The 55,047-nt window shown below is 46.3% G+C and carries 55 protein-coding genes and 1 tRNA gene (1 of these 56 cut by a window edge); 46 read left to right on the top strand and 10 right to left on the bottom strand.

Annotated elements, in window-relative coordinates; genetic code table 11:
- The 16 genes from ACYQ2L_RS13355 to ACYQ2L_RS13280 all read left to right on the top strand — a co-directional run.
- Positions 1–1,458 (top strand): RHS repeat-associated core domain-containing protein (locus ACYQ2L_RS13355; RefSeq protein WP_460056626.1); only part of this gene is annotated, 1,458 nt, incomplete at its 5' end.
- A 4-nt stretch (positions 1,459–1,462) separates the two neighbouring features.
- Positions 1,463–2,509, top strand: coding sequence for a WG repeat-containing protein (locus tag ACYQ2L_RS13350; protein WP_460056623.1), 1,047 nt, complete (start codon positions 1,463–1,465; stop codon positions 2,507–2,509).
- An 84-nt stretch (positions 2,510–2,593) separates the two neighbouring features.
- The gene (locus ACYQ2L_RS13345; RefSeq protein ID WP_460056620.1) at positions 2,594–3,121 is read left to right on the top strand and encodes a hypothetical protein; all 528 of its coding nucleotides are present in this window, start codon (positions 2,594–2,596) and stop codon (positions 3,119–3,121) included.
- Positions 3,121–3,792 (top strand): hypothetical protein, encoded by a 672-nt coding sequence (locus ACYQ2L_RS13340; protein ID WP_460056617.1) that lies wholly within the window; start codon positions 3,121–3,123, stop codon positions 3,790–3,792. Before ACYQ2L_RS13345 ends, ACYQ2L_RS13340 begins: the two co-directional genes overlap by 1 nt.
- 788 nt (positions 3,793–4,580) lie before the next feature.
- Complete coding sequence (locus ACYQ2L_RS13335) at positions 4,581–4,919, top strand: hypothetical protein (protein ID WP_460056614.1); 339 nt, start codon at positions 4,581–4,583, stop codon at positions 4,917–4,919.
- A gap of 57 nt (positions 4,920–4,976) precedes the next feature.
- The gene (ffh, locus tag ACYQ2L_RS13330) at positions 4,977–6,311 is read left to right on the top strand and encodes a signal recognition particle protein (protein ID WP_460056611.1); all 1,335 of its coding nucleotides are present in this window, start codon (positions 4,977–4,979) and stop codon (positions 6,309–6,311) included.
- A 17-nt stretch (positions 6,312–6,328) separates the two neighbouring features.
- On the top strand, positions 6,329–6,583 hold the full coding sequence (gene rpsP / locus ACYQ2L_RS13325) for a 30S ribosomal protein S16 (RefSeq protein ID WP_460056609.1): 255 nt from the start codon (positions 6,329–6,331) through the stop codon (positions 6,581–6,583).
- Between the two features lie 61 nt (positions 6,584–6,644).
- On the top strand, positions 6,645–6,878 hold the full coding sequence (locus ACYQ2L_RS13320) for a KH domain-containing protein (RefSeq protein ID WP_460056607.1): 234 nt from the start codon (positions 6,645–6,647) through the stop codon (positions 6,876–6,878).
- On the top strand, positions 6,878–7,384 hold the full coding sequence (gene rimM / locus ACYQ2L_RS13315) for a ribosome maturation factor RimM (protein WP_460056604.1): 507 nt from the start codon (positions 6,878–6,880) through the stop codon (positions 7,382–7,384). The genes ACYQ2L_RS13320 and rimM overlap by 1 nt, the downstream gene beginning before the upstream one ends.
- Complete coding sequence (gene trmD, locus ACYQ2L_RS13310; protein WP_460056600.1) at positions 7,381–8,070, top strand: tRNA (guanosine(37)-N1)-methyltransferase TrmD; 690 nt, start codon at positions 7,381–7,383, stop codon at positions 8,068–8,070. The genes rimM and trmD overlap by 4 nt, the downstream gene beginning before the upstream one ends.
- Before the next feature lies 1 nt (position 8,071).
- Positions 8,072–8,428: a 50S ribosomal protein L19 gene (gene rplS, locus ACYQ2L_RS13305; protein ID WP_460056598.1), complete on the top strand. Its 357-nt coding sequence runs from the start codon at positions 8,072–8,074 to the stop codon at positions 8,426–8,428.
- Positions 8,429–8,452: 24 nt separating this feature from the next.
- Entirely contained in the window at positions 8,453–9,550 is a 1,098-nt protein-coding gene (locus ACYQ2L_RS13300) for a hypothetical protein (RefSeq protein ID WP_460056594.1), read from the top strand.
- On the top strand, positions 9,543–9,830 hold the full coding sequence (locus tag ACYQ2L_RS13295) for an EscU/YscU/HrcU family type III secretion system export apparatus switch protein (RefSeq protein ID WP_460056591.1): 288 nt from the start codon (positions 9,543–9,545) through the stop codon (positions 9,828–9,830). Before ACYQ2L_RS13300 ends, ACYQ2L_RS13295 begins: the two co-directional genes overlap by 8 nt.
- A complete protein-coding gene (locus ACYQ2L_RS13290; RefSeq protein ID WP_460056588.1) occupies positions 9,808–10,800 on the top strand; it encodes an HD-GYP domain-containing protein in 993 nt (330 codons plus the stop codon). Before ACYQ2L_RS13295 ends, ACYQ2L_RS13290 begins: the two co-directional genes overlap by 23 nt.
- On the top strand, positions 10,797–11,171 hold the full coding sequence (locus tag ACYQ2L_RS13285; protein WP_460056585.1) for a YraN family protein: 375 nt from the start codon (positions 10,797–10,799) through the stop codon (positions 11,169–11,171). Before ACYQ2L_RS13290 ends, ACYQ2L_RS13285 begins: the two co-directional genes overlap by 4 nt.
- Positions 11,165–11,347: a hypothetical protein gene (locus ACYQ2L_RS13280; RefSeq protein ID WP_460056583.1), complete on the top strand. Its 183-nt coding sequence runs from the start codon at positions 11,165–11,167 to the stop codon at positions 11,345–11,347. The genes ACYQ2L_RS13285 and ACYQ2L_RS13280 overlap by 7 nt, the downstream gene beginning before the upstream one ends.
- Here the strand turns inward: ACYQ2L_RS13280 and ACYQ2L_RS13275 are convergent.
- Positions 11,330–12,013 carry a hypothetical protein gene (locus ACYQ2L_RS13275; protein ID WP_460056580.1) on the bottom strand — a complete coding sequence of 228 codons (684 nt, stop codon included), beginning with the start codon at positions 12,011–12,013 and terminating at the stop codon, positions 11,330–11,332. The genes ACYQ2L_RS13280 and ACYQ2L_RS13275 overlap by 18 nt on opposite strands.
- A gap of 78 nt (positions 12,014–12,091) precedes the next feature.
- Here ACYQ2L_RS13275 and coaD point away from each other — a divergent pair, with 78 nt between their 5' ends.
- From coaD to ACYQ2L_RS13240, 7 genes are all read left to right on the top strand, one after another.
- Positions 12,092–12,574 (top strand): pantetheine-phosphate adenylyltransferase, encoded by a 483-nt coding sequence (coaD, locus tag ACYQ2L_RS13270; protein WP_460056577.1) that lies wholly within the window; start codon positions 12,092–12,094, stop codon positions 12,572–12,574.
- 101 nt (positions 12,575–12,675) lie between these two features.
- A complete protein-coding gene (rpmF, locus tag ACYQ2L_RS13265) occupies positions 12,676–12,855 on the top strand; it encodes a 50S ribosomal protein L32 (protein WP_460056575.1) in 180 nt (59 codons plus the stop codon).
- 68 nt (positions 12,856–12,923) lie between these two features.
- Entirely contained in the window at positions 12,924–13,157 is a 234-nt protein-coding gene (acpP, locus tag ACYQ2L_RS13260) for an acyl carrier protein (RefSeq protein ID WP_460056573.1), read from the top strand.
- Between the two features lie 9 nt (positions 13,158–13,166).
- Complete coding sequence (rnc, locus tag ACYQ2L_RS13255) at positions 13,167–13,910, top strand: ribonuclease III (protein WP_460056570.1); 744 nt, start codon at positions 13,167–13,169, stop codon at positions 13,908–13,910.
- 35 nt (positions 13,911–13,945) lie between these two features.
- Positions 13,946–17,080, top strand: a complete 3,135-nt coding sequence (locus ACYQ2L_RS13250) for a helix-hairpin-helix domain-containing protein (RefSeq protein WP_460056567.1) — start codon at positions 13,946–13,948, stop codon at positions 17,078–17,080.
- A gap of 48 nt (positions 17,081–17,128) precedes the next feature.
- Entirely contained in the window at positions 17,129–18,058 is a 930-nt protein-coding gene (locus tag ACYQ2L_RS13245) for an ankyrin repeat domain-containing protein (protein ID WP_460056565.1), read from the top strand.
- A gap of 45 nt (positions 18,059–18,103) precedes the next feature.
- On the top strand, positions 18,104–18,883 hold the full coding sequence (locus tag ACYQ2L_RS13240; RefSeq protein WP_460056563.1) for a hypothetical protein: 780 nt from the start codon (positions 18,104–18,106) through the stop codon (positions 18,881–18,883).
- On the opposite strand, the gene ACYQ2L_RS13235 is transcribed toward ACYQ2L_RS13240, so the two are convergent.
- Positions 18,860–20,107 (bottom strand): UPF0164 family protein, encoded by a 1,248-nt coding sequence (locus ACYQ2L_RS13235; RefSeq protein WP_460056560.1) that lies wholly within the window; start codon positions 20,105–20,107, stop codon positions 18,860–18,862. The genes ACYQ2L_RS13240 and ACYQ2L_RS13235 overlap by 24 nt on opposite strands.
- Before the next feature lie 99 nt (positions 20,108–20,206).
- On the opposite strand from ACYQ2L_RS13235, the gene ACYQ2L_RS13230 reads away from it, so the two are divergent.
- Genes ACYQ2L_RS13230 through ACYQ2L_RS13210 form a run of 5 tightly spaced genes read left to right on the top strand, consistent with a single transcriptional unit; the run spans position 20,207 to position 29,092 of the window.
- Entirely contained in the window at positions 20,207–23,173 is a 2,967-nt protein-coding gene (locus ACYQ2L_RS13230; RefSeq protein ID WP_460056557.1) for a hypothetical protein, read from the top strand.
- Positions 23,174–27,706 carry a PP2C family protein-serine/threonine phosphatase gene (locus ACYQ2L_RS13225; RefSeq protein ID WP_460056555.1) on the top strand — a complete coding sequence of 1,511 codons (4,533 nt, stop codon included), beginning with the start codon at positions 23,174–23,176 and terminating at the stop codon, positions 27,704–27,706.
- Complete coding sequence (locus tag ACYQ2L_RS13220) at positions 27,706–28,032, top strand: double zinc ribbon domain-containing protein (RefSeq protein ID WP_460056551.1); 327 nt, start codon at positions 27,706–27,708, stop codon at positions 28,030–28,032. Before ACYQ2L_RS13225 ends, ACYQ2L_RS13220 begins: the two co-directional genes overlap by 1 nt.
- Positions 28,033–28,091: 59 nt before the next feature.
- Positions 28,092–28,637: a hypothetical protein gene (locus ACYQ2L_RS13215; protein ID WP_460056549.1), complete on the top strand. Its 546-nt coding sequence runs from the start codon at positions 28,092–28,094 to the stop codon at positions 28,635–28,637.
- Positions 28,637–29,092 carry a DUF192 domain-containing protein gene (locus ACYQ2L_RS13210; RefSeq protein WP_460056547.1) on the top strand — a complete coding sequence of 152 codons (456 nt, stop codon included), beginning with the start codon at positions 28,637–28,639 and terminating at the stop codon, positions 29,090–29,092. The genes ACYQ2L_RS13215 and ACYQ2L_RS13210 overlap by 1 nt, the downstream gene beginning before the upstream one ends.
- 19 nt (positions 29,093–29,111) lie before the next feature.
- Here the strand turns inward: ACYQ2L_RS13210 and xseB are convergent, their stop codons facing one another.
- Together xseB and xseA are read right to left on the bottom strand one after the other, a co-directional pair.
- The gene (gene xseB, locus ACYQ2L_RS13205; RefSeq protein WP_460056544.1) at positions 29,112–29,345 is read right to left on the bottom strand and encodes an exodeoxyribonuclease VII small subunit; all 234 of its coding nucleotides are present in this window, start codon (positions 29,343–29,345) and stop codon (positions 29,112–29,114) included.
- Complete coding sequence (xseA, locus tag ACYQ2L_RS13200; protein ID WP_460056541.1) at positions 29,342–30,556, bottom strand: exodeoxyribonuclease VII large subunit; 1,215 nt, start codon at positions 30,554–30,556, stop codon at positions 29,342–29,344. Before xseA ends, xseB begins: the two co-directional genes overlap by 4 nt.
- Positions 30,557–30,604: 48 nt before the next feature.
- Between xseA and ACYQ2L_RS13195 the strand changes: the two genes are divergently transcribed.
- The 13 genes from ACYQ2L_RS13195 (at position 30,605) to ACYQ2L_RS13135 (ending at position 44,789) form a co-directional block, all read left to right on the top strand.
- Positions 30,605–32,173, top strand: coding sequence for a spiro-SPASM protein (locus tag ACYQ2L_RS13195; RefSeq protein WP_460056539.1), 1,569 nt, complete (start codon positions 30,605–30,607; stop codon positions 32,171–32,173).
- Positions 32,148–33,101 (top strand): glycosyltransferase family protein, encoded by a 954-nt coding sequence (locus tag ACYQ2L_RS13190; RefSeq protein ID WP_460056537.1) that lies wholly within the window; start codon positions 32,148–32,150, stop codon positions 33,099–33,101. The genes ACYQ2L_RS13195 and ACYQ2L_RS13190 overlap by 26 nt, the downstream gene beginning before the upstream one ends.
- Complete coding sequence (locus ACYQ2L_RS13185; RefSeq protein WP_460056534.1) at positions 33,098–33,784, top strand: cytidylyltransferase domain-containing protein; 687 nt, start codon at positions 33,098–33,100, stop codon at positions 33,782–33,784. Before ACYQ2L_RS13190 ends, ACYQ2L_RS13185 begins: the two co-directional genes overlap by 4 nt.
- Complete coding sequence (locus tag ACYQ2L_RS13180) at positions 33,781–35,502, top strand: methyltransferase domain-containing protein (RefSeq protein WP_460056532.1); 1,722 nt, start codon at positions 33,781–33,783, stop codon at positions 35,500–35,502. The genes ACYQ2L_RS13185 and ACYQ2L_RS13180 overlap by 4 nt, the downstream gene beginning before the upstream one ends.
- A complete protein-coding gene (locus tag ACYQ2L_RS13175; protein ID WP_460056530.1) occupies positions 35,499–37,163 on the top strand; it encodes an ATP-grasp domain-containing protein in 1,665 nt (554 codons plus the stop codon). The genes ACYQ2L_RS13180 and ACYQ2L_RS13175 overlap by 4 nt, the downstream gene beginning before the upstream one ends.
- On the top strand, positions 37,156–38,172 hold the full coding sequence (locus ACYQ2L_RS13170; RefSeq protein ID WP_460056528.1) for an N-acetylmuramoyl-L-alanine amidase family protein: 1,017 nt from the start codon (positions 37,156–37,158) through the stop codon (positions 38,170–38,172). Before ACYQ2L_RS13175 ends, ACYQ2L_RS13170 begins: the two co-directional genes overlap by 8 nt.
- 10 nt (positions 38,173–38,182) lie before the next feature.
- The gene (locus tag ACYQ2L_RS13165) at positions 38,183–38,674 is read left to right on the top strand and encodes a GerMN domain-containing protein (RefSeq protein WP_460056526.1); all 492 of its coding nucleotides are present in this window, start codon (positions 38,183–38,185) and stop codon (positions 38,672–38,674) included.
- Positions 38,675–38,795: 121 nt separating this feature from the next.
- On the top strand, positions 38,796–39,743 hold the full coding sequence (locus ACYQ2L_RS13160; protein ID WP_460056523.1) for a flagellar filament outer layer protein FlaA: 948 nt from the start codon (positions 38,796–38,798) through the stop codon (positions 39,741–39,743).
- 108 nt (positions 39,744–39,851) lie between these two features.
- Complete coding sequence (locus tag ACYQ2L_RS13155) at positions 39,852–42,314, top strand: chemotaxis protein CheW (RefSeq protein ID WP_460056521.1); 2,463 nt, start codon at positions 39,852–39,854, stop codon at positions 42,312–42,314.
- A gap of 3 nt (positions 42,315–42,317) precedes the next feature.
- Positions 42,318–43,661 (top strand): chemotaxis protein CheW, encoded by a 1,344-nt coding sequence (locus ACYQ2L_RS13150; protein ID WP_460056518.1) that lies wholly within the window; start codon positions 42,318–42,320, stop codon positions 43,659–43,661.
- Between the two features lie 99 nt (positions 43,662–43,760).
- The gene (locus tag ACYQ2L_RS13145) at positions 43,761–44,240 is read left to right on the top strand and encodes a chemotaxis protein CheX (protein WP_460056515.1); all 480 of its coding nucleotides are present in this window, start codon (positions 43,761–43,763) and stop codon (positions 44,238–44,240) included.
- 12 nt (positions 44,241–44,252) lie between these two features.
- Positions 44,253–44,690 (top strand): response regulator, encoded by a 438-nt coding sequence (locus tag ACYQ2L_RS13140; RefSeq protein ID WP_460056512.1) that lies wholly within the window; start codon positions 44,253–44,255, stop codon positions 44,688–44,690.
- A 25-nt stretch (positions 44,691–44,715) separates the two neighbouring features.
- Positions 44,716–44,789 (top strand) — tRNA-Val (locus tag ACYQ2L_RS13135).
- On the opposite strand, the gene ACYQ2L_RS13130 is transcribed toward ACYQ2L_RS13135, so the two are convergent.
- The 3 genes from ACYQ2L_RS13130 to ilvB are packed head-to-tail and all read right to left on the bottom strand — an operon-like array spanning position 44,780 to position 47,990.
- Positions 44,780–45,772, bottom strand: coding sequence for a KamA family radical SAM protein (locus ACYQ2L_RS13130; protein ID WP_460056509.1), 993 nt, complete (start codon positions 45,770–45,772; stop codon positions 44,780–44,782). The two genes, ACYQ2L_RS13135 and ACYQ2L_RS13130, sit on opposite strands and share 10 nt — an antisense overlap.
- Positions 45,756–46,265 carry an acetolactate synthase small subunit gene (ilvN, locus tag ACYQ2L_RS13125; RefSeq protein ID WP_460056506.1) on the bottom strand — a complete coding sequence of 170 codons (510 nt, stop codon included), beginning with the start codon at positions 46,263–46,265 and terminating at the stop codon, positions 45,756–45,758. Before ilvN ends, ACYQ2L_RS13130 begins: the two co-directional genes overlap by 17 nt.
- A 9-nt stretch (positions 46,266–46,274) precedes the next feature.
- Entirely contained in the window at positions 46,275–47,990 is a 1,716-nt protein-coding gene (gene ilvB, locus ACYQ2L_RS13120) for a biosynthetic-type acetolactate synthase large subunit (protein WP_460056504.1), read from the bottom strand.
- Positions 47,991–48,262: 272 nt separating this feature from the next.
- Here ilvB and ACYQ2L_RS13115 point away from each other — a divergent pair, with 272 nt between their 5' ends.
- Genes ACYQ2L_RS13115 through ACYQ2L_RS13105 form a run of 3 tightly spaced genes read left to right on the top strand, consistent with a single transcriptional unit; the run spans position 48,263 to position 51,665 of the window.
- Positions 48,263–49,735 carry a phytoene desaturase family protein gene (locus tag ACYQ2L_RS13115; RefSeq protein WP_460056502.1) on the top strand — a complete coding sequence of 491 codons (1,473 nt, stop codon included), beginning with the start codon at positions 48,263–48,265 and terminating at the stop codon, positions 49,733–49,735.
- Between the two features lie 16 nt (positions 49,736–49,751).
- Complete coding sequence (locus ACYQ2L_RS13110) at positions 49,752–50,606, top strand: phytoene/squalene synthase family protein (RefSeq protein ID WP_460056499.1); 855 nt, start codon at positions 49,752–49,754, stop codon at positions 50,604–50,606.
- 6 nt (positions 50,607–50,612) lie between these two features.
- Positions 50,613–51,665 carry a polyprenyl synthetase family protein gene (locus ACYQ2L_RS13105; RefSeq protein WP_460056496.1) on the top strand — a complete coding sequence of 351 codons (1,053 nt, stop codon included), beginning with the start codon at positions 50,613–50,615 and terminating at the stop codon, positions 51,663–51,665.
- Positions 51,666–51,669: 4 nt separating this feature from the next.
- Here the strand turns inward: ACYQ2L_RS13105 and pdxT are convergent, their stop codons facing one another.
- Positions 51,670–52,266, bottom strand: a complete 597-nt coding sequence (gene pdxT, locus ACYQ2L_RS13100) for a pyridoxal 5'-phosphate synthase glutaminase subunit PdxT (protein ID WP_460056494.1) — start codon at positions 52,264–52,266, stop codon at positions 51,670–51,672.
- Positions 52,267–52,278: 12 nt separating this feature from the next.
- A complete protein-coding gene (pdxS, locus tag ACYQ2L_RS13095) occupies positions 52,279–53,184 on the bottom strand; it encodes a pyridoxal 5'-phosphate synthase lyase subunit PdxS (protein ID WP_460056492.1) in 906 nt (301 codons plus the stop codon).
- A gap of 80 nt (positions 53,185–53,264) precedes the next feature.
- On the opposite strand from pdxS, the gene ACYQ2L_RS13090 reads away from it, so the two are divergent.
- On the top strand, positions 53,265–53,660 hold the full coding sequence (locus ACYQ2L_RS13090; protein WP_460056490.1) for a hypothetical protein: 396 nt from the start codon (positions 53,265–53,267) through the stop codon (positions 53,658–53,660).
- Positions 53,661–53,662: 2 nt separating this feature from the next.
- Positions 53,663–54,697 carry an RluA family pseudouridine synthase gene (locus tag ACYQ2L_RS13085; RefSeq protein WP_460056487.1) on the top strand — a complete coding sequence of 345 codons (1,035 nt, stop codon included), beginning with the start codon at positions 53,663–53,665 and terminating at the stop codon, positions 54,695–54,697.
- Here the strand turns inward: ACYQ2L_RS13085 and ACYQ2L_RS13080 are convergent.
- Positions 54,594–55,047 carry the 3' portion of an MBL fold metallo-hydrolase gene (locus ACYQ2L_RS13080; protein ID WP_460056485.1) on the bottom strand. It continues 137 nt past the right edge of the window, so 454 of the gene's 591 nt are visible here — the last part of the coding sequence; its start codon lies off the right edge, out of view — the gene reads right to left on this strand; the stop codon is at positions 54,594–54,596. The two genes, ACYQ2L_RS13085 and ACYQ2L_RS13080, sit on opposite strands and share 104 nt — an antisense overlap.

Below are 55,047 nucleotides of genomic sequence, written 5' to 3'. Positions count from 1 at the left end.
GCTACAGTAGAAAATCCATTCGGAAACATTATTTACACATATAATACTGCCAATCGTTTGACACAGGCAGGACAGCGGCACTACGATTATGATGTGAACGGCAATCTGCTGAAGGAATATACCGACAAGGAGCTCATAAGCTACAGCTACACCCCGGACAACCGGGTTGCAGAGTATCAGTGTGTCGATCTGCGACTGAGCAAGAACGGAAGCGAATATCCGGAAATAATCCAGAACTATCGTTATGACGGACTTGGCAGACGGGTGTCCTTGTCGGCCCGCAATACCCGCAATGCGCTTCCCGAAACCCGGTATGAGTTCTATGAGTATGAAGGTATGGGGTTCTCGTTTGCACGTCTGCAGTTCAGTTCAGTAAGCACAGAAAATGATTTTCAGAAAGCCCCCTCCGCCCCGGGAGGAACGCGCTACCGTCCTGCTCCTGGTTCAGAACATGATGGGGGGACACTGTTCGGCGATAGCCCGGGAGCTACAGATGCTGGTGCAGGAGACAATATAGGAACCGGCGCTGGTCATCGTTCAGCCTCTCTGAGCGGCAGTCACCGAGTAATTCATGCCCGCGGCCGTGTAGCAAGTAGGGTCAGTACAAACTCCAGCAGCTGGCCGGGCAGTCATACAGGAACCGGAGGCGATATTGTCTATAGCCATGACCGCCTGGGATCGGTGGTGAGAGAATCAAGCATGACAGGATTCGGTATGGCTGCCCGTGAATACAGCTACGACGCCTTTGGGACTTCTATTGGAACCCATTCTCCTGAATTCTTTGGTTACACAGGAAAACCCTACGACCCCATAACCGGAATGTACGATTATGGCTTCCGGGATTACGCACCAATGCAAGCCCGGTTTACTACGGTGGATCCGATACGTGATGGGGCAAACTGGTATGCTTATGTAGGCAATGATCCGGTGAACTTTGTCGATCCTTTGGGGCTGGAGGCAGTACGGCCGCCGGGTAATGGGGCGACGCCGGAGAATCCAGTACCGGATCCGTTAAAATACATTAGAGAGAATCGTCTTGGGGAACCATATGAAACAATTAAAACAACAGGAAAATCCAATGACTGCCATTCATGGACCGAATCAGTTATCAATGATATTGGCTATACTCTGCCTACTGGCTGGACTCCCGCCGATAAAACAAAAGTTGCCGGACAGAGGGCTAATCTGACAGATCAACTGCAAACAAGCCCGTCAAGTGGCTTGAATATAGTATTAATGGAAGACTCAAGAGAACATGTCCCTCATATGGGGTTGGTTAATGTAGCAGATGGAGGGACAGTTACGTTATTTCACCAATCCAGAGGTGGACTTCCAGACGATCCTAATCGAGGAAAATCAAGTGAATTTTCGCGAACCTCCATTCAAGATATAGAGGGTGAATTTACGTATCAAACATTTAGTTATGTACCTATTTACCCTCAAAAAAAAGAGGATTAATAGTATGAAAAAATTCTGCATAGGGGCATTATTGTTGCTTATATTAGCCTGTAATCTTTCAGCACAGGATGAAGCATATCCTTTTTTACATGAAGGTTTATGGGGTGTCATTGATTCAAATTTAAATCTTATACGATTACCGGAATATCACCGGATGTTTAGCTTCAGTTCATGTGGACATACCGTTGCGTTAAAGAGGAATACGCATTCATATTGGGATGTGCTAGATTCCAAGGGTAGTATTCTATATCAGATAGAAGATTATTATCCTGATCATGTCTCAGAACATCATATTAAATTAACTAGTTTGGAATCCGGTGCAAACAAACTCATTTCTGTTAACGGCGATTTAATACCTAACACCGATAACTTCAACATCAGAAGTAGTGGACTGTTTGATGGCTATATCGCAGTCATTGATGAAAGCTTACCAAGAGAAAAGTCTTCTTTCTTCTTAGACTCAGAAGGAAATGATGCATTCCCCGATGCACGTTTTTCTGGAGCAGGAGGATTTTCTGATGGGCTGGCTATAGTACGTAATATTCAACATGATTATGGCTTTATTAACACTCAGGGAGAATTAGCAATTCCCAAAAAATTTTGGGAAGTTGGAATTTTCAGTGAGGGTCTGGCATTTGCAAGAATTGAAGACACCATCGGATATATAAATAAATCCGGTGAGTTCGTATTTACCGAACATATTGAGTTTCATACACCTTTTTCTGATGGTGTTGCCATGGTAATGACAGATCGTGATAAGCATGATTGGAGAATTATTGATAAAAATGGAAACTGGGTCACGGATGATCTAAATATTGCAACTGCACAAGGATTCAATGAAGGCCTGGCTTCATTCGGCATTCTGGAACAAGGCAGTGTTAAGTATGGTTTCATGGACACAAGAGGCAACATCGTCATCGAGCCGCAATTTGACAAAGTAGGTTTATTCTTTTCAGGCAGGTTTAACTGGTTTCAAATCGGAGACCGCTCAGGGATTATTGATAGAGAAGGAAATATCTACTGGTCAGAAGATATCCTGGCTCAAAATTAACGGGAATAGTTGGATTAAGGGTTAATAATTACTGGAGAAATAACGGACGGCACAAATTGGTATGCTTATGTAGGCAATGATCCGGTGAACTTTGTCGATCCGTTGGGGTTGGAGGCTGCAAGGCCGCCGGGTAATGGGGGCACTCCGGAGAATCCAGAAAAATTTAACAACTATAATCAAGGCGTGACCTCTTTTTATGAGTATCAGCAGCACTATGCTCCAGTAGAGGGAGTCGGTGTATTAGGTGGATTCCGTACGAGTGGATATGTTTCAATCAGTGGAAATCAAGACGGAAACTTCACTGCTTCTGCAACCGTATTAGGTTCCGCACCTGGCGCAAGCAGCGCTGGGGAAGTGGAATTTTTCGGAGTAATAGAAATAACTAGTAATGGGCAGTCAATGTTAACAGTTCCCCTATCTCAACCTTCGGAGGCTCATATTACAGATCCTAATAGTACTATGATAGGGACTGCTCAGTTCCTGTTGCCACCCGAGGAAACCCCAATTGATTTTCAGGCAACCATGAAGACTGGATATATTCTTCGGGTTTCAGAAGGAAGACATACGGCCGGTACGACATTTGAACTACCCATTTTTAAGGAGGAAGATTAATGCTGTTTAGAGTAAAACTCATAGCACATGTTTCTCTAACAATCTTTATATTTCTTTTTGTGGGTTGCCCAGGCGATGGCAATCCTACATATGAAGAGCTGATTGAGAACGTAAGTAACGCATTATCTAATGGCGATAGGAATGCCCTGGTTGACATAGAGCAGAGGATTACTGATGATTATTTTGAGAAAGACGAGGGAATTAAATTTTTAAAAACTAAGGTGCTGTTGTTTTCGATTACGGGAGACTACGAGAATGCTGCGAGAATTCTGGTAAAAGGTAGGGATCTCTTTCCTGAAGATTTAGAGATCATAATCGCACTTGGTCTGGTTGAAGAATTGAGAGGTCACGGAGGCACTGTCTACTTTCAAGACGCTGCAGGCAGATTCAAGAATATTCCAAACAAGCAAAAAACATCAGCAGATAGAATGATCGAGTATTATCTGTTAGTGCTTTTGAATGAACATAATACAGACTATGCGAATGAGGTTTATAACTCTTTAAACCAGGAGGAGAAACTCTTTGCGAAGAGGTATGAAACTGCAACTCGAAGTGAACTTTTGCAACAACGTCCAATCGGTTTTGTTTATACTGATCCCATATATTCACGAAGCCCTGGGAAAAGTGATGAACAGTGGTGGCTCAACGCAGAGTCGCCAGAATCTCAATAGAATTGATCTGCTATAAGATAAATGTCAAAGTTCCCATAGGCCCAGCTCCCCTGGTCGCCCCTCCGGCTTCCTGCCTGCGAGACTAAACAGAAAATGCATTATCCGCAGCCGCCCTCCCTGGCGGCTGTCAGTTCTTCGGGGCTGATCGCCCTCCTCACTAAATAATGTATTTTCTGTTCACCAGCGGGCCGGCATGGCAATGGCGATGCCGGAATAGCAAGCAGCCACCCACATTACCACCGCCTGCGCCGACCTATAGGGGCTGGCTTGACCGTGGAAATGTGGATGACTGGATTCATGGCAAAGCGGAACTGTCGTTGTCGGCTACTGTTCTGTCGATCCAGTAGCCCAGCCCAGGAAGCCCCGGTGTGCGGGGCGAGCGGAAGGGAGGATGGAAGGAGAGCTTTGCATAATGTGCATTATGCGAAGCTTGACGGTGGCCGGAGCATCCTTAAAAGATCCGTAGGCCATCCATCCTGCCTGGAGCCGCTTACCGGAGCGGGTAGATGCTTGAATGTTGTCATGGGGATTCTTCCGGTCAGTGCGTAGCTGTAAAGCTTAGTAGCGATTACGGCTGTGGTGTTGCAGTAATATTATGCCTGTACGGTCGGGGCCAGAATTGAGTTTTCCTTGAGTTCCGATAAAGCTTTCATGCACTGTTCCTTTGACCGGAATCCTTCGCTGGAAAAATCGTATGTCGGGCAATAGCTTCATATGAGACTATTTGATTTGCGCATTAAAAGAAAGCGGGAGTAGAATTCAGCATGGTATGAAAGGGGGATGGTACTATGCTTACTGGATGTAAAATGTACGGGCAAAAAACCGTGAACGCTCCTGAAGTTTCCGGTGTGCCGCTGAGCTGGACCGGTGAATACACTATGGAGCGAGCGCCAGAGGTGCCGATTCTTTGGGTACACGATGGGGCGATTTATGTTATGGGTGCGAAGGTTTTTCCTCCGGACGATGGAGATACTGATTTCACCGAAATCCATTGCAGTCAGCATGAATGCTGGGCTGGTGCTGATGGTGAGGCGGCTATGAAGTACAGCCGTGATCCGCTGTCCGGATGCATCGAATACCGCGATATTTTCGGTACATATTTTGTATATATTCCTTTTCCACTATAGCATTGCTGCAGACTGACTTACCTTGACAGAGCAGGCATATTTCTATATAAGGAGTGGATGCTCGATCGAATTTCTCAAAAGTTCAGCGATCTCTTCCGCTCAATTTCCGGTAACCGTCAGATTACCGAGCAGAACGTGCGTGATGCAGTGCAGGAGATCAAGGTAGCGCTTCTCGAGGCAGATGTAAATGTCCGGGTTGTCCGCCGATTCATTAACCGTACACTTGAGGATGCTACCGGTGACGCAGTTCTGCGTTCGGTATCTCCCGGTCAGATGTTCACAAAGATCGTGCATGACCGCCTGGTTGAATTCCTGGGGGATGAACGGCAGGATCTCCAGCTGAAAGGGCCGGATACGATATCTCCGATTCTGCTGCTCGGTCTGCAGGGTTCGGGTAAGACAACAACTGCTGCCAAGCTGGCACTCCGGCTTCAGAATGAGGGACGGAAGGTTCTGTTGGTTGCTGCTGACCTGGTGCGGCCAGCGGCTGTTGATCAGCTGAAGGTTCTGGGTGAACGCGTCGGGGTAGATGTCTATGCGGACATGAAGGCGAAGGACCCGGTTTCGCTGGTGAAGGCTGCTTTCAAGCATGCAAAAAAAGAACTGTACAACACGGTAATTGTAGATACCTCAGGCCGTATGCAGGTGGATACTGCGCTCATGAAAGAGCTGCAGGCTATCAAAAAGATCGTGCAGCCGGTTGAGAGCCTTCTGGTTGCCGATGCAATGACCGGGCAGAGCGCAGTTGATATTGCGAAGGAATTCAATGAGCAGATCGGAATCAGCGGGGTAATTCTCAGCAAGTTCGATTCTGATACCCGAGGTGGTGCGGCGCTTTCGCTGAAAACCATTGCAAAAACACCGATTAAATTTATCGGTATGGGTGAAAAACCCGAGGATCTTGAGCCTTTTTATCCCGAGCGGATTGCAGGTCGTATTCTCGGAATGGGTGATGTGGTCAGCCTGGTTGAGAAAGCCCAGGAAACAATAGATGAAAAAGAAGCTCTGGAACTGCAGGAAAAAATGGCCAAGGCCAACTTCTCCCTGCAGGATTATCTCGAGCAGATTCAGCGTGTCAAGAAAATGGGCAGCATGGAATCACTACTGTCAATGATTCCCGGTATGGCCGGGAAGGTGAGTGAGGAAGACCTCAATACCAACGAAATGAAGTGGGAAGAGGCAATTCTCCTGTCCATGACACCTGGTGAACGCGAAAATTACCGGATAATTGGTATAAACCGGCGCAAGAGGATTGCCAAAGGCAGCGGTACTACGGTATATCAAGTAAACCGTATGCTGAAGAAATTTGACAAGATGCGTACGATGATGAAAAAAGTCACAAAGAATAAAAAATACCAGGCTCAGCTGATGCAACAGCTGGGCGGGTTGTAATACAAACGGAGGCACAAGTGAGTGTAAAGATTCGACTGAAGAGATTGGGTACAAAGAAGCGCCCCTGTTATCGGATTGTAGCGATTGATTCCCGCAGTGCTCGGGACAGCCGCCCTATTGAAGAGCTTGGTTACTACCAGCCGATCAATAAAGATGAAGATACTCAGGTTAAACTCAAGGAAGACCGCATTAAAGACTGGTTGAAGAATGGAGCAATTCCTTCACCGACCGTAAAGCGGATCCTGAATCACAACAATATTACCCTGAAGTAATTCGTATTCTGGGGCTGCGGCCCTCTGTCAGATCAACACGGATCTGTGAAAGGAGAGCAGCGTGGAAAAAGAACTCGTAGCCTATGTGGCTCAAGCGCTGGTAGATAACCCGGATGCGGTCGAGGTCGCGGTTATTGAAGGTGAAAAATCGACCATTCTCGAATTACGTGTTGCTCAGGAAGATATCGGTAAGGTAATCGGAAAACACGGGCGCATTGCCAAATCACTGCGTACGATTCTGAGTGCTGCATCGGTTAAAACCGGCAAGCGTGTCGTTCTGGAAATTCTGGACTGATGCAGGAGCTCCTTGCTATCGGCATTATTACGGGAAGCCATGGTGTCCGCGGTGAATTGAAAATTCGCAGTACTTCGGGAGAGATGGAACATTTCTCCAGCCTGAAAAAGGTGACACTGCGGCTGAAGAACGGCGATATTCGTGAGCTGAACGTAACTGGTGTACGGGGAAAACCTGATGCTATCATAATGGCGGTTGAAGAGATCAAGGATCCGGAGACTGCCAGAACACTGCGAGGCGGGGAGATTCTTGTTCCCCGTGAAGCAGCGGCTCCTCTTGATGAAGGTGAGTATTATATCGGTGATCTTGTTGCCTGCTCACTTATGTATGAAGGTAATCCGGTTGCTGAGGTAATCGCGGTATGGAACAACGGGTATCATGATATGCTGGATGTCAGCATGCCATCCGGTTCCCGCTGTACAGTACCCTTTCAGGACGAGTTTATTGGAGAAGTTGATATTCAGTCCCGCCGGATTGAGCTGAGACATATCTGGATACTGGAATGAAATTTTCGGTTATTACCTTGTTCCCGGAGATTGTTTCCGGGTTTATGCAGAGTTCGATTATGGCCAAGGCAGTTGCCGGAGGTAAGATCAGATACGATCTGATAAACCTCAGACCTTTTGGTACCGGAAAACACCGAAGCTGTGATGACACGCCGTTCGGCGGCGGTGCAGGGATGGTCCTGAAACCGGAACCATTAAGCATGGCTCTGGAAAGTGTCAATGCAGGAAACAAGCGGGTAATTTACCCCAGTCCTTCGGGACGTCCATTCACCCAGGCTATAGCACGTGAGCTTGCGGATGAGGATGAACTCGTGTTCATCTGTGGAAGATATGAGGGTATAGACCAGCGGATAATTGATGAGTACGTCGATGACGAACTATCGATTGGTGATTACGTAATTTCAAGTGGAGAAATAGCTTCACTGGTAATGATAGATGCAGTCTACCGGCTGATCGACGAGGTAATCTCGGCCGATTCATTGCTGGAAGAAAGTTTCGCAGACGGTTTGCTGGAATACCCGCAATACACCCGTCCGGCGGAATATAATGGACATTCGGTACCGGATGTGTTACTCTCCGGGAACCATGCCAAAATCGTTGACTGGCGACACCAGCAGCGACTAACCAGGACCCGGGAACGTCGACCGGATCTGTTGGAAAGGTATTATCAGACTAAAGGAGAATAGCATGGACGCATTAAAAGCAGTTGAAAGCAGCCAGCTGAAGGAAGGTCGTGATGACTTCCGAATCGGCGATACCGTTAAGGTTCACTTCAACATTGTTGAAGGTAAGAATGAGCGTGTACAGGTATACGAAGGAATTGTAATCCAGCGTGCCAACGAAGGATCACGCGCATCTTTCACTGTACGGAAGATTTCATACGGTGTAGGTGTTGAGCGTATCTTCCCGACACACTCACCCCGCATCCAGCGCATTGAAGTAGTACGCCGCGGTCGTGTTCGACGGGCAAAGCTCTACTACCTGCGCGATCGAATTGGTAAAGCAGCGAAGGTTCGCGAACTTATCAAGAAAAAGAAGCAGTAGTTTTTACTGCTTCTGCATACTGGTATGGATCCTGTCGGGCGCTTTTTACGGGTGTTTTTATCTCCTGAAAAAAAATCTGACAGTATCCGTCCCGGTGCAGTAATCAAGGCCGAGGTAATTCGGCCCCTTTCTGACAATCTCTGGCTCCTGCAGGTAGGATCCAGACGATTCTCCGCCGCATCCACTTACAACCTACTTGAACTCTCACAAAGCACTGGTCTCGAAATGAAGGTCGAGCAGGGCAGTGATGGACTTATATTCCGTCTTCTGCATCCGCCGGAGGAACCGGATAGCATACAGCTCCTGCTGCAGGATCTTGGTTTCACCGAGCACAATGAGGCCTATCGCGGATTGATAAGAATATTTATGCAGCTTGGCCTGCCTCTGTCAGAGAACTACACCTTACCGGCACTTCAGCAGCTCAGACGGCTGCTGCGTGATTTCCCTTCTGTCCGTCAGCGCTATCCCGAAATTTCGAGGTTAATAGCAATGTTTACAGATCGTGGGGTACAGGTCCCCGATGAAATTCTGTTTTCCCTCCTTGGCCCAAGACTCCAGAAGCAGGAAACCTGGCAGGAGCCGGAACGCCAGGAAGATTCACGACTGCAGCAGGATCAAAAACAGAGCGAGCATATACAACAGGATGTGTTTCTGTTCGTACCTGCCGAACAGGAATCTGTCGATCCTTCCTCCGCAGGGTATCAGCTTTTGAACAGTATTCAGGGCAGTACCGAAGAATCCTGGCTGATTGTCCCCTTTAGCTTCGGGAACTCTGAACTTGATCTGAACTCGGTCCATGGTGATATCAGGATTAATTTGGGATCCGGCTCACCTGGTCTGACTATTCTGAGTGCAGAATCGGCTGATCCTGAATGGGGGCGATGGATTTTCTTCTGGAATCAGAATGACCCCAGTCAGCAGCTTGAGGTCTTATGGGACCAGGCCGCATCTTCAGGGAGAGAAAAATCCGGGCTTCTGGAAAAACTCAGAACTGCTGTCGCTGACAGCGGCTTCACCCTGCCTGATGAAATCAGGGTACTTGAGAACTGGGATGGATTTCATATCGATGCCGGATACGAAGAAAATAATACAGGAATGATCAAGGTGGATGCATATGGATAATCCCGGAGCCAATAGAGGGCTGAAGGCAGCCGCTGTTCGCTATTCAAAGGATCTTCCATGCCCGCTTGTCATTGCAAAAGGGACACAGCATCGAGCAGAAAAAATACTTGAAATTGCAGAAAAGCACGGAATCAAGGTAATTCAGGATCAAAAGCTGACAGATAGACTATATGAACTGGAGATTGATCATCTGATTCCAGAAAATCTCTACGAACCATTGGCACGTCTCCTGAGCTTCGTTTATACTTTATCGAACAATGAAAGAAAACAAAACGACTGAACAGAACAGATCAGAATCATTCCTCAATAAACCTCTGCAGACACCTCAAATGCAGAAAATCAGTCTGCTTATGAGCAACTACAGTGCTGAATTTGCTGAAATGTATACCGCTCTGAAACTGCGCGGTGTGGTGAATAACGACAGTGCCAGAGGTCTGAGTAAGGCGATTATTCATGATATAGAGGGAATTGAACGCGATATGAAGCAATTCATATTATATGGAATGCAGGGGAAAAGCGACTTTTCATCCAGCGCTGTCTGCGTTGCATGTATAACTGCCTTGCTGGGTAAGCGGCTTTCCTATAATCAGAACGATTTAAATGACCTTGTCACAGGCGCTCTGCTGCACGATATCGGCATGATTCGGATCCCTGAAGAGATCCTCGGCAAGGACGGCAGCCTTAGTGAAGAGGAACAACGGACTATTCAGACCTATCCATCACACTCATACCGGATAATCACCGGGGAATTATCACTGCCGGATGATATAGGAATAATTGCTCTGCATCATCAGGAGCGATGGTCCGGCGGTGGATACCCCAGGGGAATGAACGGGAGCAATATATCGTTTAATGCCAGGATTGTGGCGGTAGCCGATGCATTTGAGGCTATGTTGAGCACCCGTCCATACCGAAGCAGCATGGACGGCTACAATGCTGTTCGTGCGATCCTCAGGGACAATGGGCAGCGTTTTGATCCAGAGATAATAAAGGTTTTTATTCAGACCTTCGGAATATACCCCAGAGGGTGCCTGGTGCTTTTAAATGACAGTGCAATTGGAAGGGTGATCGAGATTCATCCGGATACTCCGCTGCGACCACAGGTAAAAATAATGATCAGTCATGAAGGCCAGGAATATGTAGAGGATGAGGGTCCTGTAATAGATCTGCGTGATGAAAAGCGGATGTTTATTGCCCGACCTATCAACAGAGAACAACTCCAGGATATCTCCTATACGGAACATGCATGAAAAAAGGCCGGGCGAATATTCAGGGGAGCTGGGGAGAATCGGCTGCTGCGGAATATCTAATGGCAAATCAGCATAAAATTCTTGAAAAGAACTATAAAAGAACCGGCGGGGAGGTCGATATTATCTCTATGGAGGGCGACTGTCTGGTTTTCACCGAAGTAAAAACCTGGACAAGCCTGCCCCCCGAAGAATTGAGCCGTGTAATATCACGGAGTAAAAGGCAGCATATTTTGCGTACAGCCGAGCTGTTTCTGCTTGAGCATCCCGAGTACCGCGAGCGTAGTATCAGATTTGATATTATACTTCTCAGCGGTAAACACGGACTCAGACATTATGCAAATGCGTTTCAGGGAGCTGATGAAGCATGGTAGATCCTCAAGAACAAGAAATGCAGGAAAAAAGACTGGATGATCTACGGCAGAAAATCCAGGATGAACTCTATGTTTCTGCTGCCATCGAACGGCTCGCTGAACTTATTGCCAGAGAATTGCTGCCGGACCCGGAAGAAAATCTGAGCGCGTACAGCCATTCACTTTTCCTCCAGTAGACGGACAATATCCATAGCTTTCCTTCTTACATCATAGACAAACGAAGAAACCGCATGATTGATCAACTCCTCAATAAGAGGATCGATGATGTCACGGCGTTCAGCCTCTTCATGAGCAAGTAGTAAAAGTGCATATGCCAGTCTGTTGTCCTGCTGGGTATTGCGGTTTATCCGAAGGCGCTGAACCAGGATTTCCTGGCCGCTGCGATGAATATCTATCCCCTGAAGTGCAAATGCTGCCTCAGCAGCCACCACACTGTCAGGGTTCTGTTTGACAAGCAGTAATAGCTGATCTCTGGCATTATAACCTCCGGCCGCCATTACCGAGACTGCATCTCTGGCTATTGAAAGTTCGGCGCGGGAAATAATCATCAGCAGAAGATCCTGAACAGCCGGATCATAGGCAGCCACTACCTTGTCCTCAACCAGATTCCTTATTCCTGAGACTGCCATTGACATGTGAAAGGGATCATTAGACCGGATCTGGGTAATGAACAGATTCGCAGCAGCCTGCGGGAGTTCTGACGCTCTGTCAGGCCGTATTTCCTGACTTTGAAAGGGGATCCAGTCGGGCATGAATGGCTCGCTGTACAGCTGTGCGCCGCAGGTAAGCAAAAACAGGAATACAATGAACGGAATCAGATAAGGCTTCCTTATACACAACATATATTCAATACTACGACCCGCACCTGAATATGTAAAGTGATGCTTGACCTGCAGCCTGAGCAAGGGTAATGTTAGCGAATGGTAAACGCATTGATACCCGGCTCATATGATCCACCGACATATGGCCATATAAACCTGATTGAACGTGCATCGCGAATTTTCGATTCTATTTCGGTGGTTGTAGCCATCAATCCATCCAAGCAGTACATGTTTTCCGCAGACGAACGCTGTGCAATGATGAATAATCTTGTTAGCCATCTTCCTAATATTACAGTGATTCCATGGGAAGGACTTATCGTGGAATGTGCACAGAAAATGAACGCCAGGGTTATGGTCCGCGGAGTTCGTGCGCTGGGTGATTTTAATTACGAGTTTGAACTATCTATACTGAACAGGGGACTGGACGAAGAAATTGAAACCATATTTATTCCAACTGATTCAAAGTACCTGGTTCTGCGCTCATCGTCCATAAAAGAGCTGGTACGCTTTGGGGGAGATATTTCCAAGATGGTTCCTGTTAGCGTTGCAGAAGCACTAAAAGAGAAAATACTAGGGAAATAGTTTGTCGGTCGCCGACCGACATGCTTGACATAAGTTCTTGTATGAGCTACATTCCTTTCTGTTATTCTTTTAGTTTTATAATCAAGGAAGGTTTTACCGATATGGCAGTACCAAAGAAAAAACATTCAAAGGCGCGTACACGTCGCCGCAAAGCAATCAATTCGAAGCTGGCCGTACCAACACTGATCACCAGTCCTGAGTCAGGTGAAAAAGTTCGCCGTCATCGTGTTGATCTGACCTCCGGTTTCTATCGGGGTAAACAGGTTATTGATCTCGATTAAAATCCGCGTGCGCGTGGAATGTGCCCAGGCACAGAAAAATGCATTAGGAATCAAGTAGGAGGCATACGATGGATGAAATATTTGAAAAGGTCAAAAAGCTGATCGCTGACAAGCTGGAAGTTGAGGAGTCAAAAATTACTCCCGAATCTTCTTTCCGACAGGATCTCGGCGCAGACAGCCTTGATACCTACGAGCTTGTATACGCTATCGAAGAAGAGCTTGGTATCACTATTCCCGATGAAAAAGCAAATGAGCTGGAAACAGTGAAAGACGCTTTGGATTTCATCAAGAGCCAGCAGTAACAGATATCCGTGCTGAATAAAAAGCACAATCTCGTACATGCAGCGATTTCTGCCGAACGGAAGAAGTCGCTGCTTGTCTTTCAGCGGAATGCTGGAATAAAGTTTAAAAAAATTGAACTCCTTCACCAGGCCTTTTCTCACAGGTCATACGCCAACGAAAATCCTTCGCTGGTTGAAAATAACGAAAAACTTGAATTTCTCGGTGACTCTGTACTTGGTCTCGTAATAGCTGAATACCTGTATCAGCTGCTTCCTGACAGCAATGAAGGTGACCTGGCACGTATCAAGTCATTCGTTGTAAGCGAAGAAAGTCTGGCTCAAATGGCCCTGCAGCTGAAGATCGATGAATATCTACTTATCGGCAAGGGTGAAGAGCAGACCGGCGGACGCAGAAAAAAAGCGATTCTTGCGGATACTATGGAAGCCGTAATCGGAGCCTATTATCTGGACAGTAATCTTCTGACAGTAAAAAAACTGATTCTCTCCAGCCTGTCTGTTGAAATAGAGAAAGTCATGCAGAACCGACACCGCAAGGATTTCAAGACCCTTCTGCAGGAACGCGTACAGAAGGAATACAAGACATATCCACGGTATTCCATAACCAAAAAAAGCGGACCTGATCATGATCGGACATTCTGGGTCGAAGTTAGTTTCCAGGATCATCGATTTGGCCCCTGCGAGGGAAAAAACAAGAAGGAAGCCGAACGGGCAGTTGCCAAAGAAGCCTACGAAAAAATCTTCGAAAATGCTTGATATGCCTGACGCTATACTATACAAATGTATAGTATATGCAGCTCAATAATGATTCATCTTACATAGCCATTGGACTGAGGTCCTCATTCTCTCTTTTACAGGGCGTTCACTCACCCGAAGAGCTGTGTTCCTATGCCCGTGACCAAGGAGCTTCTGCTCTTGGAATATGGGACAATAATAATATATACGGACTCATACGCTGTCTCCGAAGTGCCCGAGAGCTGAATATGCCGGTGCTGATTGGCGCCCGGATTCTGCATCCGGAGGGAAGTCCTGCTATTCAACTGGTATGTCGCACCCGTATCGGATATGCACGAATGTGTTCAATTCTGACCCGGATATCAGCTGCATCACACCCGCAGCTGCATGGAGCTGATGGTCTCAGATTACCGGAAATCCTGCAGCCCTTGGCAGGTTACTCAGCTTCAAAGGATCTGCTGGAAAACGGATGGGATGGTCTCAGCCTGATTATTTCCGATGAAAATCTTGTCCGTAAATTTGCAGAGAAACACAATACCCGCGGCAATAACAGCCTTGACCTCTTTGTAGCGCTGCCGTGGGGACAACCGCAATATCAGCAGCGCATGCTGGCTGCAGAACTTGATCTGCCACTGATCGCCTGTTTTGATGGTAATTTCTGGATAAATCCCGGTGATGAGGATGCAGCAAAGCTGCTTTACTGCATTGCCAAGCGACAAATACTGCCGAAGGATTGGAGCACTGTCCCGCCAGGAGAGGATCAGAGAATTCCTGCTGCCACGGAATTTCTTTCATTCTACAAGGCATCACCCGAAGCGCTGGAGAACTCACGGCTGCTTGTCGAAGCCTGTGATGACATTCAGATCCTGCATCCCCCGACAATCTTCCCTGATTTCATGGGCATGAGTGCTTCCGAAGAACAGCAGCGCCTGGCAGAACTGTGCGCAGAAGGAGCACTGAGGCGTTATGGCTGTAGAATAAGTCCTGCAGATTTCACCACCAGTGAGAGCACATCCACCGGGAGCTCTCTACGGGATCAGATCCTGATGCGGCTGAGAAAAGAACTGGGAATTATTTACTGTAAAGGATTTTCCTCGTACTTTCTTGTCGTCCACGATATCTGCAGCCAGTTTCCCCGCACCTGTGGAAGGGGCAGCGCAGCTGCGAGCATTGTGTCATATCTACTGGGGATTACACATGTTGATCCGCTGAAATTCAATCTTTTTTTTGAACGTTTCCTGAATGAAGGGCGTGAAGATCCTCCGGATATAGATATAGACTTCCCCTGGGATGAGCGTCACAAAACCCTGAGCTACATATTCAACAGTTATTACGGCCGCGCCGCCATGGTTGCTGATCATGTTACCTTTGCATCCAGATCTGCTTTCAGAGAAACAGCAATGGCCCTCGGATTTCAGGCTGGTCAGATAAAAAAGTGGCAGCAACAGATAGAGCGGGGTGACAGCAGTGAAATTCCAGCAATACTTCTGCGTCTCAGCAGAAGAATACGGGGACTTCCACGTTACATCGGAACCCATCCCGGGGGCGTTGTAATATGCCCTGATCACATTACATGCTTCAGCAGCATTCAAATGACCGCAACCGGATTCCCGGTCATTGCATGGGAAAAAGATGCGGCGGAAGATGCCGGGCTGGTAAAAATTGACATACTCGGAAACCGTTCCCTGGCTGTTCTACGGGATGTATTATCCCGGCTGCAGTCAACGGGACAGGAACAATTAACCTGGGAGAATTTCGACCCGGTGGGCAATACGCAGGTACAGCGATTCATCGAAAGCGGGGACACACTTGGTATATTCTACATTGAATCACCAGCAACCCGCCTGCTCCTGAAAAAAATGAAGCAGGGCGATTTCGATCATGTAGTCGTAGCCAGCTCAATTATCAGACCGGCCGCTAATGTATGGATCAATGAGTATCTTGATCGGCTCAACGGGAAACCCTGGCATATTTGTGCGCTCGCGAATGATGTGCTCAGGGAAACACACGGAATTATGGTATATCAGGAAGACGTTTCCAGAATTGCTATAGGAGTTGCTGGCTTCTCTGCCCGTGAGGCAGATACGCTCAGAAAAGTATTAAGCAGAAAAGACAACAAAAACAAGATAAGCACGTATCAACAGCGTTTTTTTGAGGGTTGCCGATTGCAGAATGTTCCGGTATCGGCAGCAGAAGAATTATGGAAAATGATACTATCATTTGAAGGATATTCATTCTGCAAGGCACATAGTGCTTCCTATGCCCTGGTCAGCTATCGCCTTGCATATCTGAAAATGCATTATCCACTGGAATTTTTCTGTGCAGTCATCAATAACGGCGGTGGCTTCTATGCTTCTCAGACATACCTGCATGCAGTGAAACGCGAAGGGTTCTCACTGCTGCCGCCCGATGTGAATCACAGTCATGAACTCTGCTGCATTGAAAACGGATCCCTCAGAACAGGATTATCCTTTGTACAGCTGCTCTCAAAACCAGGAATTGCACGTATAGTACACGAACGCTGCAGCAGGGGCCGTTTTCACGATTTCCATGATTTTCTCTGTCGCATCGAATTGACAGCTATTGAAGCACGCCAGCTTGTGCGTAGTGGATCCTGTGATTCAATAGCAGGTAATTTTACCCGCCCACAGCTCATGTGGCTGTATGCTTACAGCAAGCACACCCGGAAACAGCAGGAGTTGCTGCCCTCGCTGATATCTCCGCCCGGAGGTATCAGCGACTATCCACCAGAGCAGAAAATCAGAGATGAAGCATCAATTCTTGGATTTTTTCTCAGCAGGCATCCTGTAATTCCTCTGCGTTCGCGTATTACGGAGTGGCTGAAACAATCTGTCGGAAAAAGATTACACAGAGAAAATGTATTACATGATTCCTGTACTCCGGTTGTTTCATCGAAAGAGCTAATTCACTATTCAGGGCGGACTGTTGCACTGGCCGGCATTCTGATAACTGCCAAAGAGGTGCTGACACGTCACAAGAAGGCTATGGAATTTATCAGCCTTGAAGATGAATACGGAATTACTGAAGCGGTACTGTTTCCGGACGTCTATGCAATGTATTTCCCTATCATGCACTGGGGTGCAATATATGCCGCCACAGGAAATGTGAATGTTGACCGCTCGACTGCTGTTCTCGAAGTCAGAACTCTACATCTGATTTCTGAATTATAAATAATGATGTAAGGAAAAGCGGCAAATGTCCGATATCTTTTAATACAGATGAAAGTTGGAATTATTTATTCGGATGCACCTAAAGAGAGTATTACGTCAATTGTTGAGCTGATCTCCAGCAAAAACATTCCCTGTGCGGCATATCATATTACCCGTAACTGGGAAGATATCAACGGTGAAGAGTTTGCCTTTCATCTGCGAAGTCTGACCCATTTCCTGCTTGTCCTGCGGAAGAACAGTATTCCATCCCGATGGTTCTCATATATGCAGGGATACACATCGGGAAGGGAAGTGCCGGTTTATTACTTTCCCGATGGTATTACTGCAGAGCAATTGCTTCAGTATCTGCCGGTTTTCGCAGCTCATAATCCGATACTTGAATCTGAACAGGCCATAATCTCCGAATTTCTGGCTGAACAGGAAATTGATTTTGCTGTTCAGAAAATAGAGCGGGCAAAAAATGAACTCACAGCTATGGGATATCCGCTGACTGAGGAAGCCTTGGTGTCAGCGAGTACTGAAGGCCTGTCTGCCGCTGTGAAATGGTTTATACAGATTGGTTTCAGTCCGGACACCTGCAATAAAGCAGGAGTTCCAGTATTGAATCTTGCTGCCAGAAATCAGCATACTTCTGTTATGCGTGTCTTGCTGGAATCCGGTGCTGATATAAACCTCACAGGAAAAGACAGGCAGACCACAGCGCTTATGGAATCGGCCGCCCTGGGTGATAAAGATGCTGCAGCCCTGCTTCTTGAGTACAAACCAGATCCAGACATAGCCAGCGCAAGCGGGCAAACAGCATTGATGATGGCTGTCGGTGAAGGAAAAATTGATCTGGCAAATCTCTTGCTTGATTATGGAGCAGATCCAGGAATAACTGATGCGCTCGGTATGACGGCCGGGAAATATGCCAAGCTGTTTCGCCACGAAGAGCTTTCCACTCGCATAGACAGCATCCTGTCATCCAGAACAGGATAGCTGCCTCGCTTGACGACACAGTCCCAGGTCAGTAGACTAGATCCAATGAGCAGAAAAAAAACGGTGAATATCTACCACGTTCACAGAAGCAATGGCAAGAGCATCTTTCTTGATCCCTTCCACGACCCCGATGCACTCATCGAGCACCTCAGCAACTCCGAAATTGAAGGATATTACGGAAAAGAGCCTTCAGTCGATGATGTGCTACAATACCGTGAATTTCTGTATCGACGACTGGACGCAGCGGTAAAGCGCCACGTTCGCGAACGGATGTTCATTCCGAAATTTCTCGCTGCTTCTTTTGTTTTTATGCTGATTTTTTTCTTTACCTCTCTTATTATTCTGACTCCCGTCCCTCTGCTGGATGAGATTATAATCAGCACTGCCGCGGCGGTATTCACATTCATTGCCCTGGGCAGAGCCCAAAACACAAGCGAAAAGGTCCATCGAAAACGCCTGGAATTACGACAGAATGCAGATAAAATCAGGTTTTCAGAACTGCCCGGACTTGTTGTAATAGAAGACATGATTGCAAACCTTGAAGACAGCAGTCCTGAACAGCAGCTGCAGCAGTGGCAGCAGCTGAGAGAGCACTATGACATCCCTCTGGAGAATGCTGATATATACAGGGATATTGCCGCACAGATGATAAAACAAACGACAAAGGGAAAACAACTGGACCGCCTTCTGAGCGATATGCAGGAAAGCAGCCCCGGTGCATTGGAGCTGATACTGGACCGGGCAAGAAACATGAAGAATGATGTTCCGCTTCTCATCGTATCAGATATTCTGAAAAAGAAATCAGCTATCCCCGAGCGTTTCTAAACTTTCCATTTCACGCTGCAGCTGCAGTGATTCATCTGCAAGCTGCAGTAATTCTCTGGCAGGATCAAAACGTGGATTAAGCGCCAGGGCCTGAGATGTCAAGGCCATTGTTAGCTCGAGCTCTCCTTCTGAAAATGCGATGAGTCCCTGAAGATACAGACTTTCCGTCTGGCGTTGTACGGCACCTCTGCCTTGATCTCCCAGATTAAGACTGGCTGTTACACTGAAGTTATTGGGATGGGTAAACTGTGTGGTATAGTCCAGGGTATAGCTTGCTGCAATACGGACGTCCCCCATATCGATCTGATTTCCGATTACGAGACGTGGTGCCCCTCCCTGCAGACTGAATCCCCCGTTCATACGCAGAAAAGGTGTAATATTTGCACGAAGACCTATTGCAAACCCCGGTCTTTCCGCTGGAGTATCAGAGAAAAGCTGAATCGGGTGAATGTAGTCGGCCGCAATTGTAAGCGGTCTGATCGGTGCATATGCTATCCCTCCCTGAATCAGGCTGGGCAAAGGTTCTGCCTTTGCATCCGGGCCGATATTTTTAATAACTATGCCGAGGGAAAGATTACGCTCTCTGGCAGAGAAAAATTTCAGAAAGTTAAACCGTGTCAACATACCGACATCAAGCAGGGCAGTTGCTGCTGACTGTCCCGGAGCAATGATTTCAGGGACGACTCTCAAGGCATACTTGATATTTGCACCAATAGAAATACCATGAAAGTAGAAACCGGAAAAAGCATTATAGGCAATATTTACTCCGCCTACAGATTCAATATACCTGCCTCCTCCAGTCTCGCGTCCGCTCGCATCTATACCTTCAAAAGGAACATGTATAATTTTTGCTCCTGCTCCCATACCCAGGTTGTTCCATCTGCGTGTATACATAACACCATCGAGAGAAGCAGTATCTATAAGGTCGCGATGAAATACTCCAAGTTCTGTTTCCTTAAGGCTGGCACTACCGGCAGGATTGGATTCCATAAATGAAATATCCTGTGCCAGAGCGGTATTGGCCGTCGCCATTGCAGCATATTCACCACCGATCGGGATCTTGAGACTTGCCATTGTTGTCAAGCCTGTGTTCTCGTCCTGATATGGTTCAAATATCCCGACAAGAAGATCATAAAACGATGCAAAATCCTGTGCATATATATGCTGCAGTGATATATTGAATGTGAGAAGGTAAAATAACACGGCGGCGACAAGGCATCTCATTTCCTTATAATATATACACAAAACACAAAGTGTTTCTATGTGTGCACATCGTTGTTTTACTTTATACAAAGTATTCCGATACATAATGCAGGAGGTGCATTGCTTCATCTGAAACTGCACACAGTTTTTTTTCTCATTTTACTGGTTTTTACATCTGCGGGAGAGGTGTATGCATCCGGTGTCAGAGAGGACCCCATACGCCAGGCACGTCAACTGACCGAGGAACAGCGCTATAACGAAGCACTGGAGCTGGTAGCACAAGCAGTACAGGATGACCCGGAACGGATTTGGGAAGCAGTCAGAATTATTCAGCAGATATCTGCAGTCCGGGGTGAATACAATCAGGAAATGAAAAACCTTATTCAGTCTCTCGATGAGGAGCCCGACAATTCGGCACGGGCACTTGAAATAATCGAACGAATGGAAACTATTGACCGTTTTCCGAATCCCCGCACATCCCAACAGGTACGCGATGCCCGTAGAACTGTCCGCTTCCGCTTCAACCAGACAGAATTTATCGAGATAATGGAAGAGTCCGCAGCGTTCCTTGCACAGAGTGAATACAACAATGCAGTTCAGCGCTACCTATCGGGTTTTGATCTGTTCCAGGAAGAGTTCCTTGAAGAAGGATACGGCAATATTTTCGAGAACAGGGTACTCGCTCTCGCGAGTGAACTCGCGTCCGTCTCGGAAGAACTTCTTGCTGCCAGCAGTCTATTCCTTGAAAACTTTCCTTCGCTGTTAAACCAGGTTGAAACCGAAAACAATATTCAGCAGATAATCCAGGAGAGCGACCCCCTCCTTGAACGACTCATTTCTGCACGGGTGCAGATCGTTGAGCTTGCTGATCTACTCGATGAAGAAAATCAGATAGTACCTCTTTTGAACGAGGAACTCGAGCAGGATTGGTATCTGGTGTTTCTTAACCGTTTCGCGCTCGGCAGGCGGGATGCCCAGACACCTGAAGGAATTGCCGGGGCTGCAGTTCTTGCGATGCAGGAACAGCTGGATGTTCTCATAAGCCAGGCTATCGAGAGAACCGTGAATTTCAGAAATCAAGCCCTGACCGCATTTGATCAGCAGGACTGGGATTTATCAATAAATAGATGGGCAGCTCTTGAGAACTATGCCGCGGGAATAGAAGAACTCGAACAGTATCTCATCAGAATACACGAGGAAAGCGGATCTCTCCAAGACACTGCAAGAATAGTTGCCGGAAGAGAAAGCCGGCTCTACGATAGTATTGCGCTGCAGGAATTCTCGGCAGGGTTCCTCGTCATGAGTGAGAACCTTGTCAACTTTTCAGATCTGGCAGTTCAGATCGACAAAGATCATATCCAGCTTGCTGATGATGCCTTATCCTTGCAGGAAGCAAAGGAAATTTCCCGTACACTGCAGGCTGAATGGCAGCCGGAAATCGAGACAGAAAGCACAGCACAATTTACCAGTGAATATCTGCAGCGTCTCGTGCAATGGGAAAACGAAATTCTCGATTCGCAGATTTCCTTGTTTGCTGCCTCAGCAGAACTGCGGAACGACCCGCTGCTGACGGCCTTCAACACTTTCGAGGATATAATCATTCAGTCCAGGGATGAAATACGAGGTGTTTCCGAGGAAGTCGATCAGGATGGAGATATTATCAATGTAGTCCGCAGATATCCCCAGACTGCTGTTATCCGCCTGAATGAGCTTGAAAGCCAGTTCCAGGAATATGCTGGCCTGCTTGAAGATTTTATTGCTTATCTCGAACTTATTCCGGACGATGCTGCTGAATCGACAGTTCTGATCGAGCAGCAGGAAATCGCTACGGATCTTTCCTCGCGCTGGTCACAGATCCTGTCACAGACCGCATCCTTACAGGAAGAAGCTCTTGAAACAATCAGACTTGCTGACGAAGCAGATGCTGAAGGCCGGAACCTCCTGAATCAATCCAGGGCAGCGCTCGCACAGCGCAATGTTGATACCGCAAGAAACCTGCTGAACCGGGCAGATGATATCTTTTTTGATGCACTGGACTATCGCTATGACACAAATGTCCGCCTTGAATATGAGGCATTAATCACCTCTCTTGGTGAGGAAATTCTTGAAACACAAACAATCCTGGTAGTTGAACAGGTGCGTGAGCGCATAAACAGTGCGAGGGCATTGTTTCAACAGGATGAGTTTTTCTCTGCAGAGCAACAGTTGATGGATGCCCAGGAACTCTGGGAGTCTGTCAATCCAGGAGATGAAAACCCGGAAATACGGACCTGGACTGGTCTTGTCAGAGCCGCGCTCAATCTACAGACCAATCGTGAAATTACAGAAGACAGCCCACTGTATTTTTCACTGGTTCCGTATCTGAGCCGCGCAAATGAACTCTTTACAGAAGGAGTCAATCTGATTGGACAGGGACGGCAGTTGCAGGCTGAAGAGGTTTTTCTCAGGGCAGAGAACAATCTGAATGCAGTAATATCTGCCCAGCCCTTCAATCAGCAGGCGAGGGTACTCCAGCTCCGCATCCAGCAGCAGATCGATCCCGACATCTTTCAGCAGACCTTTGAAACGCGTTTTGCCGACGCCATGGCACGGAGATCATCCGATCCCCAGGCCGCCTTGGTCGATCTTCAGGACCTTGCCGCCATTCAGCCGGATTACCCCGGGATCAACACTGCTATTTTTCAGCTTGAAATAACTCTGGGTATCCGCCAGGCTCCTATTGATAGGACCGCTGAAATTCAGAGCAACAATCTACTGCAGCGTGCCCGTCAGATTGGAACAGGAGGCAGCAGAGAACAGCTTCAGGCTGCCGTCGGGCTGCTGGAAGAGGCTATACAGGTAAATCCCAATAATCAGGATGCGATAATACTTCTTGACCAATACCGTATTGCAATCGGTGGTCAGGTCAGTGCTACAATAGGCTTTGAGGCTCAACAGCGTTTTCGGGAAGCAGAAGAGCTTTTCGTACAAGGAGATATAGCTACCGCCTATGCAATTGTTCAACAGCTTTTGCAATCAAGCCAGAATCAGCGTTATACTCCTCTTATCAACCTGCAGCGGAGAATAGAGACCAGACTTGGAATATAAATGGTAAGAACAGCACAGAGATCTTTCAGCATTCTATTATTCCTCATTCTGCTGACCGTGTCGGCACAGTCCGGGCAAGCGCTTGAATTCTTTGATATCCCGCGTGAATTTCCTGAAACCAATGTGCGTTTTCCGTCAGCAGGATCCCTGAATGATGATCTTGTGCTGCTGTATCAGGAAGTAGTACCGAATCAAAATGGTGGAGGTAGAATCTATCTACGTCTTCAAACTGCAGTAGATGGCCGTGATTGGGCTGATTCAAAGCGTATCAGCTCTGCAATTTCATACAGCAGTGATAGTCCACCGGCAGTCTTCAGCGCAGTTTTCTCCGGGGATCGCATTACTATTGCTCTGGCAGAAGAATCAGACAGCTTCTCCATCTATCAGATTACCTCGATTGATTCTGAAGTAGAACTACTGCAGCGGATCAGAACCGATGGATCCTTTGTTGCGCCCCGGCTCTTTGATTCAAGTGACGGATTTCTTCTGTTTACCAACAGACACCAGGATTTCCGGATCAATATCCACCTTGCCGTCAGTTCTGACGGTATTACCTGGAGTGACTTTGAACGTTTTTCAATTGCAGATAATACCAGTCTCAACTTTAATCCTGACTATGCAGAACTGAATGGAAAAGAAGCGGTTATTTATCAGGCTCTGGACCCTACCGTAGCTGGAGCGTATCAGCTGTATATCCGTCATCGGGTAACTGGTGGGCAATGGTCGAGTCCGATTCGCGTCACAACCTTTGCCGGGAGTGGCACAGAAGCAGATAACTATGATAATCAGAGACCTGATATTACCGTCCATAACAATCAGTTTTACCTGACTTGGGAACGCCGATTTGCCAACCAGACCCGCCATGTATTCACTGGACGGCTCAACGATGCCTTTTTGCTGGACAGTAACCCCGAGCAGGTTTCCACAGGCTTTAACAACGCCAATGCTCCTGCTTTTTTCACACCTCCGGATTCAGACTCAGAACCAATGATTCTATGGACGCAGAGCCGGCCCGATGGAGACAGACTGATTCTAGCCAGACGGGAAGGATTTGCCTGGACTTCCGAAATCATGAATGATGGTGTTACCGGCTCTGCTTCATTTCCGAATTTTGTTAGTAATCGTGATCGTCTGCATATTTTCTGGCAAAACCGGCAAGCAAATCTGACTCGTATTGCATATATCCCACCGGATCAGCATGTAGATCCTCCGTTGATCAGGCCATTAAACATACAAGCCGGAGGAAGATCGCGCAGCTCCTTCGCTGAGTTCACTATTGAAGCACCGTCGGATCCATCCGGAGTTGTCGGCTACAGCTATGTCTGGACCGGAAACCCAATCCCTCTGGTACCTAGAATTGAAAATCCTTCGCTTATAAATGATCTGAGGCTCAGTGCAAACATAGATGGACGCTGGTATCTGCACATACGTGCCAAAGATGCTGCAGGCAACTGGTCTGAACCGGCAAGCATGTTTTTTACACGTGATACAACACCGCCTCCAAAGGTTGTGTTCAATGATATGGAAAAAACTGACAGTGGAATGCTGGTATCCAATACCTTCACCGCAAGTTGGGAACCTTCACGAGATCCAAATGTTATTGGCTACAGCCTGCGTTATCAGCGGGTCGGAGCGGCACGCACGGATTTTCCTGATCCAGAAAGTATTAATCTTTTACCTCCGCCTGCTGCGATTACTACCAGGGGGACAGAATTCAGAAGAGTCAATGAAGACAATGGTCTGTGGGTTCTGACTGTATCAGCCGTTGACGATGTCGGAAACCGCAGTGAACCAGCATATCTGTTTCTACCACTGAACAACTATGTGCCGATAACCATCGTACGTCTGCTTGAAGTAGACTCGGATGCACTTGGCCAGATGCGCATATCGATCAGCGGTCGCGGATTCTCAGCTGACGGACTGATTTCCAGCATCAGACTGCAGAACACAGAAACTGGTCAGGATGTATACACTTTCAGCTATGAAAATAATGACTATGATATTCCGAGTGACACCCTTATCAGAAACATCCGTATTCCCCGGCCACTGGCGGGAACCTACAGAATTATTCTCGAACATAGCACACGGGGCAGATATCAGGCGCCAAGAACACTCGAAATCGATGCATCCGGTACGGTGAAATACGGCGACTTTACGATTCAGTATCAGCCATCCTGGGCACTGGCACTGTCCCGAAGTACTATTATCTTCTCATTCAGCAGTATATGGTTCTGGCTGATTCTGTTATTCCTGCTGCTGATTGCTGTTGTATCCGCATTCCAGATCCTGCAGATCAGGCATGAAGCCCACAGGATTCGTCAGGAAACGCAAGCTCTTATCAAGGGAGAACTTATGAAACTTTCAGGTCCCAAACAGGCTGCCTCGGACCGTAAATCAAAGCGGGGAGCAGGACTCAGAATCAAGTTCACTGTATTTGCGGCACTGCTTGTCACCTCCGTGGTACTGATGGTTGCAATAACCCTTGGCTCGTTTGTGCTGGAAACCCAGTCGAGAACACTCAGCCAGGGGCTTCAGGACCGTGTTGAGGTTCTTATTGATTCAATGGTATCAGCTGCCGCAGGCTTTCTACCTGCTCCTGAAGGTAATGTACCTGAGCTCAATATTCTGGCAAATCAGATAAGCGTCATGCCGGAAGCAATGTATGCCACAATTACCGGAAGGGGTCGCGAGGACGCATCAGAATTCAATTATATCTGGGCCAGTAACGATCCCGTACATACTGAAGGATTGATCCGGGGAGAAACAATTCTGGAGGATGCTCTCAGCGATGAAATCGCAGCCCTGGAAGAATACATCAATGAGGAAGCCCGCGCGGCATTGAGTGATATTGCCCGTCAGATTGACAATTTCACCGCAGATATAATCCGGCTGGCACTGGATCCGAGTCCCGAAGCAGAGCTGGAGCGCCGTGAAATCGATATGGTGCGTTCAGAGCTCGAAACCCAGCTTTCCAACCGGCTCAACGAAATCGGAGGCCGGGCTCGCAGCATACCGGAGTTCGATCCAGAGGCACTGTCCGCAGATCAAACCGAGTATATTTTTTATCAACCTGTACTGTACCGCAACCCGAATGAAGATGTGTATTTCCGCGGAGCAGTGCGACTGGGTGTCAGTACAGAACTGATTCTCGAAGAAATAGCAGCAAGTCAATCTACTCTTATCTGGACCACGGGAATTATTGCCTTGATCGCTGTGACTATCGGTGTCTTCGGCGCCTTGCTGCTGGCCACCATTATTATTATCCCGATTAACAGGCTTGTGAAAGGGGTAGAGGTAATCCGGACTACCGTCGACAAACGTCAGCTCAGGGATCACCTCATTCAGGTCAAAACCAGGGATGAGCTGCATGTGCTAGCTGAATCTGTCAACTTGATGACTCAGGGCCTGGTCAAGGCAGCTGAAGCCAGCGAAGAGCTTACAATTGGTAAAGAAGTTCAGAAAATGTTCATTCCGCTCACCCAGAAAGACGGAAAAACTAAACTGTCCACCGGGAGAGAAGACACCGACAGCTATGAATTCTTCGGCTACTATGAAGGAGCAAAAACTGTCTCCGGAGATTATTTCAGCTATTCACAACTTGATCCACAGACATATGCCCTTATTAAGTGCGACGTAGCTGGTAAAGGGGTGTCGGCAGCACTCATCATGGTCGAGGTTGCCACTCTTTTTCTCGACCACTTCAGGGGCTGGAACGATCCAAAACTCAGCGGCAAGCTGTTACTTCAGCACCGTGAACAACTAAAGAACATGGACATGCTGCTGTTTGGTATAAATGACCTGCTTGAGTCCACCGCACTGGCAGGCCGCTTTGCGGCACTTACAACCGGCATTCTCGACATTCAGAAAAACCGGCTGACTCTTGCCAATGCAGGAGACAATCAGGTACACATGTATCGATTTTTAGAAAAGAAAACCAGGCAATATGAGATGCCCGATGCCCCGGCTGCCGGTGTATTCTCCAGCGATTTCATTCCGAACGGATACAGACCGGCAGTTTTCGAGCTTGAAATCGGTGATATAGTTCTCTTTTTCACAGACGGACTTGAAGAAGCGAAACGCATTTTGCGTGACCAGAATTTCCAGCAGATGCAGAATGCAGATGGAGTAGGTGATGAAGAGTTTTCTATTGAGCGCATTCACAGAATAACTGAAGCCGTTCAATCAAGGGGGGTCTATTATCTCGAGCGTCAGAACAATCCGATTCCGGACGAAGTACTGCGCTTTGATTACTCCGATGTTGAACCTACAGCAGAGAATACGGTACTGGCACTTATAGCCGCAGAACAGATTATGCGTATGTACCTTGATCCGCAGGCTGGAGAAGATGACAAAGCTACCGTAGACCGGGTCGTAGATAACTTTCTGCAGAAAACCTTCTCTTTATATGACACCTATTTTGCACACCCCGTTGAAAGCAAGGATAAAGACCAGGAATACCGCCAATTCAAATATGTGAAGGAAGACGATCAATACGACGACCTTACACTGCTGGCTATTCGAAGGAAAAAATAATGCAGGAATGGAAGAAAAAAATCTCTCCAGCCTTTTTTTGTGAAAACTGCAGGAATAAGGTTTCTGCAGGAAGCATTATCTGCCCTCATTGCGGGAAAATGTTTTCTTCCGTCCGATGTCCGGAATGTGGTCATACCGGAAAAGAACACGACTTCATCTCGGGTTGTCCGAAATGCGGACACCTCCGGCAGCCTATACCGCAACAAAGTCGGAAGCGCCCCCCTGCAGCTGCCAAAACCACTGTATCATTTCCTGGTTTTATTGTGGTTCTGATAACATTAGTCATTGCATTTGCAGGGCTTGTGTTAATTTACCTGAACATATAGGTGACAAGGCACAAAGCACTGTATACCAAAGGCCACACTGCCGATAACTTTATATGTATATGATTGGAAATAAAAAAAACGGCCGTAACCCGGCAGCAGTCATTATTATATTAATCCTCTCAGCGTTCCCTGGAATCGCACAGGAACAGATAGAAGGATTTGCCGGAATCCGTATAGGCATGATCTACGAAGACGTAGATGCTCAGCTTCAACGCGCAGGAGTATTTAATTATAGAGGACAAGCAGATGTAAGTTTCTCACCTGGTCGTGACCGCATTATTCTTGAAGCGGCAGGCATTGACTATCTGCAGCGAGGTATTTTTCAGTTCCAGGACTCCGTGCTCTTCTCAATTACATTATTTGTCAATCCTTCAAAAATGGATCATTTCACCCTGCTCAGCAGATTCACCGAGCTCTACGGTGAACCTGCCAGTTTCTCTCCTCAAAGAATCCGGTGGCAATCAAATAATGTCCGACTAAGCCTTGAGCGTCCGTTAACCGTGCAGTATCTGGATATGCAGGTTTTTGAAGCGCTGCAGGAAGCCGGCAAAGCCGAAGAGTCCCGTGCCCAGCTCTCACGTGATCTTTTTCTGGATTTATTCTGATGATTTATCTTAAGCACAGATTTATATCTGTATTTATACTGTTTTTACTTATTACAGCATGCAGCACTGAGAGTTCAGAGCTCTACTCATTGTATATAGGTGATCTTGAACTCATGGTAGAAACAGCAATCAGTGAGGAACAAAGGCAGCAGGGTTTGATGTACCGCCAGGACTTACCTGCAGATCAAGGCATGCTGTTTGTCTTTGACAGGGATGATTACTACGGATTCTGGATGAAAAACACCTATATTCCTCTCAGTATCGCATTTATTGACAGTAACAGAAGAATCCGTTCCCTGCACAATATGCAGCCTCAGTCGGAGAGAATTATCCGCTCGCTATATCCCGTGCGTTATGCACTTGAAGTAAATCAGGGCATATTTGAGGACAATAACATCAGCGTCGGAATGGTACTTGAGTGGGGACCTGAACTGGCCGAACTGATTGGTAAGTAATCCCGCTTGCTCCGCCTGCCTATTGTTCCAGTTCGGGGAATAGTTCCAGTACCGGTTTCTCATCCTCCGTACCTGGATCCTTGACCAGTATTTCAACCCGGCGTTCAATTGATCGCAGTTCTTTCTCGAGTGTCCGCGCCAGTTTTATCCCTTCTTCAAATAAGGACGTCGCAGCATCCAGACTGATTTTCCCGTTCCTGAGTTCTTCATTTATCTTTTCCAGTCGTTCCAGTTTTTCTTCAAAGTTCTTCATATTTTACTCCGTTTTTTTGTAACATCTGCATCGATATATCCATCATGCAGCTCTACTGAAATATTTCGATCTGTTTCCCCCAGCTCGGATACTCGTGAACACACAGACCCATCGCCCTTGCGTACAATTGCATATCCCCGGGACAAAACCGTAAATGGAGAAAGCGCCTCAAGGCTGACCTGGGCAAGATCTATTCGTTGTCTGTAACCTTTGCAGATATCATCCAGACTCTGCAGCAGATCTTCCTTGGCATCATCGAGGCGTTGCAGAAAGGGCTGCTGGAATGCAGCGTAGCGTTCCTGAAGGCTTTCCGGCTCAAACCTGGAAATCAGTGCACGGGCTGAATGTATACGCTGCATGAAAGCCGCAGAAACCCCATGGCCACAATCCATAACCCTTCGATACAATTCCTCACGGTTACCGGTTACAAGCTCCGCGGCTGCACTCGGTGTAGGGGCTCTGAGATCCGCTGCAAAATCAGATAAGGCCCAGTCAATTTCATGACCTACTGCTGATATAACCGGAACAGGGGAGGCTGCGATTGCTCGCACTACTTTCTCATCTGAAAAGGGAAGCAGATCTTCAAGACTGCCTCCTCCGCGACCAACGATAATTACATCTCCCAGATCATGTCTCAAAATTGATTCCATTCCAGATAGAATACTAGCTGCAGCACTGTCTCCCTGTACTATACAGGGTACGATCACGGCATGAAGACCTGAGTTGCGACGCTTCAGCACCTGTAGAATATCCCGGACAGCAGCTCCGGTTGGAGACGTAAGAATCGCTATTTTCCCTGGCAGTTTCGGAAGCGGTCGTTTCCGGTCAGAATCAAAAAGACCTTCAGCTGCAAGCCTCCGCTTGCGCTCCTCAAGAACCCGCAGAATATCACCGATTCCAGCCTGCTGCATGCTGTCACAAATTATCTGGTAGGACCCACGTTTGGCATAAACAGAAATCGATCCCTGTACCCGCACCATCATACCGTCAGCAGGTTTAAAATCAATCCGGGAATTCCTCCCCCTGAACATCGCTGCGGATATTACTGCGTCCTCATCTTTCAGGGAAAAGTACCAGTGCCCGCTGGCTGCGGGCCTGAAATTTGACAGCTCTCCCTCCACACTGATTTGTCTCAGACTGGATTCAAGCATATTGGAAATTATTTCTGTTATTTCAGAGACCTTGTAGGCTTGTGCAGCATCGTCTATCATAGGATCTTACGGTAACGATTTCCCATGTTTTGGTCGATAGGAAAGAAGATGGAACAGCAAATAATTATATGTATATATGCATCCAATCTCAGCGAATATGCTTATGAGCAGCAGTTGTTGATAGATGGAACAAAGATTTCTGCAGTCCAGAGCAGTATTAAAACTGCATATAAACTACAAGATAAGTTTTCAGCAGATATTGTTGTGCTGCATGATGATTCTTTTATTGCACAGGACTACAATTCCCTTTCCCTGCTTGGAAACGACTCCTGGTCGCAGGCGGATGTAATCCAGGCAATGGTGGATAAATCTCATAACATTGATCGCCACAGCAGTATTATATTTCTGAGAGCCGATTCTCCTTTATATATTATGGAAGAATGCATAAACCTGCTCGAGCAGCATCGGCGCTACTTCGCACATTACAGCTTTTGCGATGGCTACCCTCAGTTCAGCACACCTGAGATTATATCCGTTGAAGCCCTCCAGATCATCAGCGCTCTCGCTTCACCAGACCAGCAATTCACTTCACTGTTTCAGATAATTGAAAAGGATCTGAATGCTTTTGATATTGAAACAAGAATCTCACCAGTCGACTTCAGACTTCAACGCCTGGAGCTTAAGGCTGATACAAAGCGGAATCTTCTGCTCTGCAGCCGAATAGCCGCAGAGCTTGCAACTGTTACGGATACTGAACAGGGCAATGCCGACTTTTCTGCCGGTGAACTCATCCGGGCACTTGAAAGCAGCACAGCCCTTTTCCGCACACTACCGGCATCTGTGAACTGGATTCTGCATGGGAAATCAAGCACTCCGGGAATATACTACCCGGCACCTCAAGATCAGCCGTGCTATACAGATATGCCATTTCAGAAACCAGAAACTGTTTTCAAGGCCATAAGCACGCTCGCAGACTGGGCAGGCGACATTACTCTCACATTATCACATCTTGGCGAACCAGCTGAATATGACGGCATTTATACGCTCATAAAACTCTGCAGTACACAGCCCAACCTGAAACTTGTCATAGAAACCGACGGACTGCACTGGGATGAGCAGCTCTTGCGTGAACTCGCAGCAAACTACCGTGAATCAGGCCCGGCAAACATGCCGGTATGGATAGTATTTCTGGATTCCCTGGTACCGGACACCTATGCTGCCGTGCGTCCGAACGGGAATCTCACCCGGGTACTGAGTTGCATAGAACTGCTGCATGAACTTTTTCCCGGACAGGTTCATATACAGGCCGTACGCATGAATATAAATGAAGGAGCCTTGCTGGAATTCTATAAATACTGGAAAGAAAAGAATCGAAATATTATTATCCAGAAATACAATCCCTACGCAGGCAGACTTAAGGAGCATGCAGTAAGTGATAACACTCCGATCGAAAGGTTGCCCTGCTGGAGGCTCCGCCGGGAACTGACGGTTTTACCCGACGGCTCCGTCAGCCGCTGTCATGTAGACTTATTCAATCCAGACCTGCACGGGAATATAATAAAACAAGACCCGGCAGAAATATGGGACACAATGTCCAGCCTGTTCAAGGAACACATAGCCAATGCTTACCCCGAAATTTGTAGTAACTGCGATGAATACTATACTTACACATTCTGATTCCTCTGCCGAATTCACCGTAGTCGGTGGTGGGAAATCCAAGCGTCAGTCTACACTCATACCCGGCCTGTCAATTCTGGTTCTACACAGAGGAGGGCGGTTTAACCGTTCAGAACTACTGGAAGAACTTGAGAATATGAATGTTCGGGAAATTATCATGCTCGAGCAGAAAAGTTCAAGTTATGATGTTGAACAGCTTGTAAGAAGATTTCCCAAAGTCAAATTCATGCTTCTGCATAATGAAATGAATCCTGGTGGCATGATCAATATGGGAATACGAGAGGCTGTAACCGAGCACGTTCTTGTCCTATGGAACACCGCAAATATACTATCAATGAGTGAACGGGTACTCCATTTTATAATGAAAGGCAACTGGGTGTGTGCGGCTCCTTTATTTCGCAATGACAGAGCAGAAGTAATCCCCACCATCTCGATGCCGGCATTCTTTAAAAAGAGCATCCGTCTCATTCCTGCTATACCATCAAAAGATGGACAGAAAACACTTTTTCCTTATGACTATACCGGTATTTATAATACCGATCTTTTTCTGAAAAGCGGTGGTTATGACAGCAGCATGAAGTCTCAATACTGGCAGAAAATGGATTTTGGAATGCGTGTATTCCTTTGGGGTCAGAGCAATATCTGCTGTGCCTCATTCCGCATGCAGCAATCAAATCGACAGATCTCGGAAGATTCAACACCGAATATAGATTATGTACGCTTTTTTCTGAGAAATGTAGCCGTATTGTATGCAGCTGATTTCGGAAAACTTCCAGCCACTGTCCTGATCAAACTTCTATTGAAATCTCCATTTCATCCCTATGAATCCATACGTGAATTCCGTAAAGCTAAAAAATGGGTAGAAGATCATAAATTCCACTATACACAGGACGCCAGACGGCTACTTGAACTCTGGGAGGAACAATGACCGGCATCTTCATTCAGACTCGAATAGGCTCAAGCAGATTGCCAGGAAAAACCATGCTTCCGTTGGGAGGCAAACCTCTGCTTCAGCATGCAATGGAAAATCTCCGCCTGGTACCTGTAGATCATTACGTTCTGCTCACAGATACAGAAAGTGAAGCAGCCTTTTCGGAACTCGCAGAGAAATGCGGCTACAAGATCTTTGCAGGACACCCGGATAATGTACTGAAACGATTTCGGGATGCCCTGGAAGTTTATCCTCTTGATTATATTATTAGGGCTACGGGTGACAACCCATTGGTATCACATGAAATTGCCAGCAAGTCACTACAGCTTGCACTCGAGACGAAAGCAGATTACGCAGGACTACTGCAACCTCCATATGGGTCTGCCGTCGAAGTTATTTCACGTCATGCCCTTGAACGGGCAGCGGCTGATGCTACCACAGATTATCAGCGTGAACATGTCAGCCCGTACATCTACCAGAACCCGGAATTATTTCATATACGTCTGGATCCAGCTGATGCGGAATACCGAAGCAAGGCCAGGGTGACGGTTGACACTGCTGAAGACTATGCTTATATAAACAAACTCTTTGAAGACCTCTATTACGGGATTCCCATTTCCCTGCCCGAAGTGATACAGTGGTGCAAATCCCATCCATTTTCAGAATTGAAGGTGTCATGAAGCGAAGGATTCTATGTATCCCCGAAACACGTCAAGGTCACGGAACCGGTCACATCAAGCGCTGTCTGGAACTGCTTGGAAATCTTGGTGATGATAAAAGCGGCATCTACCTCCCGATACAACAGGAACATGCCTATGCTCTCATACCTTCTCATTTCAGGCTCAAAGAATTAGCAGATTACTACGATCTTGTTATTATTGATAAAAGAAGTGTCAGCAGACGGGAGATCAGTGAACTATGCAGGCTCGGTCTTACTGTCGGAATTGATGTACAGGGCAGTGGAAGAGCCTACTGCGACTACATCATAGATATGCTTCCAAACATAAGAAGCAGACACAGTGCAAACATGCAGGAACCCGGCTTTCTTTCCCGACCAGTACGGATCAGGGATCGGGCACCTGAAGAATTCAACAAAATTCTCGTCAGTTTCGGTGGAGAAGATGCCCTGGGTCTCAGTTCGCGGCTTGTCAGACAGTTATGTAGTAATTGCGGCATAGAACCACAGAGAATAAGTGTATTAATAGGACGAGCTTTCCATAAACAGGACTTCCCGCAGGATGTTCAGATACTTCGCAATATACAGAATGCGAAAGAGATATTCGCTGATTACGACCTTGTAATCTGTCAATTCGGATTGACAATGTATGAGGCATCAGCTGCTGGCTGTGCTGTAGCCGGCCTTCACCCCAGCAGGTATCACAAGAGACTTGCAGATGCCGCTGGATTCTATACTCTGGGTGTTCGTACCTGTACCAATACCAGGTTATCAAGGCTGTTTACCCGGGCACCAAAAGAAATGCCTGGCCTCCTGAAACCAGAAAATAGCAGGAGACTTTCACTACCTGATTTTCTTGCACAACTGAGCCCTCTCCAGAATCCAGGTTCACCGACAGGGCTTTCGCGATGCAACAAAGCATTACTCCGTCTCGAAGACGAAACCTTTTTTCGCTGTGAAAAAACCAGGCTGATCTTCAAACAGCGCTACAAGGCTCTGGATATCACATATAACGGTGACTATTTTGATGCAGATTACCGAAAACAGTATGGAAAAAGTTATGAAGAAGATTTCGATAAGATCAAGACGACTGGATATACCCGTATTCGCCAGATCCAGAAACTTACCCGTGAGCCAGGAAGCCTTCTTGATATGGGTTGCGCTCTAGGACCATTTCTACAGGCTGCTCATGAAAATGGTTGGGAGGTATACGGAAACGATATTTCCCGGGATGCAGTCAACTGGGTGAGGGATAATCTGAAACTGCCTGCTGAATGTGGAGACATACTTAACAGTGATTTTTCTACCATCTTCGGGATCAAGCATTTCAGAGCAATTTCCATGTGGTATGTAATTGAACATATTGGCGATCTCGATAAATTACTCAGAAAAATCAACAGGATGCTTGAAAAAGAGGGGATATTTGCATTCTCTACCCCGAACGGTAGTGGAATTTCAGCACGAAAAGATATGACAGCATTTCTTGAAAACGGACCGCAGGACCATCTCAGCGTTTTTCAGCCCGAGCAGCTCTCAAAACTGCTCGCAGCCTACGGTTTCAGTCTCGAAAAGACCAGAATAACCGGTCACCACCCTGAAAGATTTCCTTTGCTTGGAAAATCCATCCCGGGACGATTTATCGCTGGATATATCAGCAAGCTGTTCGGTTATGGAGATACCTTCGAAGCATATGTCAGGAAAACAGGAGACCCTCTGCTATGATGATGACCGTACCTGCTCTCGAGAAGCAATGCCTCGCTGAACTTCGCAATTGTCTGAAAGGTAAACACCTGTTGTTACTGGGGGCGGGAATCATGCAGATACCTGCACTGCAACTAGCCAGATCTGCTGGAATGACTGTCACAGCCGTCGACGGCAACCCGGATGCTCCAGGGATAGCGTTGGCAGACGCATTCCTGCATATAGACCTTAAAGATCCTGATTCAATAGCTGCTGCAGCCAATGTTATACAGGAGTCAAGACCAATTCATGGCGTCTGCACGGTAGGAACCGATTTTTCCACAAGCGTTGCGTGCATAGCCCGGGATCTTGATCTACCCGGTATACAACCTGAGTCTGCGGAGAAAGCACGTTATAAACATTTAATGCGGGAAGCCTTTGTTCAGGCTGGAATGCCAACTCCCTGTTTTACTGTATTAACTGCCGAAGATCTCCTGGAAAACCCGGACAAAGTCAGCATGTGGGATACTTTTCCATGTGTTCTCAAACCCGTTGATAACATGGGAGCACGGGGTGTCAGTATCGCCAGGAATCATTCCGAGTTCACACGCTCACTGGAATCCGCATTGAAGGACAGCCATATCGGGATAGCTATAGCTGAACGATTCATAACTGGACCGGAGTACAGCATTGACGCAGTCTGGGTCGCGGGTGAACTCATCTTTACAGGCATCGCCGAACGGCACATATATTTCGATCCATACCGGGTAGAACTCGGTCACAGCTTTCCAGCACAAATTGATTCCGTGAGGCAGGAAGCCTTGAGACAGGCCATGCAGGCAGCAGGCGCTGCCCTTGGAATCCGCAGCGGAGCACTGAAAGGGGATGTTTTCTGGGAAAACGGACGAGCAGTGATCGGAGAGGTCGCGGCACGTCTTTCAGGAGGATTCATGTCCGGCTGGACCTTTCCCCTGCACAGCGGGACCTCATCAATCGCAGCAGTGCTCTGCGATTCGGTAGGTGTCGCTGTTCCCGCCATTCTCCTGCAACAGTTGCGAACACATCCCGAATCCAATTCAGTTCATGAGAGGGCGATCATCAGTTTTCCGGGAGTAGTCTCTTCAGTGGAAGGTCTTGATTGCGAGCCTGATTACCCGGAGATTGCGGCAATCTGGCAGGCTGCGGATGCTGGCTCAAAAATCGATCTCCTGACCAACAACATCGGAAAATGCGGAAATATAATCCTCAGGAGCAGCAACTCATCAGATTTCGATGAACTGAATCGCCGTACCCAGGATATTTTCAACAACATCCACATACGGATGGAAGATAATAATCCGGATTCACTGGAATTTCTGCTTACCGCCAAACCGAGAGGTCCTTTGCTGTATCAACTGAATCAATGGACCGAGCTGTATCAGCATAGCCCGGAAGATCTGATTCTTCATGCTGATACCCAGCCCCGCATCTTTCGGACTGCTGAATGGTGGGAAAGCATAGAACGTGACTGGATCGGAAGAAGTATACAGGATCACCTGGAAACAGCACTGGCTCGGGATTTGATTACTTTCAGTAATGAGGAATCGTGCACATATCCGGACATTTCCGAGTTGATCACACTCCGTGCAGTAAGCCGGGCCGGAATTCAGGGTCTCGAGTACATTATCCGTCAGATCAAGCTGAAAAGGAGTCTGAATGAATAGCTGCAGACTGAAGATTCTTTTTCTGATTACTTTCATTTTGATTCAGACCTTTACAGTCTTTGCTGACACTGCACTGGAAGAAATACTGGATCAGCTTCAGGTACAACTGCAGTGGGATCCTGTAAGCTCTCGTGGAACACTTGTCAGAAATAACAACTATTTCACATTTTTCCCGGGTGTTCCTTTTGGATTATACAACTTCCAGGAATCAATACCTATGGAGGCAATCTACTGGACTGGCAGCGGTGCCCTGTATGTTCCTGAAACTACAGTAAAGCTTATTACAGACATGTTTCCGGAAGCTAACATACTGAATGAAAGAAGAATCGCAACTATCTTTATCGACCCGGGACATGGTGGAAAGGATCCCGGGGCTATTGGCAGACATGTCATAGATGGAAAGCCTCTGGTTCTTCAGGAAAAAGATGTAGTACTTGATGTCTCTCTCCGATTAAGGGATTTGCTGGTCAGAAGATACCCTGACATAAACATTGTCATGTCGCGTGAGGATGACAGATACATTGAGCTTATCGATCGTTACGAAATGGCAAACAGTCTCCATTCAAGTCAGAATGAAGCGATAATTTTTGTTTCGATTCATGCAAATGCAAGCATCAACACTCGAGCTCAAGGCTTTGAGGTCTGGTATCTTCCGCCTGAATTCAGGCGCACTCTTATCACCCAGAATGATTTTGACGGCACCGAAGAAATCATACCGATTCTCAATTCCATGCTCGAAGAGGAATATACGATTCAGAGTATTTTTCTTGGACAGCACATTCTTGAAGGCATGGAATATCAGCTTGGAAATCAGGTTCCAAATCGAGGTCTGAAGCAGGAAACGTTTGCTGTCGTTCGCGGTGCCCGCATGCCTTCTGTGCTTGTGGAAGTTGGTTTTCTTACTAATGCAAATGAATTCATGCTTCTGAGGGACCCCGGCCACTTGCAGGAACTAAGCGAAGGCATCTATACTGGGATTCGTAATTTCATTGAAAGCTTTGAAAACTAGAAGGGTATTAATGCAGGAAAATTCATCACGGCATCTAAGTAATATTCTCAGTCCTGGCCTTGTGTTGCTGGTATCTTTGTTTTTATTCAGTACTGTCATGTGGTTCGTACAGGGGAACACTCAGAGAGAATATATACTGTTTTTTCCTGGTGCTGTACGGACAGATATCAGTGGTGAGCCGCGTTCTATCGCCCGGACAGATTCCCGGGAAACCCAACTGGAAAAAATCGTTAATGAAATCATCCTTGGTCCGCTTTCTGTAGAACAGGGCCGGGTCTTCAACCGTGGAACCAGGCTCAACTCGCTGTCTCTCCGGAGAGGCACACTATATATGGATCTTACGGCGGAAGCTGTTATAAGTGGACGGGGGAGTAACCTCGGCTATTCAGAGGCTGAAGATGCCCTGCTGAGAAGCATTCGGTTTAATGCACCGTATGTACGTGATATAATTATTACGCTTGATGGTCAAATTCCATTTGAATTTCCTGTATGGATTGATTAGTATAATGAAATCATGAAAAAGGGAGCTTAATTTCTTTTTTCATTGACAAACACTTTGGGGTGCGTATAATTTAAAATACTAGACCTGGAGATATTATGGGTAACAAAAAAAGGAGTACGGGATGAAACGTTTTTTCACTCTCATTACTGTAATGCTCGTGCTGGTAAGCACGAATGTATTCGCTGACAGACAGGTTCTGATAGATTTTGCGGAATTACTTCCGACCGATCAAACCGGAAATCATGAAGGAACAATCCTGGACTACAGCGATGTAGCTGGTGCGTCCTTCACCGAGGATGAAAGGGAGTTGATGAAGACCTCACTTGCCATTGAAAACTGGGAAGTACTGCTGAACAGCTCGGCTCGGAATCCATCAACACTTGCAAACTCATTTGTGCGCGAAGCACCAGTCAACGCTGGAGCTACACGTTATGCAAATGAAACTGTTATGGGTGTTCGCATTCAGTTCCCCACAGGCCGCTACAATGCCTATGCAGAGATCAAGCCTCCTTTCGATATTCCGGCTTATCTTCCTGGCGCTGAAGGCGGATTTCAGTTTGAGAACCGCGGTGTTGTCACCAATGTCGGTGTACTCAGAACCATTGAAGTTAATGTTCACGGCTTGAATTATCCTCACGGCTTCAGCGTCGTTCTGGAAGATCATTCCGGTCGTACACGTGACTATTTCATGGGATACCTGAACTTTGATGGATGGAAAACCCTTGAATGGAGAAATCCGAACTACCTGACCGATGTCAGAAACCGTGACCTCCGTCGTCTCCCTCTGTATCCTAATCTGACTCCTTACCAGAAGCTGGTGGGATTCCGGGTATACAGAGATGGTAATACAATCGGTGGTGATTTCATTACCTACATCAAAGATGTAACCGTGACCTTCGACAGAGCAGTACTCGACCTGCAGCGTGATTTCGATGATGAAATGATCTGGAACATTCTCGATCAGAGAGAGCAGGAACGTCGCCGGGCAGAGCTTAACAGACTTGGTGAGATTCAGGTTCTTCGCTTTATTGAAGACCAGAGACTTTTCCAGGAAGACGACGATATCTAATATCGGCTTCGTTCTGCAGGGAATACAGGCATCCGGAATATATGTTCCGGATGCTTTTTTTGTATTGAATCTTGACTTATAACGATAATAGTAAGAGAATCTTAATATATGAGTGATTATCTGGATCCAAATAATGATGAATTATTACGGGACTTTTTTGTGGAAGCTGAAAGTCAGATTGAACTTTTGGAACAGAACATTCTTGTTCTTGAAAGTGACACAGCCAACAGCGATGCTATAGATGAAATTTTCCGGGCAGCACACACCCTGAAAGGTGCATCGGCAACTGTTCAGATGGATGAACTTACCGGTTTCACCCATGTGCTTGAAGACCTGCTGGATGAGATACGAAGTGGAGCAGTAGGAGTTGTCCCTGATCTCGTCGACAATCTTCTCGCCGGTATCGATGTTGTAAAGGAAATGATCGAATTCCGCAAATCCGGACAGACATACAGTGGGGACGTTTCCAGCCTTAAAAACCGCCTGAAAGCTTATTATACGGGCACAGACGCACTCCAGGCCGATTCCAGTCAATCGGCTACAGTCAAGGAAAACAAACCCTTGTCCGGACCTTCAGCGCGTTCCGGCAAATCGGATAATCTATCCGGGATTGATCATGACGAACTGCTTGATCACATTGAGCCTGGTCACAGCGCTTACGAGGTTACTGTCGATTTCGACGAAGACAATCCAATGAATACGGTCGGTGGCATACAGATTTTTGCAGCACTGAAATCTGTAGGACATGTACTCAAAACAAATCCGGATTTCGAACAACTCTACGAAGATATCTTTTTCCCCCAGGTTCTGTATTACATATCCTCAGCCGAGAATGCTGATACAATCGTGAATTCAATTCAACTGCCTGATGTAACCAAAGGAATATCGATCCGGCTGCTTACTGCAGAAGAAAACACTGAACCTTATCAATCCGAAGAAAAGGCGTCCCGGAAGGAATCAACTGCTATCTCGGCAGGTTCGACTGATGAAACGGATGATATGATTGCTGCCATGGTTAAAGACGTTCATGGCACCGAGCACAAATCCCCGATATCAGCAGCACAAAATAATCCGGATTCCGGTTCGCGGTCACCCAACGCAAATGAAATACCTGGCAGCGGCACCAAAGAAGAGCCGGAAAATATAGAGAAAAAACAGGCTTCTGTGCATCAGAACTCTTCCGGTAGTATTCTCAGAGTAGACAGCCGAAGAATCGATAATCTCCTGAATCTCGTCAGTGAAACTGTAATCAATAAAGCTTCATTCAACCAGATATCTACCGAATTCGGGGAAACGCTTTCGCAACTTCAATCCAGAACTTCACAATACAGGGAAATGGTAAAAGAATTATTTGATTCTTTACCTGACTACATTCAAAGAATGCAGAATGGTGAAACGATAAAGGAAGTTAAAGGCGATACACAGGAACGTTTCGGCCAGATGTACGGAATGTTTGATGGATTTGAGGGCAGCTACAAAAATACAGTGGCTAAATTCCGCAACACCTCCCAGAATCTCGGGAGAATTACCAGCGAACTCCAGGAAGGTGTCATGCGAATCCGCATGGTGCCGATCAGTCAGATTTTTTCCAGATTTCCACGGCTTGTACGTGACCTGAGTCGCAGTCTTGACAAGAAAATAATACTGGATATTGAAGGTGAAGATACCGAGCTGGACAAGTCCGTCATTGAAGACCTACTTGATCCATTGATCCATTGTGTAAGAAACAGTATCGATCATGGAATCGAAAATCCTGCTGACAGAATCAGTGCCGGAAAGACCCCCGATGGGCATGTGAAGCTGCGGGCTAGCAATGAAGGCAACATGATACTTATTGAAATATCCGATGACGGAAAGGGAATAGATATTGATGCTGTCCGTAAGAAAGCCATTGATCGAGGTGTCATTCATCCAAGCAAATCCCTTTCAGATATTGAAGCCTTCAATCTGATCTTTGATCCCGGATTCTCAACCGCGAAAGAAATCACCAACATTTCCGGTCGAGGGGTTGGGCTTGATGTTGTCAAAAAGCAGATTGAAAAACTAAACGGAAACGTTTCCGTGCAATCGACCAGAGGGCAGGGAACAAAATTCATAATTAAGATTCCGCTGACACTCGCAATTATACAGGGACTGCTGGTTCGAGTAGGTAAGGAAATGTATGCAATTCCAATTACTTCTGTTGTTGACAGTCATCGAATCAAACCTTCAGACATAAAAATGATTGACAACTATGAAGTCTTCAATGTACGGGAAGACGTTGTATCACTATTGCGTTTGAACAGGCTGTTCAAGATAAATGCCAGCGAGGAAAAGGAATACTTTTTCGTTGTTATTGTCGGCAGCGGGGATAAACGTATGGGATTGGTGGTTGATCAACTTATTGGTGAAGAGGATGTTGTTATAAAGCCTCTCAGGGACCATTACACAAATGTTCCTGGAATAGCAGGTGCCAATATTACCGGGGATGGAACTGTCTCACTGATTATTGATGTGAGTCAGTTGCTGGATCTGGGAATGCAGCAAGAGAAGGCACTCAGAAACCTTCGCCAAAGCAATGTGAAAGGATAGGACATGGCTGTTCAGAATAAAGACCGACGTCGAACCCGTCTCGGACATATTGACCGGGCTGAAGAAGAGCAGAGAGAGCTCATTGATTTCAAGATGGTAACTTTTTCCCTGGGGGGTAAAGATTACGGTATTGATATTATGAAGGTAAAGGAGATTGCGAAATACAGTAATTTTACCTATGTACCCAATGCTCCACGCTTTGTAGAAGGTGTGTATAACCTCCGCGGCGATATAATTTCTATTGTTGATCTGCGCAAATTGTTTCATTTACCGGTTGAGGAAGACAATCAGAAATATAAAAACGGACTGATATTGCGACTGGAAACAAATCTTCTCGGTATTATTGTAGATAAAATCGACAAGGTAATTGGGATTTCTTCAAAGAGTATTCAGCCACCACATCCGATTTTCGGTGATATCAACATTAAATTCATAAGCGGTGTTGTTGAACATGAAAAGCGTCTGTATATCATACTTGATGTGGAGCGTATTTTCCGTAAGGATGATGAGGTTCAGGAGGCTGTAAGTGAGCAGATCGAGGAATCAATCCAGAGCCAGGTCAGTATAGCTCGCTCAGGCTCATTTAACAGTGAAAATGTCACTGGTGAAGAACTTAATAAATCTTTTATTTACGAAACACTTGGCACATTCTCTGGTTTTCATCTCAGCGGAGTAAATAAAGAATGGGTCGACAAAAGATTTGCTGAATGGCAGAAGTTTCGCAAGGATCAGGGAAAATCGGTTCAGCTTGAAACACAGGAAGATGCATCCGAGTTTCTCAGAAGTTTTTATTCACCCTATACCCAGCAGTTGTGGGGTGACGGATACAGGGAGCAGGTCAGGAAGTTCATACCCACCGATCTGGGTAAAACAATCACCGTCTGGAATCCCGGCTGTGCCAATGGAATGGAGACCTTCTCGCTCGTGTGTCTACTCAAGAACATGTATCCCGAATCAATGATCAAAGTATGGGCAGTAGATAAAGATCTAATGGCAATCAGTGCTGCGCCAAGCATTCAGCTAAGCAAGGATTCTGTACCTGCTTTTTATCATGATTTCATGGTTCAGGGTACAAAAGGGCAGCATTTTGATTCATCGATTACAGATTCTGTTTTATTTGAATACAGTGATATCGCGAATGGAACCAATGTCCCTGCCTGTGATATTATCCTCTGCCGAGATTTGCTGTCCTTTCTACCCGAAGCTCAGCAAAAACTGATGGATGATATTTTTGTTGATAAATTGAAGCAGAATGGGGTATTGTTTATGGGTAAAAATGAGTATCCTTTCAGTGAAAACTGGAATTATATCGGTGAAGATGCAGTTTCAGCTGCCCGGAAAAAATAGCGGATTATTAATACGCAGTGAGTAGATTAGCTATGACAGAGATTTGTCTGACAAAGCGAATGTTGACAACGATCGTATAATAAAAGAGGAGAGAGGTTCATGAGAGTCGAGTACATCAACCCTTTTGTTGAATCGGCATACAACGTGCTGAAAGAAGTTCTGCAGGTGGAAATCAAACGTGGAGAACTGTACCTCAAGGCATCATCTATGCCGGTTCTTGGCGTAGCTGCAATAATCGGATTGGCAGGTGATGTCGAGGGACGTGTTTTATTCGACATGGACCGCACGACAGCTATCAATGTTTCAAATCACATGCTTAAATCTATGGATATGGAGCCGATCGAAACACTGAATGATATGGGCAAGGCTACAATTACAGAACTTGCCAATATGATTACCGGACAGGCAGTAACAAAGCTGCACAATCTTGGTTTCAAGTTTGATCTTACACCACCGGCTATTTTCACCGGTGATAATATGGAGATTACTGATCCAAAGGTTGAAGCTCTGATTGTTCCTATGGAATTGCCCCAGGGCAAGATTGAAATCAACGTCGCCGTGCGGGAACGAATTTCCTAAAGAGGTTACAGTATGAAGGCAAAACAAGATTTTCCAAGTATTAATGAACGAAAAGCAGAAGGCTTGAACGAAAGCGGTGAACCATTCCGGGTTATAATTGTTGACGATTCAATGTTTGTTACAAAGCAAATCAGTCAGATACTTACTTCTGAAGGATTTGATGTCATCGCAACCGCGGCCAACGGTATTGAGGGAATCGAAAAATACAAAGAGCTGTACCCCAATGTTGATCTGGTAACTATGGATATTACCATGCCTAAAATGGATGGCGTGACTGCCCTTGAAAAGATTATTGAGTTCGACAAGGAAGCCAAGGTTGTAATGATCAGCGCGCTGGGCAAACAGGATCTTGTAAAAAAATCTCTGTTGATCGGGGCTAAAAATTATATCGTAAAACCGCTCGACCGAAAAAAAGTTCTGGAGCGTATTGTCATGACTCTGAAAAAATGATATTATTCGCCCATCTGATAAGGATGGGCGGTTAGCTCAGTTGGTTAGAGCACTAGCTCGACACGCTAGGGGTCGATGGTTCGAGTCCATTACCGCCCAATTCTTTCAGCTTCTACGGGGTATTTTCCCTTTTTTCCATCCGGACTGATAAAATAAACAAAATCTGCATCAATTTTCTCAATATACTCTTGCTGAACGGGTACTTTACCAACGCCGTCAGGCAGATCTACCGCGAATGTCGGCATTGCCATACCGCTGATTCTGCTGCGGAGCTCTTTCATAATTTCCATGCCCCGCAATATATTCACCCTGAAATGGCTTGTTCCGGAGGCCAGATCGCCCTGGAAGAGGTAGTATGGTTTTACACCATTCTGAAGCAGTCCCCTGAAAAGTTCTTCAAGGATATCTGCAGAGTCATTCACGCCTTTCAATAAAACAGCCTGATTCAGAAGACTGAGGCCGGCGCGTCTGAGTCTGCGAACTGCCTCCGAAAATTCATTACCTAACTCCCGCGGATGATTACTGTGAATAATCAGCCATAAAGGTGAGAACTCTTCAAGCAGCTCTACCAGCTGGTCATTAATTCTTGATGGAAGCACAACAGGAATTCGCGTGCTTATTCTGATTATGAGATCGTCACGGACATCACGGAGAGCTGACAGAATCTTACGGAGGATTTTTACTGACAACACAAGGGGATCCCCACCTGAAATCAATACTTCCTTGATCTCAGGCCGTTCGTGCAGACAATTCTGAATCATTAGTAGCTGATCATCACTGATCATTCCGGCATCACTGGCAGTAAAATGGCGACGGAAACAGTGCCGGCAATAGACTGCACAGGTATCGGTAGCAAGAAGAAGAGCACGATCTGGATAATGATGAATAAAACGGGGTGATATTTCATAGTGCCGATCCGATAAAGGATCGGCCGTTTCATAGGGTAGAACCAGTTGCTCATTTATGCGCGGATAGATCTGAGCACTGATCGGATCCGAATCAGGGTCGTTTGTATCCGCTAGACCAAAATAATAATCGGTAGTTTTATATGGTAACGAATGTGATTTACGCTGTATTTTCATTTCCCCTTGTTATCAAGACCTTTCCTGTTCGCACAGTTTCAATAATTCCATATGACTCCATAACCTTGCGTACATTATCCAGTTCTTCGCTGGTGCCGGTTATTTCAAGTATTATTGTATCTTCTGTCACATCTACTGTATCACAATGCAGAGCAGCAGCAAGCTGAAGCAATTCTGCACGGCGTGTGATCTCGCAGTTAACCTTGATCAGCGCCATTTCCCTGTGTATAACATCTTCTCCAGTGCGATCGGTTGCGTGTATAACATCTACAAGTTTGTTCAGTTGTTTCAGTATATGATTCAGAACTGTTGCATCACCTGTTGCAACGATAGTCATACTGGAATATTCCTGATCCTGTGAAGGGCTCACCACGAGGCTGTCGATATTATACGCCCGTCTGGAGAACACAAGTGAGATGCGTATAAGCACACCCGGCTTATTGGCAACCAACAGACTGATGGTATGTTTCTGGTTATCCTGATTCTCTTTCATAATATCTCCTTAGGTACTGCCAATCGGTTTTGCAAGTTTTTTTGAACTTTCTTTGAGGATCATATCTCCGAGTGCACCGCCTGCGGGAACCATCGGAAATACATTGTCGGTTTTTTCAACTTCAACATCTATGACACATGGACCATCGTTATACTCAAGTGCATTCCGGATGATTCTTCTTACATCTCCAGACCTGCGGATCCGGAAGCCCTTTGCGCCATAGCTCTCGGCAAGCTTCACAAAATCCGGATTACCCTTGAGATCTACACCACTTAATCTGTTCTCATAAAACATGCTCTGCCACTGCCGTACCATACCAAGATAGTGGTTATTAATTATGAGTATCTTAACCGGAAGCTTATGTATGACAGCAGTACTCAACTCATTCAAGGTCATCTGGAAACCACCATCACCAACAACTGCTACAACTGTTTTTTCTGGATGAGCAAATTGTGCACCGACAGCCGCTGGAAAGCCAAAACCCATCGTTCCAGCTCCACCTGAAGAAATCCAGTGAAACCTGTGATCCGTCAGACAGTACTGAGCTGCCCACATCTGATGCTGACCAACATCTGTAGTAAAGATTGCATTTCCATTGGTCTGCTCGGATATTTCCTGCATTGCATGCTGAGCTTTAAGATTTCCCGATTTTTTGTAGCGAAGAGGGAACTGCTTCTTCCAGCTGTTGATCTGTTTCAACCAGTCTTCTGTAGGTCCTGGATTAATCATGGTATTAAGAATGTCGATAACAGCTTTTGCATCACCGAGAATATTCAGATCACACTGAACCGTCTTATTGAATTCAGACGGATCGATGTCTATATGAATTTTCTTTGCATTGACGCAGAATTTATCCACATTGCCGACGATTCGATCGTCCCAACGGCTGCCGATTGATATCACAAGATCGGCTGAATCGACGGCTTTATTTGCATATGCAGTACCATGCATTCCCAGCATACCAAGACTTAATTCATGGGTTTCAGGAAAAGCTCCCTTACCTAACAAGGTATTACTGACAGGAATTCTGGTTTTCTCGGCGAGGTATAGTAAGGCCTGATTTGCACCGGCTATAACAGCACCATGGCCAACCAGGAACACGGGTCGGCGGGCAAACTCTATCATCTGCGCCGCTCTTTCAATCAGTGAATGATCAGGCTCCCCGGGAATTTTATAACCCGGCAGATGGAACGGCTCATCATAATCAGGAACAAGACTGACACTTGAAATGTCTTTGGGCACATCAATCAGCACAGGACCTGGCCGGCCGGTATTACACAAATGAAATGCTTCACTCATAATACGTGGAAGATCTTTTGCAGATTTGACCAGGTAGCTATGTTTTACAACCGGGTATGATATTCCGGATACATCCGCTTCCTGAAAGGTATCCAGCCCGAGATTCCATGTAGTCTGCTGACCACAGATAACCACCATCGGTATTGAATCCATTTGAGCAGTCAGTATACCGGTTATGGTGTTAGTTGCCCCCGGACCAGAGGTAACCAATGCTACAGCTGGTTTTCCGGTAGCCCGCGCATAGCCATCTGCCATATGCACGGCACCTTGCTCATGCCTTGTCAGAACCATTTTAACAGGTGAATCTACAAGAGCATCAAAGATCGGTATCGCAGCACCACCCGGTAATCCAAAAATATATTCAACACCGGACTTCTCGATTGCTTCCACAATAATCTCTGCACCAGTGCGTTCGGCTATCTGCATAGTACACCTCCATTAGCTCGACTTCTATGTACGAACAATATCACTCCATGCAGCAGTGGTCAAGTAAACACAGATGAAAATTGTGGAAATATACGAAGAAAATAATATTGATCCCATAAATATGGTTTGAAATTAGTAAAAAAAAGCGTCCGAATCAAAATAAGGCTTGAAACACTACCAATATTTATATAATTAAATTGATAGTATAAAAATAACACCTGATTCCTGTATTTTCCTTTGTAAAAAGAATCCAGCATTGTTATACTATGTATATGAAGAAGAAAGTATGTGTAATAGGCGGTGGATTTGGGGGCTTAAGTGCGGCATCCTTGCTGGCATCCAAGGGATTCGAAGTAACTCTTCTGGAAAAGAACGACGGCCTGGGTGGACGTGCACAGGTATGGAAAGAAGATGGTTTTATATTTGACATGGGTCCATCCTGGTATCTTATGCCGGAGGTATTCGAACAGTTTTTTTCATACCTTGGCAAAAATCGTTCTGACTACTATGAACTGCATAAGCTGGATCCATATTACCGTATATTTTTCTCACCAGATGAGATCATCGATATCAACGGAGACCTGAAGCGTACCAAGGAAATCTTCGAGAGTTTTGAAAGCGGCGGAGGTGCCCGTCTTCAGAAATATCTGGACGGCGCAGAATATAAGTACAACGTTGCCATGCGGGAGTTTCTCTACACCGAATACCGGAACGTGTTCCAGTTCTTTAACCGGAGAATCATGCTTGAAGGCACACGCATGAATATTTTTCAGAGTCTGGACAAATTTATCGGAAAATATTTTCAGGATCGCAGAGCAAAGCAGATTCTCGAATATGCGATGGTATTCCTCGGAGCCAGCCCTAAGAATGCTCCGGCACTTTATTCCCTGATGTCACATGTTGATCTTAATCTCGGGGTCTACTTTCCCATTGGTGGTATGGCAGCACTTGTAGATGGTTTCAGCAAACTCGCTGAGGATTGTGGTGTAAAACTTCTCACGGGACACGAGGTAAGAAGCCTGGAAGTTAATAACGGTAGAGTAACCGCAGCTGTAACAGATCAGGGAAAAATTGAAGCTGACATCTTCCTTGGTAATGCAGATTATCAGCACATTGATCAGAAACTTTTACCGGAAAAGTATAGAAGTTACTCCCCTGGATACTGGAACAAACGTATCATGGCCCCAACCATGTTTATAATTTATCTGGGTCTGAACAGAAAGGTTCCTGAGCTTGTTCATCATAACCTGTATTTTTCTGATCCCTGGGATGAACATTTTGATCAAATATTCAAGAAACCAGCCTGGCCCGATGATCCCAGTTATTATGTCAGCTGTGCTTCCCATGACGATCCGCTGGTTGCACCGGAGGGGCATGAGAATATTTTCTTTCTGGTCCCGGTTGCATCGGGCATGGATGATAATGACAGCATCCGGGAGACCTACAGTGAGAAAATTCTTGATCACTTCGAAAATCTCATTGGAACCAGAATCAGGGATTCAATCATAATCAAAAGAATTTTTTCACACAGGGATTTCAGTTCAGAATACAATGCATTCAAGGGATCCGCTTTGGGCATTGCACACACGCTGAACCAGACAGCTATTTTCCGCCCCTCTCACAGAAGCAGAAAACTAAGTAATCTATATTTCTCCGGACAATATACGCACCCCGGAGTCGGCGTTCCGATGACTATAATTTCTTCACATGTTATCGGGAATAACATTGCCTCTGAACATGGCTAAAGAGTATTTTAGACATATGAATGACTCAAACAAGGCTTCCTTGTCCGAAAGACAGGAAGCCATCTTCAAACGGGGAAGCAAAACCTATTACAATACCAGCAGATTTTTCCCGGAATCAGTCAAAGGAGATGTGTTCTGCCTGTACAGTTTTGTCCGGGTAGCAGATGACCTGGTAGACAATATTCCCCAGCAAAAACAAGAATTTGAAGACTTTTGTAATAAATATCGTAAAGCGGCCTATGAGAACATCCCCGCTGACGATGACATTATTGACCCATTTATTGAACTCAGTACCAAACTGAAATTTGATCCCTCATGGACTGAAGCTTTTCTGCAGTCCATGTCATGGGATCTTTCACGCTATCTGTACCGTACAGAAAAAGAAATGCTGGAATACATTTATGGATCTGCCGAGGTAATCGGCTTATACATGTGCCGGATACTTGGATTGCCTGAAGAAGCCCTTGAACCCGCAGTGTATCAGGGCAGGGCAATGCAGCTTATCAACTTCGTACGCGACGTTTCCGAAGACAACAAGCTTGGACGAAGATACCTGCCATCTGAAGAAAGTAGTCTCACCGATCTCAATGAGGAAACAGCATTGGCACATGCAGATGAATTTCGCAGATACATGCGCTGGCAGATTGATCGATATAAAACCTGGCAGAGCAAGGCTGAGCAGGGGTTTAAGCTGATTCCTTATCGTTACCGCATCCCAGTGGCTGCCGCAGCTGCTATGTACAATTGGACAGCTGATCAGATACACCAGGATCCATTTATAGTATACAGAAAAAAAGTTAAACCGGGCAAAATACGGATCCTTGCATGCCTGATCTCCATTGCAGTTCAGAATCTACTAACAAGGAAGTGAGCAGTCATGAAAGAATTCCTGGATACATACAGGCCATTGATCGAAAATCGTCTGGAAATATTTCTGGAAGATTCCAGCAGGGATCTTAACAAATGGGGCCCTTTTCTGCGAAGCAGGATACTGGAATATACTCTCAGAGGAAAAATGATTCGCGGTGCACTCGTGTTCCTGGGTGCAGCTCTCGCCGATGAAGGTTTTTCAGACCTGGATTCTGCATCGGATGCAGCTGCGGCGATGGAATTGCTGCAGAGCTTCCTCCTGATCCATGATGACATCATGGATCAGGATGACACCAGACGGGGAGCCCCAGCTATTCACAAACAGTTCAGGGACATGGCAATTTCAGAAACCTGGTCGGATCCTGGGCATTCAGCAATATCTCTTGGTATTTGTGCAGGTGACATAGCAGCATTCTGGGCAGTCGAAATTCTGTCCGGACTCAAACTGCCCGAATCAACATATCGAAAGATACTATCCATTGCCAGCAGGGAGATTGCTCTTGTAGGAGCAGCTCAGATGCAGGATGTTGTGCACGGAGTAGATCCAGAAGACACTGATATTAATTCTATACTTGATGTGTACAGATATAAAACCGGTCGATATACCTTCTCGCTGCCGCTAATGCTGGGATGGCTGATCGCAGGAGGGGACGATACCGGAGTATCTATCCTTGCTGAACTTGGCGAAGAGATGGGAGTAATATTCCAGATCCAGGACGATTATATCGGCTTGTTTGGCGACCCTGAAAATAGCGGCAAGCCAAACACCAGTGATGTTGAAGAAAACAAAAAAACACTTTATCGCTATTTTCTGTTTGATTCAGATGCTCCTGTAGAAATTCGTTCCTTGTTCGGGACCCAAAACCTGCAGTCAGATCATATCAGAAATATTCAGGACAGCTGTCACACACATGGGGTACTGGAAAAGACGGCTGAAATCAGAAAAATATCCGAGCAGTCATGTGCATTATTAATAGAAAAACTTTCAGACCGCTGTGGAAGCAAATCAATCAACATTCTTGATAATATCCTGATGTACATTGGAAATCGGGGCAGCTGATAACTTATAGGTTTTCCTGGACGATCTGAATAAAAAGCTTATGCAGTCGCGTATCATCAGTTAATTCCGGGTGAAAACTCGCGGCTAGTATTGAGCCGGCTCTCACGAGCACAGGAGAGTTCTCATAGCGGCCAAGAATTTCCAGTTCCGGACTTACACCAGAGAATTTTGGTGCACGGATAAAAACCCCTTTGAATGCCCGATCAGGCTGATCAATCCCGGCAAGCTCAAGATCGGCTTCAAAGCTTTCGATCTGACGCCCGTATGCATTTCGTTCGGATTCCATAGAAATTCCGCCAATCCGGATCTGATCACTTCTGGATATCCTGTCAGATAAAAGGATGGCTCCTGCACAGGTTCCGAATACAGGAAATCCCGAGGATATCTTATTCCTTAGCACATCCATCAAGCCGAAGCGCTCCATCAGCATACCGATAGTCGTACTTTCTCCACCTGGAATAATCAAGCCATCAGTCCCGGCCAGTTGATCAGGTTCTCTCACCATTACAGAACTGCAGCCTAATTTGAGAAGCATCTCGGAATGTTTAAAAAAACCGCCCTGAAGTGCAAGCACTCCAAGGCAGATATCTTTATTGCTCATATATCAGAAGTATTACCAGCCGCGACCGGCCAGTCTCTCTGCTTCGGGCATAGTTGAAACATTAATACCAGTCATGGGTTCACCAATATTACGGGAAATTTCAACAAGTTTATCAAAATCATTGTAGAAAGCTACTGCATCTACGACTGCTCGCGCGCGCCTGGCAGGATTATCTGACTTGAATATGCCGGATCCGACAAATACAGACTCTGCACCCAACTGCATCATCAGAGCTGCATCTGCGGGAGTCGCAACTCCTCCAGCAGAAAAATTAGGAACGGGTAGTTTACCGTTTCTGGCAACTTCAAGGACAAGCTCGTACGGTGCACCCAGATCTTTGGCTGCTGTCATAAGCTCATCATTCCTCATTCCCTGAAGCCGGCGGATTTCACCGTGCAGGGTACGAAGATGACGAACAGCTTCAACAACATCACCTGTACCTGCTTCACCTTTAGTTCGGATCATTGCCGCACCTTCACCAATTCTGCGAAGCGCTTCACCAAGGTTTCTACAACCGCAGACAAAAGGTGCAGTGAAATCATGCTTGTACACATGGAACTGATCATCAGCCGGTGTAAGAACTTCACTTTCGTCAATAAAATCCACGCCAAGACTCTGTAGTATCTGTGCTTCTACAAAATGTCCTATACGACATTTTGCCATAACAGGTATAGAAACTGCCTTCTGGATCTCTTCGATCATACTGGGATCGGACATTCTGGCAACACCACCCTGAACACGGATATCAGCAGGTACACGCTCAAGAGCCATGACTGCCTGTGCACCGGCATCTGCGGCGATTTTTGCCTGCTCAGCGTTAGTTACATCCATTATAACTCCGCCCTTCAACATTTCAGCCAGACCAACCTTTGTTTTCCAGGTTGCTTTCTGCCTTTCAGACCATAATTGTTCACTCATACAGTGAAATTACCCTTATGATGCCTGTTGCGTCAATAAGATAGATTTTCATTCCCCCGGAATTGTGTTAATCTTGTTCAATGATTAAGGGAAATTGCCATAGATTATCAGCTTTGGTTCTTATATTGATTTTCTTTTCAGGACTCACAAGCAGTTTTGCACAGACAGCTGAACCCGAACCCTACCATCCCGATGAATTTCCGCAATGGGCGCTGGATATACGGCGTGGAAGTGTTATTGCATTCGGCGCAGTCCCTCTGACAGTAATGCTGACTGGAATTGTCTATGATGTCGGCAGATTTACATATCACAGCCTGGATCAGAACAGTATTGCAGGGGAGTATGCACCGCTGTTTTTTGCACCTCCTGACGCAGTACAGAAAACTGAAGAAGAACGCAATAGAATTCTCTATATTGGGCTCAGTGCGGCTGTTATAGTTGCTGTTGCAGACTATATACTTGGTTTACTGGAGTAACCTTGGAAGAAAAATACATCTATCAAAAACATATCTATCACGTAGATACCGAATCTGGTACAAGAGCAGATATCTACCTGTCGCGCAATAGTGATCTCGGTTCAAGATCTCAAATCAAGAATCGAATCCGCAAGCTCCAAATAAACGGACAAGACGCAAAACTATCTCAAAACGTTGAGAATGGAGATCATATTGAATTACATATGGAAGCCTTACCGCAGTTTGATCTCGAACCTGAAAAAATGCAGGCAGAAATCCTCTTTGAAAATGATGATGTCATAGTAGTGAATAAGCCGGCAGGAATGGTAGTTCACCCAGCCAAGGGTAACTATACAGGAACTCTGCTTCATGGTCTGCTGGGACATATCAGCAAGCTACGGGATGATTTCATGGAAACCGCCACAGATGATATCGAATCTTTTAGGCCTGGCATTGTACATCGCCTTGACAAGGATACATCCGGTGTAATTATTGCCGCCAAACACCCCGAAGCTCATGCGTTTCTTGTTAATGAATTTGCTGAGCGAAGAGTAGGTAAACTATATACAGCCATTGTCAAAGGAACACCAAGAAAACAGACCGACAGCATAAAAACCAGAATAATCAGGGATCCTGCAAACAGAAAACGTTTCACCACAGTGGACAGCAGTAGGCTGGGCAAGGATTCTCATACGATTTACAGGCTTGTACAGACAGTCAAAAAGGGAACCCGTGATTTCAGCCTGCTCAGTCTATACCCGTGTACCGGGAGAACTCATCAGCTGCGGGTACATATGAAGTTTATCGGTTGCTCCATTCTCGGTGATCCGGTTTACGGCCGTTGCGGTCAGGAGGCAGCCGAAACCGGGCTAATGCTGCATGCCACGCTTCTCTCTATCCGCCTCCCCGGAGGTTCCGGAGAACAAACATTTTTTGCACCGATTCCCGAGCGCTTCAGATGTTTTGAAACACCGGATCATACGATTCCTGCAGATATGGATTGGTTCGAATCTCAGCTTCAATCGTTGAGGGCGGCCCCTGAGCAGGGAAAATCATAGTGCTGGATGGTAATGACAGTATCTTTTCCTGAATTTCTGCTTTCAGCAATGCAAGCGCAAAACTGCTTGTGGGTTCCCCGATTTTCCCGGCCTTCAGTACATCACCGGTGAATATGCATTCGCCGATCTGATATACCACTGTATGCATATTATAGGAAGGCATGGAGATCGGCAAAATACTGAAGTCCTGAAGAACCAGTTCTTCGTCAGGATCTATTCCGAATGCATCTATATGGTGCATTTCGGGTTTTACACAGTAGATATCAACGGGGTAGATTTTCTGTAATGTTTTTACCGGGCGATTATGCAGTGCCCGGGGAGAGGTGAGCAGAATGGATTTCAGGCAATAG

It is taken from the genome of Spirochaeta dissipatitropha, assembly GCF_054657935.1.
This window is presented reverse-complemented; position numbering and strand designations above follow the sequence as displayed.

What these genes read in the sequence shown, in the direction of transcription:
- ACYQ2L_RS13350 (WP_460056623.1), top strand. Translation starts at nt 1,463, where the DNA reads ATGAAAAAATTCTGCATAGGGGCATTATTGTTGCTTATATTAGCCTGT.
- ACYQ2L_RS13340 (WP_460056617.1), top strand. Translation starts at nt 3,121, where the DNA reads ATGCTGTTTAGAGTAAAACTCATAGCACATGTTTCTCTAACAATCTTT.
- ACYQ2L_RS13335 (WP_460056614.1), top strand. Translation starts at nt 4,581, where the DNA reads ATGCTTACTGGATGTAAAATGTACGGGCAAAAAACCGTGAACGCTCCT.
- ffh (WP_460056611.1), top strand. Translation starts at nt 4,977, where the DNA reads ATGCTCGATCGAATTTCTCAAAAGTTCAGCGATCTCTTCCGCTCAATT.
- rimM (WP_460056604.1), top strand. Translation starts at nt 6,878, where the DNA reads ATGCAGGAGCTCCTTGCTATCGGCATTATTACGGGAAGCCATGGTGTC.
- trmD (WP_460056600.1), top strand. Translation starts at nt 7,381, where the DNA reads ATGAAATTTTCGGTTATTACCTTGTTCCCGGAGATTGTTTCCGGGTTT.
- rplS (WP_460056598.1), top strand. Translation starts at nt 8,072, where the DNA reads ATGGACGCATTAAAAGCAGTTGAAAGCAGCCAGCTGAAGGAAGGTCGT.
- ACYQ2L_RS13300 (WP_460056594.1), top strand. Translation starts at nt 8,453, where the DNA reads ATGGATCCTGTCGGGCGCTTTTTACGGGTGTTTTTATCTCCTGAAAAA.
- ACYQ2L_RS13295 (WP_460056591.1), top strand. Translation starts at nt 9,543, where the DNA reads ATGGATAATCCCGGAGCCAATAGAGGGCTGAAGGCAGCCGCTGTTCGC.
- ACYQ2L_RS13290 (WP_460056588.1), top strand. Translation starts at nt 9,808, where the DNA reads ATGAAAGAAAACAAAACGACTGAACAGAACAGATCAGAATCATTCCTC.
- ACYQ2L_RS13285 (WP_460056585.1), top strand. Translation starts at nt 10,797, where the DNA reads ATGAAAAAAGGCCGGGCGAATATTCAGGGGAGCTGGGGAGAATCGGCT.
- ACYQ2L_RS13280 (WP_460056583.1), top strand. Translation starts at nt 11,165, where the DNA reads ATGGTAGATCCTCAAGAACAAGAAATGCAGGAAAAAAGACTGGATGAT.
- ACYQ2L_RS13275 (WP_460056580.1), bottom strand. Translation starts at nt 12,013, where the DNA reads ATGTTGTGTATAAGGAAGCCTTATCTGATTCCGTTCATTGTATTCCTG.
- coaD (WP_460056577.1), top strand. Translation starts at nt 12,092, where the DNA reads ATGGTAAACGCATTGATACCCGGCTCATATGATCCACCGACATATGGC.
- rpmF (WP_460056575.1), top strand. Translation starts at nt 12,676, where the DNA reads ATGGCAGTACCAAAGAAAAAACATTCAAAGGCGCGTACACGTCGCCGC.
- acpP (WP_460056573.1), top strand. Translation starts at nt 12,924, where the DNA reads ATGGATGAAATATTTGAAAAGGTCAAAAAGCTGATCGCTGACAAGCTG.
- ACYQ2L_RS13250 (WP_460056567.1), top strand. Translation starts at nt 13,946, where the DNA reads ATGCAGCTCAATAATGATTCATCTTACATAGCCATTGGACTGAGGTCC.
- ACYQ2L_RS13245 (WP_460056565.1), top strand. Translation starts at nt 17,129, where the DNA reads ATGAAAGTTGGAATTATTTATTCGGATGCACCTAAAGAGAGTATTACG.
- ACYQ2L_RS13240 (WP_460056563.1), top strand. Translation starts at nt 18,104, where the DNA reads ATGAGCAGAAAAAAAACGGTGAATATCTACCACGTTCACAGAAGCAAT.
- ACYQ2L_RS13235 (WP_460056560.1), bottom strand. Translation starts at nt 20,107, where the DNA reads ATGAGATGCCTTGTCGCCGCCGTGTTATTTTACCTTCTCACATTCAAT.
- ACYQ2L_RS13225 (WP_460056555.1), top strand. Translation starts at nt 23,174, where the DNA reads ATGGTAAGAACAGCACAGAGATCTTTCAGCATTCTATTATTCCTCATT.
- ACYQ2L_RS13220 (WP_460056551.1), top strand. Translation starts at nt 27,706, where the DNA reads ATGCAGGAATGGAAGAAAAAAATCTCTCCAGCCTTTTTTTGTGAAAAC.
- ACYQ2L_RS13215 (WP_460056549.1), top strand. Translation starts at nt 28,092, where the DNA reads ATGATTGGAAATAAAAAAAACGGCCGTAACCCGGCAGCAGTCATTATT.
- ACYQ2L_RS13210 (WP_460056547.1), top strand. Translation starts at nt 28,637, where the DNA reads ATGATTTATCTTAAGCACAGATTTATATCTGTATTTATACTGTTTTTA.
- xseB (WP_460056544.1), bottom strand. Translation starts at nt 29,345, where the DNA reads ATGAAGAACTTTGAAGAAAAACTGGAACGACTGGAAAAGATAAATGAA.
- xseA (WP_460056541.1), bottom strand. Translation starts at nt 30,556, where the DNA reads ATGATAGACGATGCTGCACAAGCCTACAAGGTCTCTGAAATAACAGAA.
- ACYQ2L_RS13195 (WP_460056539.1), top strand. Translation starts at nt 30,605, where the DNA reads ATGGAACAGCAAATAATTATATGTATATATGCATCCAATCTCAGCGAA.
- ACYQ2L_RS13190 (WP_460056537.1), top strand. Translation starts at nt 32,148, where the DNA reads ATGAATACTATACTTACACATTCTGATTCCTCTGCCGAATTCACCGTA.
- ACYQ2L_RS13185 (WP_460056534.1), top strand. Translation starts at nt 33,098, where the DNA reads ATGACCGGCATCTTCATTCAGACTCGAATAGGCTCAAGCAGATTGCCA.
- ACYQ2L_RS13180 (WP_460056532.1), top strand. Translation starts at nt 33,781, where the DNA reads ATGAAGCGAAGGATTCTATGTATCCCCGAAACACGTCAAGGTCACGGA.
- ACYQ2L_RS13175 (WP_460056530.1), top strand. Translation starts at nt 35,499, where the DNA reads ATGATGATGACCGTACCTGCTCTCGAGAAGCAATGCCTCGCTGAACTT.
- ACYQ2L_RS13170 (WP_460056528.1), top strand. Translation starts at nt 37,156, where the DNA reads ATGAATAGCTGCAGACTGAAGATTCTTTTTCTGATTACTTTCATTTTG.
- ACYQ2L_RS13165 (WP_460056526.1), top strand. Translation starts at nt 38,183, where the DNA reads ATGCAGGAAAATTCATCACGGCATCTAAGTAATATTCTCAGTCCTGGC.
- ACYQ2L_RS13160 (WP_460056523.1), top strand. Translation starts at nt 38,796, where the DNA reads ATGAAACGTTTTTTCACTCTCATTACTGTAATGCTCGTGCTGGTAAGC.
- ACYQ2L_RS13155 (WP_460056521.1), top strand. Translation starts at nt 39,852, where the DNA reads ATGAGTGATTATCTGGATCCAAATAATGATGAATTATTACGGGACTTT.
- ACYQ2L_RS13150 (WP_460056518.1), top strand. Translation starts at nt 42,318, where the DNA reads ATGGCTGTTCAGAATAAAGACCGACGTCGAACCCGTCTCGGACATATT.
- ACYQ2L_RS13145 (WP_460056515.1), top strand. Translation starts at nt 43,761, where the DNA reads ATGAGAGTCGAGTACATCAACCCTTTTGTTGAATCGGCATACAACGTG.
- ACYQ2L_RS13140 (WP_460056512.1), top strand. Translation starts at nt 44,253, where the DNA reads ATGAAGGCAAAACAAGATTTTCCAAGTATTAATGAACGAAAAGCAGAA.
- ACYQ2L_RS13130 (WP_460056509.1), bottom strand. Translation starts at nt 45,772, where the DNA reads ATGAAAATACAGCGTAAATCACATTCGTTACCATATAAAACTACCGAT.
- ilvN (WP_460056506.1), bottom strand. Translation starts at nt 46,265, where the DNA reads ATGAAAGAGAATCAGGATAACCAGAAACATACCATCAGTCTGTTGGTT.
- ilvB (WP_460056504.1), bottom strand. Translation starts at nt 47,990, where the DNA reads ATGCAGATAGCCGAACGCACTGGTGCAGAGATTATTGTGGAAGCAATC.
- ACYQ2L_RS13115 (WP_460056502.1), top strand. Translation starts at nt 48,263, where the DNA reads ATGAAGAAGAAAGTATGTGTAATAGGCGGTGGATTTGGGGGCTTAAGT.
- ACYQ2L_RS13110 (WP_460056499.1), top strand. Translation starts at nt 49,752, where the DNA reads ATGAATGACTCAAACAAGGCTTCCTTGTCCGAAAGACAGGAAGCCATC.
- ACYQ2L_RS13105 (WP_460056496.1), top strand. Translation starts at nt 50,613, where the DNA reads ATGAAAGAATTCCTGGATACATACAGGCCATTGATCGAAAATCGTCTG.
- pdxT (WP_460056494.1), bottom strand. Translation starts at nt 52,266, where the DNA reads ATGAGCAATAAAGATATCTGCCTTGGAGTGCTTGCACTTCAGGGCGGT.
- pdxS (WP_460056492.1), bottom strand. Translation starts at nt 53,184, where the DNA reads ATGAGTGAACAATTATGGTCTGAAAGGCAGAAAGCAACCTGGAAAACA.
- ACYQ2L_RS13090 (WP_460056490.1), top strand. Translation starts at nt 53,265, where the DNA reads ATGATTAAGGGAAATTGCCATAGATTATCAGCTTTGGTTCTTATATTG.